This is a genomic window from uncultured Eudoraea sp., assembly GCF_947258525.1.
In the GTDB taxonomy this organism is placed as follows: Bacteria; Bacteroidota; Bacteroidia; order Flavobacteriales; family Flavobacteriaceae; genus Eudoraea.
This window is the reverse complement of sequence record NZ_CAMYIP010000162.1, coordinates 1-41,957: the sequence shown is the minus strand read 5'-3', so window position 1 is coordinate 41,957 and position 41,957 is coordinate 1. Positions and strand designations below refer to the sequence as shown.

Sequence of the window (41,957 nt, the reverse complement as noted above, 5' to 3'; positions counted from 1 at the left end):
GCCTTTCCAACAGGTTTTCCTATGGATGTTCTGGAGGTTATGAAAGAAGAGCCCAAAATCTGTAATTACATTGACATACCACTCCAGCATATTTCCGACCCTGTCCTTAAGAGCATGCGCAGGGGAACAACCAAAGCCAAAACTACCCGCCTGCTTAAGGATTTTAGGCAGATGGTACCTGAAATGGCCATCAGAACGACCCTAATTGTTGGTTACCCCGGTGAAACAGAGGAAGATTTCAAAATATTAAAGGAATGGGTAAAAGAAATGCGTTTTGAGCGACTGGGTTGTTTTACCTACAGTCATGAAGAGAATACCCATGCCTATAATTTAGAAGACAATGTGCCGGAAGAAGTAAAACAGAACAGGGCAAATGAAATAATGGAATTACAATCAGCCATTTCCTGGGAACTAAACCAGGAAAAAATTAGTAAAAATTTTCGTTGCATCATCGACAGGAAAGAAGGGAATTATTTTATAGGAAGAACCGAATATGATTCGCCTGATGTGGATAATGAAGTTTTAGTGGATGCACGTAATTTCTATGTTAAAATCGGTGATTTCGTGGAACTTGAAATAACAGAAGCTTCGGACTTTGACCTTTATGGACAACCTGTTGTTAGATAGTTCGGGAAGCTCAAGGCGAATTTCCAGATAACCCGAAATACTCAACTCATTTTAAAGAAGAACATTCGAGATCAGGTTTTCAACCGTAGGATGATCGTTACCACCGGCGGGTTCAATCGTAATATTGAAAGATTCTGCCTTGTCTATATATTTCACAGGTATCAAATCGCTGTCTGCAGGTAAAAGGCCCATATTAATCATAACCCCATCAACATCTGCCCACATCTGATAAGTCTTATCTTCTTCTAAAGGCGGAAGTCCCTGAGAGTTCACCAGAACACTCTTAGTTTCATGATTGACGTATGCCACGGCTCTCGATTCAGGCAATGTCTGATTTCCTTTTAGTAATAATGGAATTACATTACGATTGTTAATAGTCTTGTAACGTTGTGTAGAGACCTCAATATTTTGTTCAAGAATCATCAATCGTTCCTGCAAGGCAATAGTTTGCTCCTGCAGGCCATTTAAATTTTGTTCAGAAGCCTGCCAGCGATTGTACAACCAGAATGAACTCAAGGCGAAGATTGCAGCCATACTTGCCGCTACGGCGAGACGCCCGGAATAGAGAGTGTTCCTTTTTTGAGGTACATTAATGTTCCTGATTTTGATATTTTCCTTGGATGATTCCAATTCTCTTATCAAAGCCTTTTTTGCTTTTTCCGGGGGGTTAATCGCATTCTCGAAGGCAATTCTTTCAAATTCCTCTTCGATCTCATTAAATATGTTTTTTAAATCATCATCTTTTGCAAGTACATTTTGAATGAGGATTTCCTGATCATTTGGAAGTTCTCCTAAAAGATACTGCTCTAAGAGCCCGTCTTCTAATATCTGCTTCTTATCCATGCCCACAAACGTTGATTAATAATACAATCATTAAAAGCTCAGAACGCCTTTCACGCAAGATTAGCAGGGCTTGCCTGATATACGATTTAAATGATCCTAATGGTACGTTCATTTCTTTATGGGCCTCCTGATGCGTAAGCCCTTTAAAGTAAACCAAATTAATGGCCGTTTGATGTTGCGGCTCTAATTCTGCAAGTATTCCATTCAAATCTGAATAATCTTTAATTTCCGCTTCGGGGTTCTTATTTTCATATACACTTAAATCATCTGTTTGGATGAGAGGACTTGATTTTCTTAAAGAATTTAAGGTGGTATTCTTTGCGATTCTATAAGCCCATGTATAAAACTTTCCTTTTTGGGAATCGTAGCTACCAATATTTTGCCAAATTTTTATAAAACTTTCCTGAAGAAGGTCCTGAGCTATACCTTCGTCTCCACACATTCTTAAGATTACCCCATAAAGGGCTGAAGAATACTTGTCATACAGCAGGTATAAAGCATTCTTATCTCCATTGAGAAGTTGATTGATAAATTGTGTGTCTTTTAGGTCTACTGCCATAAACTAATGTTAAAGATATGATAAAAAATAACTTTCCTCATCCATGACCATCAACTGTGTGTACTTACTAATGCAAAGTGCACTTAAATAAATACTAATATTAAATCTTTAAACAAATCATGAAAAAAGTTTTCTTAATTCTTTCAACAGTAGCTTTGATGTTTGCTACCCAAACTACAACAGCTCAAGACAAATCTATGGATATCGTGGACATCGCAGTATCTGTAGATGATTTCTCTACCCTGGTTAGTGCTTTAAAAGCAGCAGACCTGGTAACTGCTCTTCAGGGTGATGGGCCTTTTACAGTTTTTGCCCCGGTTAATGCGGGATTTGCTAAAATAGATACCAATACGCTTAATTCACTTCTAGCTCCTGAAAACAAAGAAAAGTTATCTGCAATTTTAACTTACCACGTTGTAGCGGGAAAAGTTGATGCCGCTGCTGTTGGGGCCGCTTTGGAGGCAGGAAACGGTAAAGCAGAATTGACAACGCTAAATGGCGCAACGCTTACAGCTGTTGCTAAAGACGGTGGGATTTACCTAATGGATCAGAGTGGTAATTACAGTAAGATCGCTAAGACAGATGTAATGGCTTCTAACGGGGTCATCCACATCATTGAAGACGTGGTTATGCCATAATTCGAGACACACTTCCAAAACTAAAAGCACCGTTATTACGGTGCTTTTTTTATTTCCAGTTCATACTTGTAAAATTCCCTCCCAAGTGCAGCTAAAAAAGGAATGCCTATTTCATCATATTCATATTTATCATCGTTGAAAACCCCATCTTTATTCACTAATATGGTTGCAGTAAGCATAAATTCTATCTGGTTCTTCTCATCAACAATATATGCGCAATCCGTTAAGGTGCCATAAGCAAACCCCACCTTATTGTATATTTTTATATGATCAGGAATATTTTCTTTAGAGTCTCCATAAATAAAAAATTTGCAATAACCATCATAATACTCTTCGGCGTCATAACCTGCATTTTTGGGTAATGTATGCATCGCGCTTAGCAGAAATTCTCTTTGATCCTCACTAAGATTAAACCTTTGGGTTTTATCAAATAAATCCGGAAATATAATTCGTTTCAGCACCTGGTGTTGTGAATTAATAGGATAGTAATTTTTAAGGCTGAAATCAAACGGTTCGCTGTGTAATGAATCATTTTTATAGTACCCGATGCCCTTTTTTATTCCGTTTAGATTTAGTGGTAAAGGTTCAGAATTAATGATCGATTCGGATATTCCGGTAGTACTATCATTCATGTATAGTATGAGGGGTTTTGTAGTTAAATCGTCTGAATGAATCCCCAGTCTGTGCGAAATCCTTACCGGAGTAACGCCCTTTGCTTCTAGTCTTGCGTTAATATCATCTTGTCCCTGATATTCGAGCAATCTATTATTCGCATGGTTGTCACTTACGGAGAAAACCTTGGAAATATCTTCAGCAAAGGTATTTTCAATAGAATCTCCTTCAATATAGTACCTCGTATCTCTGTCTAATGTATCTGTAAAATTTAATTTTTCCAGGGCAAGAACAGCAATGGGCAGTTTAACCGTGCTTGCCGGATAGAAGTAATTCCTCTCATCCAACTGAAATTCATAATCAGTTAAGATTAAACTGTCACCGTTGCGATCTATTTGTGTATAAAGTAATTGGACTTCATATTGATCAATACTGTCCAATACCTTCCGGATGGATAAATTTTGAGAATTTAAAACCCGGTTCATAGGGTTGGTTTCCGCACTCTTAGTTGTACATGATAGTGATACTAAGAATAATATGAAAAAAGTAAGTTTTAATGCTTTCAATGCATGAAAATATAGTTAGTCCTGTTGTTCTGAATAAACTTCACCCCGATGTGGTTTCAGGGCGTCGCGTACACCCGGCATATTAACTTCTTCGACTACCATAAACGCTATGCTATGCATAGAACTTAAATCCGTATTACCGGTAATGTTCAGGTTCAATTTTTCTGCCTCAATAAAGTCTTTTAAATGCTTTTGGTGGTGCATGGCAATTTCTTTGGCTGTAGGTCCTCTGAAATCCCAGATTAATTTTATTCTTCTATTCATAATAATTCTCGTTATTTGATTGCTGATATACCTATTAAACGCAGGTATTACCATTGAAATTCTTAATTCAAAACACTCTTAATATATGTAATTAAATAAAGGGGTAACTTCTACTAATGTACTAAATAAAAAAAATGAGGTACTAAAAATCTGTTAATCCACAGTACTATTGCTTGCCCAGCAGGATTGAATTCTTATTTTTGTCGAATGCGTTTTTTAAACCTGGAAACAAGAAAAATCAGATTATCTATAGGGAGTGCCGCATTGGTGACCCTTTTGTTTTCATGTAATTCCTTCCTGAAAAGTGATGCCAACGAGGATCCCCTTGCAAGGGTGGGTGATACCTATTTGTACTGGGATGAGGTGGCTGTTGATCTTGGCAATACTATCACAAAAACGGATAGTGCATCTAAAGTTTCCAATTACATAAATAATTGGGCTACAAAACAAATACTCCTCGAAAAAGCAAAGATTAACTTGCCCGATGAGAAGATTTCAGAATTTGAACAATTGGTTTCTAACTACCGCAAAGATTTATATACAAGGGCTTATAAAGAAGCTTTGGTTAATCAGGTGCAGGATACAGTAATTACTGAGGAAGATTTGCGCAGGTTTTATGAAGAAGAGAAAGAGAATTTTAAGCTCAAGGAAAAAATCATTAAACTTAGGTTTATTCAATTGCCTCTTCAATTTCTAAATACCAAAGAAGTGACCGAAAGTTTAAGGCGGTTTAATCAGGAAGATATTAGGTATTTAGATTCCATTGGGGTGCAATTTAAAAAGTTGAATTTTAATGATTCGCTTTGGGTACCTGTTTCACGGGTTATAGAAGAAATACCCCCCTTGAATAGTGATAATGAGGACAGATACTTAAAAAAATCACAATTTTTTGAATTGGAGGACGCAATGGGGGTATATTTGACAAAGATAAACGATGTGCTTGAGGTCAATGAAATTGCACCACTCTCATATGTTGAACCGCGAATAAGACAGGTACTTCTCAATAGAAGAAAACTGGACTATATACGAAAACTGGAAACAGATATTATAGATGAAGCAACTAAGGAAAAAGTATTTGAAGTTTATGAAAAATAGGAGCAGCGTACTAAGTATTTTATGCTTTTTTATGGTTTTTATCAGTATAAAGGCACAGGAATATGATTCTATCCCGGATACGCAAATAGAACCACCGGAAACACCTATGGTGGCTGATGCTGATATAAAAAAAGATACGACGAACACATTTAAGAAAATAAAGCTCGACGGGATTTCAGCCGTAGTTGGAGATTACCTTATCCTGGATTCTGATATTGAAAAAACACTGATAGACCTTCGCAGTCAGGGTGCCGCCATGGACGATATTACGCACTGTGGGTTATTAGGAAAATTAATGGAAGACCGACTTTATGCACATCAGGCTGTGCAGGATAGTATTTTAGTTTCTGATGATGAGGTAAATGCCACAAGTGACCGCCAAATGCAACAATTGGTACAGCAGGTAGGTTCTATGCAGAAAGTGCTAGATTTTTACAATAAAGAAAGTGTTGAAGATTTCCGGGAAGAATTGTACAATATTAACAAGTTGAGAATGTTGTCGGAGAAAATGCAACAAAAAATTATCAGTGAAATAGAAGTTACACCCGAGGAAGTAAGACAATTTTTCAATAAAATTCCCAAAGATGAAAAACCTGTTTTTGGAGCAGAACTTGAAATTTCGCAGATAGTTAAGATTCCTGAAATTCCTGAGGAGGAAAAGCAAAAAACAATAAATAAACTAAATGAGATAAAAGCGGATTGTGAAGACAATGATGCGAGTTTTAGTGTAAAAGCTATTTTGTATTCACAAGATCCTGGTTCTAAATCCAAAGGCGGTTTTTACAGCATGACGAGAGAAACACCTTTTGTAAAAGAATTTAAGGATGTAGCTTTTAGCTTGCGCCAAGGAGAAATTTCCGATCCATTTGAAACTTCTTTCGGATACCATATTATTTATATTGAAAAAATAAGAGGTCAGGAACTAGACTTGCGCCATATTCTTTTACAGCCTGAGATTCCACAAGCATCCATTGACAAAGCGAGAGTTGAGTTAGATACTATAAGAAAACATCTTATGGAAGGTAAATATACATTCGCGGAGGCAGCCCTGAATTTTTCAGACGAAAAAGAAACCAAGTTTGATGGCGGCTTATTGAGAAACCCTATTAATTTTGATTCGCGTTTTGAACTAACTAAAATGGATCCATCACTATATAACCAGGTAAGGAACTTAAAGGATAATGAAATTTCTCAGCCTACGCTTGAACAGGATCCAACCGGAGGACCTCCAAGGTATAAGATTTTGATGGTGACAAATAGATATGACGAACATGAGGCGAATTTTGCCCAGGATTATATTAAAATTCAGGAACTGGCACTAAGGGATAAACAGTTTAATACTATCAGGAAATGGCTTAACGATCATATCGCAGAAACTTATGTAAGTGTTGGCGGGGAAAATAGAGATTGTGAATTTGCCAATAAATGGGTCAAGGAATAACGGGATGTCTGACGTTACAGCAATCAATAATTTAGTAGCCAAACACAAGGCTTTAAGGGAAGAAATAGCTAAAATAATTATAGGTCAGGACTCCGTGATAGACCAAATTCTTTTATCTATCTATACGGGAGGTCATTCGCTGTTAATTGGTGTTCCTGGCTTAGCCAAAACCTTAATGGTAAATACAATTGCCCGTACCCTGGGGCTCGACTTTAAAAGAATACAGTTTACGCCAGATCTTATGCCCAGTGATATTTTAGGTAGTGAGGTATTGGACCAGAACAGGAATTTTAAATTTATTAAAGGCCCCATTTTTGCCAATATTATTCTGGCCGATGAAATTAATAGAACACCCCCTAAAACACAGGCAGCTCTTTTAGAGGCTATGCAGGAAAGGGCAGTGACAATAACGGGAGTACAGCACAAACTTTCCGCACCATATTTTGTTCTTGCCACACAAAATCCTATTGAACAGGAAGGCACGTATCCCCTGCCGGAGGCCCAGCTAGATAGATTTATGTTTGCAATTGAGTTAAAATATCCCTCTGTTGAGGAAGAAACTCAAGTAGTAAAGACTACTACCAATGATGAATTCCCCGAAGTTGATGCCTTGTTCAATGCCGAGGAAATATTGGAGGTACAGCATCTGGTCCGAAGAATACCTGTTCCGGATAATGTAGTTGATTATGCAGTAAAATTAGTTAGCAGCACGCGACCAGGATTGGAAACTTCTTCAGATTATGTAAAGCAATACCTGGATTGGGGAGCAGGACCCAGGGCTTCGCAAAACCTCATTTTGGGGGCCAAGGCCCATGCGGCAATTAATGGCAAATTCTCCCCGGATATAGAAGACGTGCAGGCTGTGGCCATGGGAATTCTAAGACATAGAATAATTAAGAACTACAAGGCAGAAGCCGAAGGAATCTCTGAGGAGGATATAATAAAAAAACTTCTTTAAAATATCTTCATCAACATTCTATGAACATTGTCCGGGGTTAAAAACTATATGAAAAATCATGATGGTAAAAACCCGGTTTCAGAATTGATTGCGAATAAGAAAAGTATATGGGGGAGCATGAAAAAAAGGAAATCTGATTTCCCATTTTTCTCAAAGCCGGAAGGATTGAAAAATAAAACAATTTTTATCCACATTTAATAGGTAATCCTATTCTAAAAATTTCCTATACCCCACCGATTTTAGTAATTTTGCGGAATTCGTTTAACAGAAAAACTCAAAGTAATGGCATTTGATATTGATATGATTAAAGGGGTCTACGCTAATATAGCGGAACGTATTGACAAGGCACGCGATATAGTTGGAAGACCATTAACACTATCCGAGAAAATATTATATGCCCATCTTTGGGAGGGAATGCCTACCAAAGCTTTTAAACGAGGTAAGGATTATGTAGATTTTGCACCGGATAGGGTGGCTTGCCAGGATGCAACGGCTCAGATGGCCCTTTTACAATTTATGCAGGCTGGTAAACCTAAGGTTGCCGTTCCTACTACGGTTCATTGTGATCACTTAATCCAGGCCAAAAGTGGGGCTGCAATAGATTTAAGAACGGCTAATAGTACAAGTGCTGAGGTATTCAATTTTCTGGAATCGGTTTCTAATAAATACGGAATAGGGTTTTGGAAACCGGGTGCCGGAATAATTCATCAGGTAGTACTGGAAAATTATGCATTTCCCGGTGGCATGATGATTGGAACAGACTCACATACCGTAAACGCAGGAGGTTTAGGAATGCTGGCAATTGGAGTTGGAGGTGCCGATGCCGTTGATGTTATGGCAGGTATGGCCTGGGAACTTAAGTTTCCTAAATTAATTGGGGTTAAACTAACAGGTAAGATTTCCGGTTGGACCTCCGCAAAAGATGTAATTTTAAAAGTTGCCGGTATCCTAACTGTAAAAGGAGGAACCGGTGCAATTGTGGAATATTTTGGAGAAGGCGCTAAGAATCTTTCATGCACAGGTAAAGGAACAATCTGCAATATGGGTGCAGAAATAGGGGCTACAACATCAACATTTGGTTATGATGATTCAATGGAACGATATCTTCGTGCAACAGACAGAAGTGATATCGCGGACGCAGCCAATGGAGTTAAGGATTATCTCACGGCAGATTCAGAGGTTTATGCAGAACCGGAAAAGTACTTTGATGAACTCATAGAAATAAATTTGGATGAACTGAGACCTCACCTGAACGGTCCTTTTACACCAGATTTGGCAACACCTGTTGGTGAACTAGGTGACAAAGCCAGGACAAATGATTGGCCTATTCAGGTTGATTGGGGGCTTATTGGGTCGTGTACCAATTCTTCCTATGAAGATTTAACCAGGGCGGCATCAATTGCAAAACAAGCCGTGGATAATAACATAAAACCCAAATCAGACTTTGGAATTAATCCGGGATCAGAACAAATAAGATATACCGCTGAACGCGATGGATTATTGCAGATATTTGAAAATCTGGGGGCAACCATATTTACCAATGCCTGTGGACCTTGTATAGGGCAATGGGATAGAAGTGATCTCAAAGGAGAAGAGAAAAATACTATTGTACATTCTTTTAATCGAAATTTTTCTAAAAGAGCAGACGGTAATCCAAACACACATGCCTTTGTGGGTTCTCCTGAAATGGTCGCGGCCATTGCACTTTCCGGAAGGTTAGATTTTGACCCTATGAATGATACACTGCTAAATGAAGATGGAAAGGAAGTTAAATTAGAAGAACCGGTAGGAATTGAATTACCCCCTAAAGGTTTTGAGGTGGAGGATGCCGGTTACCTGGCACCTGATGAAGATGGCAGTGGGGTAGAAGTTATAGTAGCTAAAGACTCCGAAAGGCTGCAGGTTTTGGAACCTTTTGAACCTATTTCAGCAGATAGTCTTCAAAATATGAAGCTTCTTATTAAAGCATTTGGTAAATGTACTACAGATCATATTTCAATGGCCGGTCCGTGGCTCAGATACAGAGGACACCTTGATAATATTGCCAATAATACCTTGATAGGCGCTGTAAATGCCTTTAATAAAAAAACCAATTTTGTAAAAAACCAATTAAGTGGGGAATATGGTGGTGTGCCCGATACACAGCGGGCGTATAAAGCCGAGGGTATCAAAACCATTGTAGTTGGTGATCACAATTATGGTGAAGGTTCTTCCCGCGAACATGCTGCTATGCAACCCAGACATTTGGGAGTAGCGGCAGTTCTTGTGAAGTCATTTGCCCGTATTCATGAAACCAATCTTAAAAAACAAGGGATGTTGGCTTTAACCTTTGCTAAGGAAAGTGACTATGACCTTATCCAGGAGGATGACACCTTTAACTTTATTGATATCAATGAATTTGCTCCGGACAAACCTTTGACTATCGAAGTAGTACATGCCGATGGAACAAAGGATCTGATCGAAGCGAAACATACCTATAATCTTCCACAGATTGAATGGTTTCACGAAGGTTCTGCTCTAAATGTAATAAAGAAAGAAAATGCAGCATAAATTGCCGCTTAAAGTAAGTACTGTAACTCCCGATATTCTTCGGGAGTTATTTAGTTTTATAAATCTGTAATATTATGAAAATAAGCAGGAAAACCATATTAAATGTGCTTCTGATGGCTTTCGTGCTTTCTTTTTTTGTAACTCCGCTTGGGTATCATGGTAAAATTTTATTGAACCGAATATTTTCTTTTAGTCCGGACGTAATTGAAGTTAATGAGGAAAAACGAATAACGGATTATAACTGGAAATTGAAAGATGCGAACTGGGAGTTCTTCAATTTTGAAAACTCCAGGGATAATGTCGTTTTTATAAACTTCTGGGCCTCATGGCGATTGCCGTGCGCGGCAGAACTCAAAAGCATACAGAATCTTTACGATAGCTATAAGAATAAGGTTGATTTTTATATAATAACAGATGAGGAAAGGCTCCCGGTAGAAGCGTTTATGAAGGAAAATAAATTTACTTTCCCGGTAACCTATCTAATTATTGGAGAGAGGACTCCCCTGACACTTCTTGAGCCGCCTTCGTCATATATAATTGATAAAAAGGGCTATATTAGGGTGGAACAAGAAGGAATAGCCGATTGGGATAACAAGACTATCTATAACCTCTTAAATGAACTAACAGAACAGAAGTGAAACTAAAAAGGACACAACTAATTAATATTGCCATTATTCTATTGTTGGCGCTTTATTTTTTTACGCCGATAGGTTTTCATGCCAAAGTATATCTTAACAGGTTAATATCTCACAATCCTGTACCTGTTGCAGAGAGAACCCAGGAAGTTCTGGAGGATTATGATTTTAAATTGGTGGATGCAAAAGGTAATAGGGTTAATCTCATGGATTACAAAGGGGAGGTTGTATTTATAAATTTCTGGGCGACCTGGTGTCCGCCATGTGTTGCGGAAATGCCGGATTTACAATTATTATATAACTCGTACGGGGAGAAGGTTACATTTTTGTTTATTGCAAGGGATAAAGAAGAAAGGGTGACAAACTTCTTAGTGAAGAAAAATTATGATTTACCGGTTTATTTTGAATCCGGATTTACACCTAAATCCCTTTATTCGGGAGCTTTGCCCACGACATTCATAATTGGTAAAGAGGGAAATATTGTTGTAGCAGAGACAGGTTCTGCGGATTGGAATGCTGAAAGCGTACGTGATTTATTGGATGGCCTAATAAAATAATAGAATGACTTCTGATATTCTTTTGTAGATCATCTTAAATTAAGTATACGAAACTAATTATTTCTTAAAATACTTAAAAGGAACAATCAGCATACCAAAACACTCGCCTTCTTCTTTACCTATGTGCTTGTGGTGCATTTTATGCGCCCTTCTTACACCCCTTGCATACCAATTATTGGCATTTCTGAACATTTTAAATCTTTGGTGAATAAAAATGTCGTGAACCATGAAGTAAGTTGCTCCATAAGCCATAATGCCAAAGCCTAATGGCCAACCGTACCAAAAGGATGTGTATGTAGCCAGGTAAAAAAATGTCATACTAACAACTGCATAAAAAATAAAGAATGCATCATTGCGTTCAAACCACGAACCATGATCTTTTTTATGATGATCTTTATGTAAGCTCCATAAAAAACCATGCATTATGTACTTGTGAGTAAACCAAGCCATAAACTCCATAAAACTAAATGTACCCAGGAAAATTAAGATCCAAATTACAATTTTCATGCTAATATAAGTTCAGTTTATAATTTACATAGGACTTTGCAAGAAGTCCGAATTTTTGATAATTAGGTACCCGTATCCGCGCATTTTTAATTTCCATCGACGGAGTTTTTTGTAATTTACGAAGCAATTTATAGTAGTATTTATAGGCCGTATAAACACCAAATTTTGCTTCATTGGGAAGTTGGACTATTCCTTCATATCCCCTTTTAAAATCCGCTTTTATTTCTTCAACAATTCTCAGTTTGGATGCTTCATCCAACTCCAGGAGGTTTGTATTTGGAAAATAGGAACGGTTTAAATGCTCATAATCTGCCTTTAGGTCCCTGAGAAAATTCACTTTTTGAAACGCAGAACCTAACGCCATGGCAGAATCTTTTAGGGCTTCATATCGTTCATCATTCCCATTGACAAAAACACGAAGGCACATTAAACCCACTACATCTGCGGATCCGTAAATGTATTCTTTAAATTCCGCTTCTGTACTGTAGACACTCTTGTTCAGATCCATTCTCATACTTTTCATAAATGAATCAACCAAATGATGCGGAATTTTGTATTTATGGTAGGTATGTTGAAAGGCATTTAATATAGGATTAAGGCTAATCTTATCTACAAGGCTCCTCTCAAGATCCTTTTCAAAATTATTAAATAAGGTTTCTTTATCATAATCGTGGAAGGCGTCGACTATTTCGTCTGCACATCGAACAAAACCATATATGTTGTATATATCGCCCCTTATGGAGGAAGATAACATTTTTGTAGCGAGCGAAAATGATGTACTGTAAGATTGGGTCACATTTTTGCTGCATTCATAGGAAATTTGATCGAAAATTGCTTTCATTTACTATAAATTAATATTTTACTCCATTAACTCAGAAACTAATTTTCCTGAAATTAAAGAAGGAGGAACTCCTGGCCCGGGTACAGTTAATTGTCCGGTGAAAAATAAATTATTAATTTTTTTACTCTTCAATCCAGGTCTCATAAAAGCTGTTTGCGATAATGTATTTGCCATACCATAAGCATTTCCCTTATATGAGTTGTACTGTTCTTTAAAGTCGTTGACACAAAAAGATTTTTTAAATATAATATTATTTTCTACACGCTGCCCAGTACGTTCCTGGAATCTTTTTAAGATAATTTCAAAGTATTGGTCCCTAAGTTCTGGGGTATCTTCCAATCCCGGGGCTATTGGAATTAGGAAAAAACCTGTTTCATTATTAGTTGGTGCCATGCTTTTGTCTGTTACAGACGGGAAGTTTGCATAAAACAAAGGCCTGGATGGCCATTTTGGATTATCATAAATCTCAGTGGCGTGCTCGCCGAAATCTGTGTCAAAAAACAGATTATGATGTTGAATATTATCTAATTTTTTATCAAAGCCAACAAAGAAGAGCAAGGAGGATGGTGCAAAAGTTTTTCTCTGCCAATATTTTTCAGAATATTGCCTGTATTGTTTATCCAGAAGGGTTTCCGTATGATGATAATCAGCTCCACTTAATACCATATCGGCATCTATTGTCTCAGAATTTACGATAATCCCTGTGGCCTTACCGTCTTTAACAAGGATTTTATCTACAGCACTGTCCGTATGAATGGTAACACCTAATTCCTGAGCTAAACTTTTCATTGCAATGATTATCTGGTACATTCCACCCTTGGGATGCCAGGTACCGAGTCCAAAATCTGCAAAGTTCATAAAACTGTAAAATGCCGGAGTTTTATTAGGTTTCGCCCCAAGGAATAACACCGGAAATTCCAATGTGGAAATGAGTTTCGGGTTTTTAAATTTTTTTCGAACTTCCTGACTTATAGTTTTAAAGAATTGGTCTACCCTAATCACTGTATCCTTGGTTACCAACTCTAAAGGAGAAAGCCCCGGGCGATAGACTATTTCATTAATGGCAATATCATAGTTACTTTGGGCCTTGGCTATAAATTTTTTAAGATGTTTGGAACTGCCTTTTTCAATTCGTTCAAATTCCTCGCAAATTTTATCCATACAATCCCCAATAGTTATAATATCATCATCAAAGAAAATTTTATATGCCGGACTTAATTTATCCAATTGGTAATAGTCTGAGGTTTTTTTTCCAAAATCGGCAAAGAAGCGATCAAAAATATCGGGCATCCAGTACCAACTTGGACCAATATCAAAGGTAAACCCATCTTTAGAAAGTTGCCGCGCCCTTCCACCTACAGTATCGTTCTTTTCGAAAAGACTAACATCAAAGCCTTTTTTGGCCAGATAGCAGGAAGCCGAGAGTGAAGAAAACCCAGATCCAATGATTACAACTTTTTTTTTGTTGCTATTCATGGTTTGACGGCTATTTAAAATTTATAATGCTTTAGACAGTTGTTCAACAGATGCAAAGGTACGAATGTATGGCGGAAGTTTTTCTTTATTTATATGACGAATTTGCCTACCCAAAACCCATAATTTAGAGTTACTCTTATCTCTCATTACTGTGAAATCATCAATATATTTACCCAATCTGTCCTTAGTTGGTACCACGGTGAAGTAAGACACATAATGTATATTTGTGTAATAATTCTGGAGGTCTACAAGGTTTTCCAGAGGCATTGTCTGCCCCAAATAAATTGTTTTATAACCGCGTAAAAGTATTTCATAATTAATAAATAATAGCCCAATTTCATGAATTTCATTTTCAGGTAGAAAAAGAACAAATACCTTTTCATTGTTAATTGGCTCCATCAACTGTAATTTTTCGGTACTCGTGTAAATCTTCTGTTTAATCAAATTGGTAATAAAATGCTCATGTGAAGGGCTTATTGTATCTGTCTGCCAGAGCAACCCAAGCTCATTTAACAAAGGAATGAAGTACTCCCAAAAAATTTCCCGAAATGATTTTTCCCCAAGAAGGCTGTTATAAGTATTTTGGAACAAGGAGAGGTCAAAGTTAATCATGGACAATTTAAAAGCATTAATTGCATGATTTTTAGTGCTGCTTTTGGCCACAATCTCTCTCACAACAAGAGGAATATCTGTCTCCTTTAGTTTTGCAATCTTAGATATTTTGTATCCGTTATTGTAGAGAAGAGTGATATTCAGCAATTTCTGAAGACTGGACAAACTGTATGTCCTGATGTTCGTGCTGGTTCGCTCAGGTGATAATAGCTGGTATCTCTTTTCCCAGATTCGAATTGTATGTGCTTTTATACCGGACAGGTTTTCCAAATCCCGGATACTAAAAGATTTTTTTACATTGTTCATGATTTATAAATAATCGTTAAACAAATTTACAATTTTATAAGCGGAAGTATTTAATAGTTTCGTTAATTTTTTCCGAAGGAATCAGTAAAAAATTGATTTTTTTTAGTTTATGTCACTAAATTTTGAAAAATTCTATTAGAATTGGATATATTTAGCCTTGTTAATCTAGGAAAATTATGTCAAAAAAAACCACCCAAACCAGAAAGCAGTTTTTAAAGAATATAGGAGCCGGTACATTGGCTTTGGCAAGCACTCCTGCACTAATAGGCGCGGGAACAGCCCCTAGAATTTCTTACTTAAGCAGAAAAAAATACAGCGCCAACAGCAATATACAAATTGCGCTGATTGGTGCCGGGGGAATGGGCTCGGAAGATACTAATACGGCCTTAAAACATGATGGGGTAAAGCTTGTAGCCGTGTGCGATCTTTATGATGGTCATCTTGAAAGGGCTAAGGAAAGATGGGGCAAAGATCTGTTCACTACCAAACAATATAAGGAAATACTGGCCCGGAAAGATGTGGACGCGGTTATTATTGGAACCCCTGATCATTGGCACAAGCAAATTTCAATAGATGCCATGCGTGCGGGTAAGCATGTATATTGTGAAAAACCAATGGTCCATTCTTTAGACGAAGGACCTGACGTTATTAAGGCCCAGAAAGAGACCGGTATGGTATTCCAGGTCGGTAGTCAGGGGATGTCTTCCTTAGGTAATGAGAAGGCAAAAGAGTTATTAGCCCAGGGAGCAATAGGGGATATAAATTATGCGGAAGGTTTTTGGGCAAGAAGAAGTCCTACGGGCGCCTGGCAATATAATATTCCAAAGGATGCTTCTCCTAAAACGGTAGATTGGGACACTTTTTTAATGAATACAAATAAGCGACCTTTTGATGCTACCCGATTTTTTAGATGGAGAAACTACAAAGACTATGGAACCGGGATGTCTGGCGATTTGTTTGTGCATCTTTTTTCCAGCCTTCATTTTATCACCCAATCAAAAGGCCCTAATCAAATTTATTCATCCGGAGGGTTGCGTTACTGGAAAGACGGCAGGGAAGTACCTGACGTACTACTCGGGGTATTTGATTATCCCGATTCTGATGAACACCCTGCTTTTAACCTTTCACTGCGCTGTAATTTTGTAGATGGTACTTCGGGAACAACGTATTTGAGGATTGTAGGAAGTGAGGGTTCTATGGATGTTCAATGGACCAAGGTAATTTTAAGAAGAAATAATGAGCAATTTGATAATGACCCGTTTTTTCAGGCCAAAGCCTCGCAAACCGGGACAACCAGTTCCAGAAGAAAGATGCTTCCTCCTGAAGAAATTGTTTTTGAGGTAGAGGACGGATATCAGGGAGCCCACTATGATCATTTTAGTAATTGGTTCAATGCTATCAGAGGAGGCAAAGCTGTATCGGAAGATGCTGTATTTGGCTATCGGGCGGCGGCTCCGGCTTTAGCGTGCAACGATAGTTATTATTTAGATAAAGCAATTAAATGGGATCCTGTTGGGATGAAACTCCTTTAAATTTTAAGATTATGAAACTACGAATTGTAATAATAGGATTGCTGCTTTTGGTGGGAGCATGCAAGAATACTGAGAAGAAAAAAGTGGAAAAACCTACTGCAGAAGAAGATGAAGTGGTAGCAAGTGAATGGGTAGATCTTATGGACCCATCAGACTGGAGGGGCTACAACCAGGACTCCCTGCCTTCAAATTGGTCAATTAAAGATAATATTATAGAGTGTTTTGGTGAGGCTGGTGATGTGGGAGGTGATATCATTAGCATGGAAACCTACGACAATTTTGAATTCGCTTTTGAATGGAAAATAACCAAGGGTGGTAATAGCGGTGCTTTTTATCATGTGGTGGAGGATACTATATATCACTCGCCATATGAAACCGGCCCGGAATACCAGTTATTGGATGATGTTGGTTTTGAAGAACCGATTGAAGATTGGCAAAAGACCGGAGCAAATTATGCCATGCATGTAGCCAATGAAAATAAAACCCTGAAACCGGTAGGTGAGTGGAATACAAGTAAGATTGTTTTTAACCGAGGTAAGGCCGAACACTGGCTCAATGGTCAGAAAATTGTTGAATTTGATAAGAATTCCCAGGACTGGTTAGAAAAACGCAATAGCGGTAAATGGAATGACTTTCCTGATTATGGCAAATCCAATGATGGCTATTTAGCGCTGCAAGACCACGGTGCGGGTGTGTGGTTCAGAAATGTAAGGGTAAGACGCTTATAAACAAATTTTAAAAAGAAAAACTGCTTCTGTCTTAAACTGAAGCAGTTTTTTTGTGCCCACGACTGGAGTCGAACCAGCACGTCCTTTCGAACACTACCCCCTCAAGGTAGCGTGTATACCAATTTCACCACGTGGGCTTTACTAAAATTGAGGTGCAAATATAACGAAGAATTTCTTTTTAGAAGCGTATCACTGTTACTTCATGCTTTAAAATATACTATTCGATAAATCAACTAACAAGGATGTAAATGGTGTTTTACAAAGGATCAGGACTTTAGAATATTAGGCAACTCTTCACTGTCTATAATGTATTCCGTGATATTAAAAACTTCTTTTCTGTTGGACCTGAACAATTTTACGAAGTTTGCCATTTTATCTTCAAGGATTCCATGATCTTCCAGAAATTGAGGGTTTGAACTCTGAACCGGATTTTCTACCATCAGTCCCAAATTTCCCTGGTGTATATTTACTTCTTTCATTAAGTCCGCACTTTTATTTTGAATTTCAAATAGATTTTTCTTTATGTCCTGTACCATATTCAGGTTTTCGTCTTTTGTTATCCAAATAATATATTTATCTATCAAATGATGTAAAAACCTAAGGTCATCTTTATAGAAGTCCAGATCTGACTTCCAGTGATCGGTAAGGATATATAGTTCTTGCCATTTAACCTCTCCAATATTATTTTCCTGAGTTGATTTCGTGTCGTCATTCATGATTAAATTATCTTTTGGTTATTAAGCTAAAAGTAGTTCAGCTTAGGTCTAATTTTTATGATATAAGTCATGTTGATCTTTTGTGACCAATATCATATTATTCAGGTGTAAAATGAGGTAAATTGACTTCATATTTAAATGATTTGTTATGGACACTATACTCTATGCTACTGATTGTAACAGGAATTCTATTTCAACACTAATTTATGCCAAGAAACTAAGTGAAACATTAAAAGCCAGGCTGGTGGTATTTCATGTATATGATATTCCCCCTGTGGGCACATCCAATATCAGGTCTTCTGAGCAATTAAAAGTATTGGCAATGAAAGAGCAAAAGGAACTTCTGAAAAACTATTGCCTAACAAATCTAAATCAGGACTTAAAAAAAAATCAACTAAGCTGTGAGGTTGCAGAAAATTCATCAATAAGCAAGGGAATTAGAGACAGAATACAAAAAGATCCTGTTGATTTGCTTATCATTGGCATGAAAGATGAACATTCTGCCCGGGGTTTTTTCAGTGGGAATATTGCGAATAAATTAATAGATAAAAACCTGTGCCCGATACTAATTATTCCTCCTGAATATAGTTATAAAAGCATTGAAAAGATTGCTTACGCCAGCGATTTCGAAGCTGCAGATATTATTGCCATAGAAAAACTGGCGGAAATAGCTGAACAGTACGACGCTGAAATAGAAGTTGTACATATACCCACTTTAGAGGAATATGCTGCTATGCAGCAGATGGAATGGTTTAAAGAATTATTGGAAGCTCAGGTGCCATATAAAAAAATAAGTTTTCACATGGTACTGGCCAATAGTATAGAACAAGGTTTAAGGATGCATATAGGGGATGAGAATGCAGATGTATTAGTTATGTTGGAAAGGGAGAATAAGGGTCTCTTTGCCACTGTTTTTAATAGAGATATTGTTAAAAGAATGGAAACTTTGGTTACTGTTCCGATACTGTGTTATAATTCCTGAATTTGGGATTTGGCTACTAGATTTCAGGAAACAATGGTGCCATCTTCCATTTCTATTATTCGATCTGTGCGTTTTGCAAAATCTAAATCATGCGTTACGACCAATAAAGAAAGCCCTTCCTCTTCTTTTAGCTTCTTAAATATTTGGAAAACGTTTTCGGCATTATAACTATCAAGATTTCCTGTAGGCTCGTCACCCATTAGGATATCGGGATTATTGATAAGCGCTCTTGCAATAGCCACGCGTTGTTTTTCACCACCGGAAACCCGGAAAGCTCTTTTTTTTGCTAAATGTCCAATGTTCAGCATATTAAGTTTCTCCATTGCATCGTGTTCAATTTCCTGAAAGGATTTAGAGGCTAATTTTTTAGCCGGGAGCATTACATTCTCCAGCACAGTGAATTCCGACAGCAGGTAATGAAATTGAAATACAAAACCAATATGCCTGTTCCTGATTTGCGACAATTCTTTATGCGGTTTACCGGTAACGAGTTCTTCATTTAAAAACAGCTCACCTTCATAGTCGGTATCCATAGTGGAAAGAATATAAAGTAAAGTTGATTTTCCGGAACCCGATTTGCCCATAATAGAGGCAAATTCTCCTTCTTTAACGCTAAAGCTAATATCTTTTAAGACATGAAAATCTACAGGTTTTCTAAAATGCTTGTTAATAGTGTTTGTTTCCAGTACCGTTCCCATAATTGTGAATTAGGTTCCGCGAATAATTCGCACAGGATCTATTTTTTTGGCTTTATTAGAGGGTAAATAGCCGGCAATAAATGTAGAAATAAGTGCAAATGTAATTCCGATAACATAATAGCCCGGATTGTAATTTACAGGAAATGTACTAATAGTTGGCAATGCCTCGGTTTCGAACGGAATATTATCGATAACCCTTGATAAAATAAATCCGATTATCAATCCAATAAATCCCCCTGCAACACCAATTATCATGGCCTGACTCATAAATATAAGCTGAACATCTGTTCCCGAAAACCCCGTTGCCTTAAGGATGGCTATGTCTTTCATTTTTTCATAAATAAGCATATTCAGAATATTGTAGATTCCGAAGCCGGCTACTATGAGCAGCGTAATTGAAACTGCATAGGTAATGATATTTCTGATATTGCTACCTGTTTCGAACTGGGCATTTGCTTCATTAATATCAGTGGCTTTAATTTTAAACTGCTTTTCCAGTTGCCTGGCCATGGTTGGAGCTTCTGATAGGTCGAATAGTTTAATATTGATATCGGTAATATAATTCTCTGCCTCTCCAAGTATTCTCTGAACGGTTTTAAGATTCGCAAAACTTTGAACATTATCTATTTCAGCAATTCCGCTCTGATAGATTCCAACGATCTTTAAGGGAAAAACGGTTCCTTTAACGGTGCTTACCTGTATACGGTTTCCAACACTTAATGACATTTTTTTGGCCAGCCCTGATCCCAGTAAAATTCCATTGTCCGTATTTCTAAGTGCCTCCGGGCTACCCGATACAATGTTATCCTGAATATTTGAAAGTCGCACTTCCTCCATAATGTCTACACCTACAAGATTGCCACCTAATTCTATGGAACCGGACAGGTAAAATATCTGTGACCGGAGCTGAGGTGTTGCACCTTTCACATTTTCCTGATCTTTTAAATAATGTAATATGGGAAGTGCATTATGTATATTGAGTTGGCTCTGCTTAGGCTTAATAGAATGTACCACGTTGAAGCCTTCGTCAAATTTGTCGTATAAAGAAATTGGTTGTTCTGCCGAAGGTTCAATTTCATTAAACATGTGTATATGAGGAGTCTGATTTAGAATGAGGTCATCTAACATTCCATTTAAACCGGTCATAAAACTTACTAATGTAATATAGGCTCCAATACCAAACGTAACACCAAGAGAGGCGGTTACCGTAGACTTCATCTTGGTTAACAGATGCGTTTTGGCAATACTTATTATTAACTTCCAGTTAGTCATTCTTTGGGCTTTAATAGGTAGGTATTCACATCCAAACCTGATCGAACTTCAACGCGTTCCATGTCTTGTATCCCCGTTACAATTTCGACAACGCCTTCTTCCGTTCTCACTTTGTTTTCACCAATAAGGTATTCCTTGGGAATAGTCAAGGCACTTTCTTTTTGGGAAACAATAATATTGCCTTCTCCGGCCAATCCCGGATACAGTATTTCAGGCGGGTCTGTAAAAAGTGCTTCGATTTTGAAAGTCTGGGATCGCTCATCTTTTCTCGGATAAATTTTGCTGATAACTGCGGTGTATACTTTTGTCCCATAGGCATCAAGAGTTATCAATGCTGTTTGACCAGTTTTCAACTTCACAATATCAACTTCGTCGACTAACATTTCAATTACAAAATCAGTTGCACTCCCCACAGCGGCAATGGGTTCCATCGTATTAATTATTTCGCCCTGGTTTTTGTATAACGCGTAGAGTTTGCCGTTAATTTTACTTTTTACAGTAAAATCTTTTGTTGCGATTAAAGAAGTCTGATAGTTGTTTTCTGCCTGCCTTAATTTTGTTTTTAATTCTGACTTTGTTCTTTCGAAATTTCCTTTTAGCAAAGCCAGGTTATTACTTGATAATTCATAAGCCAGTTTGCGATTTTCATATTCTATTTTTGATCCAATATTTTGCTCCCAGAGATTTTTTTGTCGTGCAAAATTCACAGAATCATTTTTGTATTTAAGTTCTGCAGCGTTTATTTCATCTATCAGGGCTTTAATTATAGCATTACTACCGCTATAATTCTCTCTTGCCAATTCCAGGTTTAATTTTGCATTTTCGGTGTTGAGCTTAGGGGTGTTGTTAATGATTTGAGCTATGGGTGTGCCTTTGGCCAGGGTATCACCTTCGTCGACGAAATTTTTATCCAGAATACCTCCTACAGCCGCGTATACCTGGTAAAGACTATCTGGTTGAATAGTTACTGATGAATAAACAGATTCTGTGATGGTTACTTCTGAGGGTAGTATCTTTTCCTGGCCATCATTACAGCCTGTAAAGACAGAAATTAAGAGAAAGCTAGAAAGTATTCTATACGAAAAAGGAATGCATCTCATCAAGTTTGTTTTGAGTTATCGGGTATAATTTAACTTGCTAAATATCAACCTTCTCCAAAAGCAATTCAAGTTTTTGTTTTTGCTTTCTGCTCATGGGTAGTTGATGTTGATCTATCTCCACACTTGTACATCCGAATTTTTCTACCTTGTTTAAATTTACAATATATGATCTATGAATCCTAAGAAATCTATCATGAGGTAATTTATCGGAAATTGATTTCATAGAACTTAGCACTATGAGGTTCTCATTTTCGGTGATAATTTTTATGTAATCGCCAAGCGCTTCCACCCATTTAATTTCTTTTATATTGATCTTCCTACTTTTCATGTTGCTCCTCACCTTTAAAAATTCAACTTCTTCCGAAGGCTCACAGACTTTGCCATAATTAATAGATGCTTTCTTAACGGCTTTGTAAAATCGATCGATTTTTACAGGTTTTAATAAATAATCGGTTACTCCATAGTCAAACGCTTTTAATGCGTGATTTGGATTAGCTGTAATAATTATGATCTCAATATTTTTATCTAAAGACTCCAGAAGATCAAAACCATTTATATGGGGCATTTCAATATCGAGCAGAATTAAATCAATTTTGTGATTTTTAATAATTCTGTTAGCATCTATGGCGTTGTTGCATATGCCGGACAAATGCAGGTCATCATGATTATGTACCAGCTTACATATAATAATCTGCTGTACCTTTGAATTCTCTACAACCAATGTATTTAAGCATTTATTTTTCATACAAAAACAAAGTTAAGCGCATTAAGTAAATAAAAGAATGACTTTGATCATTGCCATTTTAGTATTCTGGGACTAAGAATAGTTTTATGGATCGTAAACGAATTGAGAATACTTAAGCATTACTATTCTTAATTTTATTTTACAGCACAGAAATTATCTAAGTCTTTATCCACTTGAAAAGACTTGTTATAAGGTTAAATTGGTAAGAGAAAAATGACATTTGTCACTTTTTATAGTATTTAGATACCTTAGTTTAGCTTTTTTTGAAATAAGATGAAGGAATTAGTAGCTCGCCTAATTTATAGAAGAACAAAAATCAACTTCATTTCGGTAAGCATAGGTATTGTATATCTGTGGTTCGGGATGCTCAAATTCTTTGTAGGGGTAAGTCCCGCTGAGGATCTTGCCAAGGCAACCATTGAGCAGTTGACATTTGGAATTCTTACTCCGGAAATATCCATTATTTTACTTGCAATTTGGGAAACCTTGATTGGATTGTTATTAATAGGCCACCTTTTTGTGAAATTTGCCCTAAAGCTGGCTTTGATCCATATTATCCTGACCTTCTTACCATTTCTTTTTTTCCCGGATCTTGTATTCTCACAAGCACCCTTTGGTCTTACTCTTCTGGGGCAGTATATTATTAAAAATGTAATCATTATGGGTGTTCTTGTTGTTTTGCTGAAAGAAAGTAATCACGGCAGGACTTGAGCCTATTTCTCATTGTTTTTTGGTCAGGTTAATTAGTATCTCTAAATTAGAGGAAGGTGTATCTGTATAATTATGATCAACACCTGTCAACAATGACAAATGTCATAGTTTAACATTATACTCCGTGCGATCTTTAATCTAAACTTTAAATATTCTATTATGACGATAAATATTCAATATGTTCAAATGCCAACCAGTGAATCTATGAGCGCAATTGTAACTTCTAAATTGGAAAAACTGGCAAATAAATATGATTGGATCATTAAGGCAGATGTCTTTTTTAAATTAGAAAATGACCCATCGGGTAAGGGTAAAGTATGTGAAATACAATTGAGTGCCCCGGGCCCAAGAATTTTTGCTAAATCTAGTCAGGATAACTTTGAAAAGGCCGCAGCCACAACAATAAAGGAATTGGAAAACCAACTAAGAAAGAGAAAGGAAATTTTTAAAAAGTATTGAATTAGATACCATAAATAAATTACCATGAACAAAATATTAGTCCCTGTAGATTTTTCGGAACACGCCGCATATGCACTGGAAGTAGCAGCTAAACTGGCAAAAGATTTTAATTCAGAAATTCTTGTACTCCACATGATGGGTCTGTCTGAAGCTTACTTAACCAAAAGTGAATCTGAGGAAGCGGCAGAAGCTCACTTTTATATGAAATTAGCCAAAAAACGTTATGAAACTTTTTTGGATAAACCATATTTAAAAGGAGTTAAGGTTACAGAAATGGTTCAAAACTACAAGATATTCAGTGAGATCAATGAGTTGGCCAAAGAGAGAAATATTGACTTAATAATTATGGGATCTCATGGTGCAAGTGGTGTCAGTGAGATATTCGTTGGTTCCAATACTGAAAAGGTGGTGCGAACTTCAGACATTCCGGTTTTAGTTATTAAAAAACCTACTCCTTCATTTAATCCTGAATTGGTTGTTTTTGCCTGTGATCTTCGCGTTGAGAGTATTAAGGCCTATCATAGTGCCAGGGCGCTTTTTGCTGAATGGAACCTTAAGCTTCATCTGGTATTTGTGAATTTACCCAATGAAGAATTTATGAGTACGGAAGAGATTAGAAAGAAAGCAGATTTATTCATTAAAGTAGCTCACAATGGAGAATTGCCTTCAAATACTGAAATCATATACGTTTCTGATTATTCAATTGAAGGAGGCATTTTTAATCATGCAAATGAGGTAAATGCCGATTTGATAGCCATTCCTACACATGGAAGAAGCGGAATAGCACATTTTTTCAAAGGTAGTATTGGAGAAGATGTAGTTAATCATGCCAAATTGCCTGTAATTACTTTTAGGGTCTAGCGTGACTTACAATATACTTTCGGAGTATTAATTCCTTATTTTAAAGGATGCGTGTTTTTGATAAAAATATTGATATATGTCATTTACTTTCCGAAGCCGTATCGGAAGGAATAATCGTTGTAAATAAAGATCAGTTAATTGTCTCCATTAATAAAAAGGCGTCCCACTTGTTTGAATATACGCATAAAGAGCTTTTAGGGAAACCACTCGCCGAATTAATTCCTGACAAATATAAAAAAGCCCATAAAGAACACGTAACAAAATATTACAGAGATGTAAAGAAGGAAAAAATGGCCGGAGGCCGATGCGTTCATGGGCAGCGAAAATCCGGAGAGGAATTTCCTCTGAATGTCAGATTTAATCCATTTTCCATATACGGGAATACCTATGTCCTGGTCTTAGTTAATGATTTGTCTGAAAGAGTGCAAATTGAAAAAAATCTTGATATAAAAAGTGAGGCCCTGGAAGCTACAGAGAATGGTGTTATTATTTCAGATGCCTTAAAAGAGGATCACCCCATTATTTATGTGAACAAGGCATTTAGGAAGCTTACAGGATATTCAGAATCTGAAGTACTTAACAGAAACTGCCGGTTCCTTCAGAATGATGATAACGATCAAAGAGGGGTTAAAATAATGCGCAATGCCATTAAGACAGGCAAAAAATGTCAGGTTCAGGTGAGGAATTATAAAAAAGACGGCACTCTATTCTGGAACGAGGTATCCATTAACCCAATCCGTAATGAAGAGGGTAAGATCACTCATTTTGTAGGAATACAAAATGATATTACCAAACGAGTAAAAGCTGAAGAAGAAATAAGACATTTCTTAAAGATTTTTGATGATTCACTAAACGAAATTTATGTTTTTGATCCAGAAACACTAAGATTTTCACATGTGAATTATGGCGCTAAGAAAAATACCGGTTATAGTTCAAGAGAATTAAGAAAAATGACCATTAAGGATTTAATTACCGGTATTTCGGAAGATAGGCTAAGGGAAATTCTTGATCCCTTGAATTTAAACAACCATAAGAAAGTTACTTTCGAAACCCTTTTCAAGCGCAAGGATGGAACTACTTACCCTGTTGAAGTTCATTTACAATCTTCCAACCTGGAGGATAAAGTATTAACAGTAGTTATTGCTCTTGATATCTCCGAAAGAAAAAATTATACTCAAAATCTCGAGAAAACCGTTGCGCGCAGAACCCAGGAGCTCAATGATGCTTTACTAAAAGAAAAGGAACTAAGTGATCTCAAGACTAAATTCCTTTCCATGGTTTCTCATGAGTTTAAAACTCCTTTAAGTACTATTCTAACCTCGGCTACATTGGTTGGCAAATATACCGCAGCTGATCAGCAGGAATTAAGAACTAAACACTTGAAATCGATTACCAGCGGCGTGCATTATCTTACTGGTATATTGAATGATTTTTTGTATATGCTGCTTAAGACCGGCCAAAAAATCAACTATCCTATGAATATTGAGGATGTAATTGTACATCAGGATGAGAAGATTGTTTCATTGGTATTAACTAATTTATTGCACAACGCCATTAAGTATTCTCCGGAAGAAACTGAAATAGACCTACAAATTAATTTGGATGAAAATACGATTTATTTCCATATTATAGACAGGGGAATTGGTATTCCAAAGAAAGATCAGAAACACATATTTGAGCGATATTTCAGAGCCGATAATGTTCTTCTCACCCAGGGAACCGGAATAGGTCTTAATATTGTCAAATCTCATGTTGAAAATCTCGGGGGGGATATTAGCTTTAAAAGTGTGGAAAACAAAGGGAGTACATTCACAGTAACACTCCCATCCGGTGGCAATGGTGAAGAATTCTAGAAAATAGTTCTTGTGCCTTGAGGTTCTTTTTAAACCTTAATAGCTGTAATTATGATGAAAAAGATCTTATTAATTGAAGATGATAATGCTTTAAGGGAGAGCACGGCAGAATTATTGGAATTGGCAAATTACAAAGTCCTTACCGCCCCCGACGGTGAAAAGGGAGTTTTGATGGCCAAAGCCAGCCACCCGGACGTTATTATTTGTGATATAATGATGCCAAAACTAGATGGCTATGGGGTTTTAAAGGCTTTGTCTGGTGACAATAAAACCAATACAATCCCTTTTATATTTCTATCCGCTAAAACGGAGCATAAAGATGTTAGGCTGGGAATGGAAATGGGAGCAGATGACTACCTCACTAAACCATTTGAAGAATCGGAACTTATTGGTGCAATTGAAAGCAGGATTGCCAAGGCCAACATTCTCAAAGAGGCGCAACAAAATATAATAGACCTTGATGCAGGAATTGATCAGCGGGTCAGGAACATTCATCAGCTTAAGAATTTTATTGATGATAATGGAGAGGAATTCCGGTTTCAATTGGGTGATACAATATACCGCGAGGGCGACAACTCCAATTTGGTTTATCTGGTGATAGAAGGGAATGCAAAAACCCATAAGCTGGATGAACAGGGGAAGGAGTTAATCACTGGAATTTACAGGTCGGATGATTTTTTTGGTTTTACAAGTTTTACAAAGAATATACCCTACCAGGAATATGCTACTGCCATGGAAGATTCTGTACTTATTGGCCTACACAAGGATCAGTTAAAAATGGTTTTAGAGCAAAATAGCGAATTGGTTCTGGAGTTATTACAGCTTTTATCTGAAGACCTTACACAGATTAAAGATCAGTTACTCCAAATGGCCTATGGTTCTGTACGTAAAAAAACGGCGTCCACCTTACTTAAGTTTGCAGAGAAGTTGCAGGAAGATGAAGCTGGCAATATTCACGTTTTAAGGAGTGATCTGGCCAGTGTTGCCGGAATGGCTACGGAAACCCTGATAAGAACCTTATCTAACTTTAAGAAAGAGGGAATAATTGAGATTAAAGACCGGGACATCAAAATTTTAGATATGGATCGGTTACAAAGGATTCCATATTAATTTTTGATAATGAAAAGTTGATGTACATGATGGTAGTCATTTTACGGTTATTATAGTGATTGTAATTTTGTTTTTCAACAAATCAGACTAAGATGAAACGAATTTTAATCCCGACAGATTTTTCAAAGAATTCAAGTAATGCCATAAATTATGGGCTTGAATTATTTAAAAAAACAAAATGTATTTTCCACATAATCCATATCAATCCAATTCCTCCCTATTCAGGTGCCGGGACATCAGTTAAAGGTAGCTCCGTAATGTTAAAGGAAACGGTTTTGACTCAAAGTAAAAAGGACCTTAAAAAGCTATTAGAATATATTGAAGAACAGCACCATAATGAACTGCATTCCTTTGTTTCAACAGCAAAATATGACTTTTTCACAGACGGCATAAAGAGGGAATTAGAAGATAAAAAGATTGACCTTATTATCATGGGTACTAAAGGTGCTTCCGGACTTAAAAAAGTAGCCATGGGAAGCAATACCGGTGATGTGATAACTAAGGTAAAATGTCCTTTATTGGCAGTACCCGAAAATTCTACATACAAAACACCTAAAGAAATAGCCTTCCCAACAGATTTTCATATTGCATATGATGTCAAAGTTCTGGACACTCTGGTTGAAATGGCGGCTATGAATAATTCTATTTTGAGAGTTGTTCATATTTCTAAAAAAGGTGAAGTTTTAACTGAAGATCAATTGAGAAACAAAGATTTTTTACATGATTATCTTCGGGGTATAGATCATAGTTTTCACACCTTAACAGGATCCAAATTGGAAACGTCTATTCAGTGTTTTGTAGAAAGCAGAGATATAGACCTTGTAGCTATGGTGGCCAAAAATCTAAACTTTTTTCAACGAATTCTCTTCACGCCGGCAGTTGAAGAAATTAGTTACCATACAGATATTCCTTTCCTGGTATTGCATGAATGATAACTGGCAGAAGTTTATAAGCTTTTAATTCCTTATAGGTTTCAGTTAACTATCTATAGGATTCAACGATATTAATTATTTCATTTTTTGGTAAAACCCCTGATTGTCTCCATAGCTGCTTACCATCTTTAAACAGAAGCATTGTGGGAACACCCCTTACCTGATATTTGGAAGCAATGGACTGATTTTTATCCACATCTATCTTAACAATTTTGATAGTATCACCCAATTCCTCTTTGACCTGTTTTAAAATGGGCCCCAGCGTTTTACATGGACCGCACCAATCTGCATAAAAATCTACAAGCACGGGAATATCACCAGATGTTAATTTGCGAAAATTTTGTTTCATTTTTTTTAATTACATGTAGCTAATTTAAAAAATTTAAAGAGTTGATTAACTGATTAATGTCATGGTTTCCTGTACTGCTAAGTAGTACTTTTAATGCAGTACATAAGATGAATTAGTTATGCGAAAAGTAGTAGTGCCAACAGATTTTTCTAAAAATGCATTTAATGCACTCAAATATGCCTGTCAATTATTTAAATATACCAGGACTGACTTTTTTATTTTGCATGCTTATGCTGATGAGGTTTATCAACAAGACCGGATTGTTAAACGAACTTCCTTGGACGAACTCAAGGAGGTAACCTACAAAAATTCTGAAAAACAACTTGCAAAAATAATCAAAGATATATTTGAGTATTCACCCAATCCAAAGCATAAATTTAAATCAATTTCAGCCTTTGGGACACTTACAGATGAGATTAATGACCTCATTAATCTGGAGAACGCGGATATTGTGGTAATGGGTACAAGAGGTGAGTCTAATGACAGAACCATAACCTTTGGCAGCAATACTGTTCAGGTTTTAAAGTATGTGCAATGCCCTGTTCTGGCTATTCCCGAGAATTACAAATACCATCCTCCAAAAGAACTTTTATTTCCTTCAGATTATTTGGTGCCTTATAAAAGGCGAGAATTAAAACTAGTATGCGAATTAACCGGTTCCTTCAAGTCATCTATTCATATGCTTTATATTAATTCTAATAAGAAACTATCGCTTCGACAAGAAGATAACATGAGTTTTATAAAAGAATGCTTGTATAAAGCTAACCTGTATTTTGAAACAACTGAAGGAAAGGATAAGACAATTGCAATCACAAAATACATTGTCCATAAAGAAATAGACATTCTCATAATGGTTAATTCAAGACGTTCGCATCTAGAGCAAATGTTGCATCAATCCACCATTGAAAAAATAGGGTTACATATAAAAATACCATTTTTGGTTTTACAAAATCTGTCTCGTTAACATTTAAAATTCGTACCAATGAAAAAAGTAATTCTTCCTACCGATTTTTCTTATAATGCATATAATGCTATCTCTTATACGATGAACCTGTTAAAGGATGAGGAGGCAACTTTTTATCTTTTAAATACGTACACGCCTGCTATTTACCAAACAGAATATTTGCTGCACAGTCCGGGTCAGATTGGTCTGGGAGATATTTATCAATCAGAATCTATAAATCAGCTTGAAGAGCTTCAAAAACAACTACAAAAGGAGTTTGAGAATCCAAAGCATACCATATTAACGCATTCTGCTTTCAATATCCTTGTTGATGAGGTGTCTTCAATGGTTGCAAATGAAGAGGCCGATATGGTGATAATGGGCACGCAGGGAGCAACCGGGGCAAAGGAAATTTTCCTTGGCACACATACTGTTCATGTCATTAAGAAAGCAACTTGTCCTGTTATCGCAATACCTTCAGATTTTGATTATGAAAAGCCCCTAGAAATACTATTTCCTACAGACTACGAAGTTGCCTACACTGAAGAACAGTTAAAGGCTCTTCTTGATTTAGCTGAATTACACAAATCCAGAATTCAGGTAATACATATTTCCAGTGGTTACGACCTTACCGAAGTTCAATCGGAAAATAAGGCCAAACTGGAAAAATTATTAGGAAAGATCCCTCATTTGTTCCATGACCTGCCTAGTCAGGAAATTATAACAGGAATAAATAATTTCCAATTAAAAAACAAGATGAATATGTTGGTAATGATCCAGAACAAACACACTTTCCTTGAAAGTCTTTTTATAGAACCTGTTATCAAGAAAATAGGGTTTCATGTTAGCATACCTTTTATGGTAATTACCTAATGTAAATCAGAAAATTTAATGAAAAATATTCTTGTTGCAACAGACTTTTCGCATAGTTCCTATAATGCGCTCTTTTATATCAAGCAATTATTTCAAGATTACAATTGTTCATTCCATATTCTTAATGCATACACTGAGCATACACCCCTTAAAAGCAATAGCCTGGCCGCAGGTCGTAAACTAAGTTTATTACAACAATTGGGCGAGGAATCTATGGAGGGGCTTAATGGATTTTTACATAAAATAAATCTTGATTCAGGAAATCCCAGGCATCATATTAGTATTCATTCAAAAAATGAAACTTTGACTGATGCATTAAAACAAGCCATTAAAGAAACCAGTGCCGATCTCATTGTAATGGGCAATAAAGGGAAGACGGGAGCCAAATCTATATTTCTGGGAAGCAGCGTAATTAATGCTATAAATGCCGTTAAGGATTGTCCCATATTAACTATACCGGGGGAAATAGAGTTCATGTTACCTACAGAGATTGCTTTTGCAACAGATTACAAACAGAGTTACAATGCCAGAGTTTTGCAGCCACTTCAAACATTGGCATCAAATTGTAGTTCTAACATTTGCATAGTACATATAAATGAAGAAGAAAGACTTAGCCCGGTTCAGAAATCAAATTTATATACACTAAGGGAGTATTTAGGTCAAATAAGACATACGATTCATTGGATGCCCGATTTTACTAACAAAACCAAGGCAATAACTGATTTCATTGATGAATTGGGTATTGATATGCTGGCAATGATTCGTTACCAACATGGTTTTTTAGAGAAATTAACCCGCGAACCCGTAATAGAAAAGGTTAGTTTTAATATCAATATACCATTTCTTATACTCCCATACACAGACTGATAACCATCATTTTACAAATGATGATTCGGATTAAGATTATAGGGGCATTATAATTTGGACATAGGAATTCAATAGTAACTCACAACAATATAGCCATGAAGAAAATTGGAATTTGGTTAGATAAGGAAAAGGCACATCTGGTAACACTACAAAATGAAGATATTAGATTCAATACTGTTTATTCAGAAATTGATTTCTTCAACCCAAAGGGCGGAGCACGCTCTAAGACCAGATGGGGTCCACAGGATGTTGTTCAGGACAGCAAATATCTGGAAAGAGAGAAACATCAATTGAGACAATATTTTAAGGAATTGGCTAAGACAATAAAAGATGCGCAAGCCATAGCAATTTTTGGTCCGGCAGATACTAATGCCAAATTTTACAAAGAATTAAATGAAAATTATAAAACTCTGGCATCAAAAGTCAAAACTGTGGAGAAGGCAGATAGTATGACTGAAAATCAGGTCAAAGCATTGGTAAGGGAATATTTTAATAAATAAAGTATCGCTTAGGATATTATAATTACGTTTTGGACCACCTTAATTAGAGTATATAATGGCAAATGAAGATTTTTTCATTATTAAAGCTTCGGGGGACAAAGTGCTATTCTCGGAAGAGAAGTTACGCTCTTCTTTAAAGCGAAGTGGGGCAGACAGTAAATTAATTTCCCAAATTTTAACTCTAGTCAAGGAAGAATTATATGATGGAATTACAACCAAAGAATTATATAATAGGGCCTATAGCTTTCTAAGACGCAAGAAACCGGTTTACGCATCAAAATATAAACTAAAAAAGGCCATATATGAGTTGGGCCCTACTGGTTTTCCATTTGAAAAGTTTTTAAGTTCGGTATTAAAGTATTCGGGATACAAAACTGAGGTTGGCAAGACTGTTGTTGGTAAATGCGTAAGTCATGAAATAGATGTGGTTGCTGAAAAAAACGGATCTATTATAATTATTGAGTGTAAATTTCACGGAGAACAGGGTCGCAATTGTAATGTTAAGATTCCTTTATACATTTATTCCAGATATCAGGATATTAAAAATACTGAGGATAACAGTATTTCAAATATCAGGGAGCCCGATGAATGCTGGGTAGCCACAAATACACGATTTACCAAAGACGCTATAATTTATGGTAATTGTACAGGGCTTTATCTTCTTAGTTGGGACTATCCAAAAGGAAATAGCATAAAAGATCGTATAGACAGGCTTGGGCTATATCCCATTACAGTTTCAACACTTTTGACGAAAAGAGAAAAACAATTTTTGTTAAGCAGAGATGTAGTATTGTGTCGTCAATTGTTAAAAGATAGTTTCTACCTGGACCACTTAGGGGTGTCCGATACAAGGAAAACTAAAATTCTCAAAGAAGTAGGATCGCTTTGCAAGTTTTGATACCATTAAATTGAAATAATGGTTAAAGTACATTTTTTAGGGGCTTCGGGTACTGTAACCGGATCTAAATTCTATCTCGAAAGTTCTGAGAAGAATATTCTCATAGACTGCGGTTTGTTTCAGGGGAGGAAAGATCTTAGAATTTCCAATTGGAAACCACTGCCCGTTCCGGTTAGTTCAATAGATATTGTTTTATTAACACATGGTCACCTGGATCATACAGGCTACTTGCCCAGATTAGTAAAAGCGGGCTTTAAAGGTATTATTGTTGGAACTGCTCCTACACTGGCAATTGCCAGAATAATATTGCTCGATAGCGCAAAGATAAATGAGGAAGAAGCAGAAATTGCAAATAGGGAGGGCTATAGTAAGCATAAGCCGGCAATGCCATTGTACAATTTACAAGATGCAGAAAATGCAATAGATTTATTCAGGGTGGAAGAATTGAACCAGTGGGCGCAACTTTCTGAGAATATCCGTTTTAGATTCAGATATAATGGGCACATAATTGGTAGTACCTTTATTGAATTGGAAATTTCCGGGAAGCGTTTTGTTTTTTCAGGTGATGTTGGAAGGCCAGACGATTTATTGTTGGACTCACCGGTTAAGCCTGAGTGGGCCGATTTCCTTTTTGTTGAAAGTACCTATGGAAACAAATTACATCCCCCGGATAAGGTTGAAGACAGATTGATTTCACTCGTAAATAAAACACTATACGAAAGAGGTAATCTCCTTATTCCTTCTTTTGCAGTAGAACGTTTGCAATCGTTGATGTATTTATTCTGGAAACTTTATAAGAAGAATAAAATACCTAATATTCCCATTTTTGTTGATAGCCCTATGGGCAATAATGTACTTACCATTTTCGAACGATTCCCCGACTGGCATAAATTGTCGGCAAAGGAATATAGTGCAATGTGCGGGCATGTAAATATTATTGATTCATATAGACAAACCTGGGAAACAATAGACGATCCCAGACCAAAAATTATTATTGCCGGAAGTGGCATGGTTACAGGGGGAAGAATTCTCACCTATTTACAACAAATGGTAGATATTCCGAATACCAATATTTTACTGGTTGGTTACATGGCCGAAGGAACACGCGGAAGGGCCCTTTTAGAAGAGGCTAGTGAGATTAAGATCTTTGGAAAATATTATGACGTAAAAGCCAGTGTTTATCACGAAGAAAGTCTGTCGGCCCACTCAGATCAAAAAGAGTTGCTGGACTGGATGGCTTCCATAAAAAATATTCCGGAACGCGTTTTTTTGATACATGGAGAGCAGGAAGCTTTAGATGAATTCAAGGATAAAATAGAAGAGATCTATAAATGGAATGTCCAAATTCCGGAATTATTTGAAACCGCAGAGCTTATTTTTTAACTGGCACATGATTTAGATCATTGTCCTTACTTTAAATCGGAAGTAGTTTTAAAATATAGGATTCATTTTGATGAAGAATAAAACGGAAGATAGCAAACTAAATGCACTGGAAAAATTCCATATAGATTCACAACAATGGAAATCCTCCTTTCATTTAATGAAAGATGAATTGCTGTTTATTGAAGAATTGCTTCACTCCTATGTTTTTGAACCCGATACACCTAACTTGTTTGAGCGTTTACAGGATTATCTCGAGCGACTTAAGACGATTAATGAGTATAAAACCAGATTAGAAGGACAAATAGTACAACATGAAAATAAACTGGGTGGTGCTTTGGAATGTAAGTATGGTCAGGGAGATGAAGATGTACATGCTGAACATGAGCAACTAAAAGCTAATGTGGTGAATTGTTTACAACAATTTCAAGTCCTGAAATCAGAGGTATTCAATTATGCCGGGGGCATTTTAAAGAAGCGAAGACCGGACTAATTCTAATTGAAATAACTCCGCAATACTCCTGATAATTATCATTTCTTATTGTTATCCTATTGGCTAAATTGTAATCAAATAAGTAATAATCCTAAACAATATCAAAAAAGAATATTATACCAGACATCAACACATTAAGAGTTTAAACAAGTGCTATTTTAAAATTTAACAAAATGAATATCAAAGATAACACCCATCGGTATATAGAATGGATAGATCCTGAAGAGATGCACAGGGCAACCGTCCTTTGGCTTTCAGAAGTAAAATTTATGAGAGATGAGCAAATGTTTTTAAACAATTTGGTAAAACATTATACTGTACAATTAGTGGATTCAAAAGTCTTTGGAAAAAGTAAAGAAATTGTTTCCAAGCTTACTGATCTTGAAAAGGAATCCATTTCTCTAATGAAAAAGATACAGGCACACGAAAATAAATTGGAAATAATGATTGACGACGTTGATCAGTTAGAATTAGAAAAGGCCTATAGGGATACACATAGAGAATTAACCAGCACTATGGATCGTTACAAGGAAGAATACATGCAGATTAAAACAGGGCTTTTTGATTTAGTTTCAAGTGTACTAAAGAAAGAAAAACAAAAGCGATTATTAAATTAATTTAAGCAAATGAAAAAGGCACTGATTGTAGTTGCATTATTAGTTATGGGATGTTCGTCTACGGAGTTGGTAGATAGTTGGAAAAACCCCGACATCGTAATTTTCGATGCCAGCAAAGTGCTTGTCGTTGGCATGACATCTAATCTCAAAGGGCAGGAAGATTTCGAAACTAAAATGAAGCGCCAATTTACTAAAAGGGGCGTGGAAGCTATGCGCAGCATAGATTTGTTTGATGTAGGATTTACGGATTCAGAAAGGTCTGAGGAAGAACTTGATGATGTTGAACAATCACTATTAGACAAGGATTTTGATGCTATTTTATTTACTAAAATTCTGGGAGCTGAAGATAAACAGACTTTTAGAAAAAACATGGCCGATTTGGATAGTTATTACGGAACATTCAAAGAAGACTATATCTCTCATCAGGATATATATTATGATGAAAATTATTATGATGAGTATAAAGTATATCGAGCAGAGACTTCCCTTTATTGTATTTGTGTTGGCAAGGAACGCCAACTAATATGGCGCGGTATAATTGATATTACAGATCCTTCGAATATTAAAAATACGGTGGATGATTATGTAAAACTTGTTGTTTTTGCCCTGGAAGAACAAGATTTGATTTTCCACAAAGAAGAAGACAACGAAGCTACATCAAGCCTTTAATTGTCCAATTCTATTGATTAAGTCTGGTCATCTTTCATAAAATTTACTTTTGGTAACCCCTATGGGTTGTAAGTGTGATTTTGCGTTTTACGTATTAATTTAATTTGTAATTTAAACGTCAAAAGAAACCCTCATCATGCGACGTGTAATCGTAGATTTCAAAAAATTAAACAAGGATATTCTTGATCTCCTTGTAACCAAATATCCGGATGGGTACGATGATGACGATATTATCACTTTTAAAAACACTCTGAACGAAATAGTAGAATGTGTAGAAGTCAGGACGGATGATACAGTTTACTTGGTAAAAGTTAGCAAACGTCTTGTAGCGGCAATGGAAGATCATGACCTGGATGAAGATGAAATAATAGAAGAAGATGTTGAGAATGAATTACCAATAGAAGACATAGATGATGAGGAAGAATAAAGGAACAACTCTTATTTAGTCGATTAAAAGTTACTCACTAACCAAAACTAAACAATGAATTCAAAATTTCATCTTGCCCTCCCTTGTATCAATATTAAAGAAACTAGGAAATTTTATCTGGAAATCCTTAAGGCAGAATCAGGAAGATCGGGAGAGAATTGGCTTGACATAAATCTTTATGGAAACCAATTGACTTTTACCCAGGCAGGAAATTTTAATTTTGACTTTAAAAGTTACCGATTTGGTGATCATGTACTTCCCTCATTCCACTTTGGAGTAATAGTTAATGCAGGGGTATGGAAGAATTTGTATGGCAGATTGTCAGAAATGGATCTTGAAATAACAACAGAAGCTACTTTTTTGAAAGATAGGACAGGGGAACATTTGTCTTTTTTTGTACGCGACCCAAATGATTATATGGTGGAGTTCAAAAGTTTTATGAGGGAAGGTGAGATTTTTGCAACTGATTATTAGTAACTAGTAACTTACAAATTAGTTGACAGTGGCTAGTTATTGCATCTTTCTAAATAACCGATGGAGTAATAATTTAACCTTAAGTTCATCTTGGTTCCTGGCCGTACAATACTTACTTAAATTTAAAAATAGATATCCTTAAAGATGAATTTCTCCTTTTCCCAATTAAAAATGTTTTTTGTTTTTGCTTTACTTTCTATAGCATTTAGCAATTCACAAACTTCAGCCGGATACGACTTGTGGTTGGGGAACTCCGAAATAAGAGAGCCAACAATATTATTGGAGTATCAAAACTTCACAAATTCTATATTTTTCTCAGGAGGCAATAGCATTCTTCTAAATGCGCAAAAAGAACTTGTCAAGGGTCTTAAGGCGATACTGGGACGAGAATCCGATGTTCAGGATTTTCCAAATTTATTGAATACTATGTGGGTGGCTAAGAAAGATGGTCTTAACCAGGAGTTACAGAGTGCACTAAAAGGCAATTTTGAACAGATTGGCAAAGAAGGTTTTATTATTAAATCTGTCTCAGTAGATGGAAAGAATATTTTATTGATTTCAGCGAACGAAGATATAGGGATACTTTACGGAGTATTTAAATTTTTGCAATTGATGAAAATGCAAAAATCACTCGATGAGATTAATCTCATAGAAGCACCAAAAATTGATTTGCGAATGCTTAATCATTGGGACAACCTTGACCGCACCATAGAACGCGGATATGCCGGGTTTTCGCTTTGGAACTGGCAGAAACTTCCCGAATATAAAGATCCGCGTTATGAAGATTATGCCCGAGCCAATGCATCAATCGGAATCAACGCAACGGCCTTAACCAATGTAAATGCAAATGCGCTGGTATTAACTTCCGCTTATTTAGAAAAGGTGGCTGCTTTAGCTGATGTTTTTAGGCCGTATGGGATAAAAGTATATTTAACGGCCAGGTTTTCTGCTCCCATGGAAATAGGAGGTTTAAATACTGCAGACCCTTTGGATAAGGACGTAATTGAATGGTGGAATAATAAAGTGACAGAGGTTTATAAATATATCCCGGACTTTGGTGGGTTTTTGGTTAAGGCCAATTCCGAAGGACAACCCGGCCCGCAGAATTATGGAAGAACCCATGTAGATGGGGCAAATATGCTGGCAACTGCATTAAAACCATTTGATGGATTGGTAATTTGGAGAGCCTTTGTGTATTCTGAAACGGATGCAACAGACAGGGCAAAACAAGCCTTTACAGAATTTGTACCCTATGATGGTAATTTTCTGGATAATGTTTTGGTTCAGGTAAAGAACGGGCCAATTGATTTTCAACCCAGGGAACCTTTTCATCCGATGTTTGGAGCTATGCCAAATACACCACTGGTAATGGAGTTCCAAATTACCCAGGAATATCTTGGTTTTAGTTCCCATCTGGTATTTCTTCCTAAACTGTACGAAGAAGTGTTATACGCTGAGACCTATAAAAAAGGCAAAAATGCGACAGTTGCAAAAGTCATCGATGGCTCTCTGTATAATAACAAAATATCCGGAATGGCCGGAGTGGCAAATATCGGAACCGACCTAAACTGGACCGGCCATCCCTTCGCTCAGGCTAACTGGTACGGTTACGGACGCCTCGCATGGAACCCATACCTAAGTTCTGAAACTATAGCAGAAGAGTGGTTGCGTTTAACTTATACCAATGATTCGGCATTTGTAGAACCAATTAAAGCCATGATGACCGTTTCCAGGGAAGCTGTTGTGAATTACATGACACCTTTGGGGCTGCACCATTTAATGGATACAGGACATCATTATGGTCCGGGTCCATGGGTGAGTGATTTAAGCAGGCCTGAGTGGAACCCTACTTATTATCACAAGGCTGATAAGGATGGTATTGGATTTGATCGTACGCCTTCAGGAAGCAATGCTACCTCCCAGTACGCTCCGGAAATTGCCAAAATATTTAATGCCCCTGAAACTTGTCCCGAAGAATACCTCTTGTGGTTTCATCATTTGCCCTGGGATTATAAATTAAAAAATGGAGTGATATTGTGGGATGCAATTGCTTTAAAATATCAGGAAGGTGTAGAACAAGTAGAAGAAATGATTAGTATCTGGGATCAAGCAAAAAAGTACATTACTTATGATCAATACAATGAAGTAAGGATGCTTATGGAGATTCAGCTAAAGGAAGCAAAATGGTGGAGAAATGCTTGCCTGCTTTATTTTCAAACCTTTTCGGGAAGAGAATTTCCGCCCGGAATGGAACTTCCTGCTGAAAACCTGGAGTATTACAAATCCTTGAAATTCCCTTATGCACCGGGAAATTAAGATTCAATGACAATAAAAAACAAAATCGAATGAAAGTATCAATGATTTATAACTACATAGTATGTTTTATTCTATTTGGGATAAATGTAGTTAGTAGCCAAAATAAAATTGGGATTTTTGACAGAAATGCTGATATAGGGGAATGCAGGTTAAAAGGATTTTCAGAATATTCAGAAAAAAATCAGACTTATAAAATTTCTGGTTCAGGGACCAATATGTGGTTTGGCAAGGATGATTTTCAATATTTATGGACAACGATCCAGGGCGACTTTATCCTAAGGGCAGAAGTGAAATTTCTTGGCGAAGGTGTTGATCCGCACAGAAAGGCCGGATGGATCGTAAAAAACAGTTTGGACGCCAATTCTAAACATGTAAATGCCACTACTCATGGCGATGGCCTTACTACATTACAATTTCGCAAAGAAATAGGTGGAGATACCGATGAGGTTATTTCAGAGGATACTTATCCGGATGTTATTCAGTTAGAAAGAAACGGCAATAAATTTATTATGTCTACCGCCAAATTCGGGGAAGAGTTTACAAGTGTGGAATTGCCCAATATGGAATTAGACAATTCTGTTTATATAGGATTATATGTTTGTTCTCATAATCCGGATGTAATGGAATCTGCCGAATTTAGAAACGTAAGGATCATAAGGCCGGTTGATCCAAATTTCACGCCATATCGAGACTATCTTGCAAGCAATCTCGAGATTTTGGATATTGGGAGTGGTCATCGGGAAATTATCTACAGATCTGCTCACTCTATTCAAGCGCCAAACTGGACACCTGACGGGAAACGATTAATTTACAATTCCAAAGGGCATTTGTATAACTATGAGTTATCGACCAATTCCATTTCTCCCTTGAATACGGGATTTGCAGTAAATAATAATAATGATCATGTACTCACCTTTGATGGTAAACTATTGGGAATAAGCAATCACAATCCGGATGACGGCGGAACTTCAGCTTTGTATTACTTACCAGCTCAGGGAGATTCGCTTCCTACCATGGTTACTAAACCCGGGGTAGGGGCATCTTATTTACATGGCTGGTCGCCGGATAACAAGAAAATGGTGTTTACCGGCAACCGAAATGGAGCTTATGATATTTACTCCGTTGATATAGGTTCTGGTAAGGAAAATCAGCTTACCAATCAAACTACTCTAGATGATGGTCCAGAGTATAGCCCCGATGGTGAATATATCTTTTTTAATTCTACACGCACAGGAAAGATGAAACTTTGGAGGATGAAAGCCAATGGAGAAGATAAGACTCAGCTGACTTTTGATGCGTATAATGACTGGTTTCCTCATGTCAGTCCGGATAAAAAGTGGATTGCATTTATATCTTTCCCCAAAGACATAGACCCCTCAGATCATCCTTTTTATAAACACTGTTTGTTGCGTATTATGCCTTATGAAGGAGGTAAACCTAAGGTGATAGCCTATATCTACGGAGGGCAGGGTTCCATAAATGTACCAAGCTGGTCCCCTGACAGCAAGAAAATTGCCTTTGTGACCAATACCAAATAATAACTTTTATTAATACCCTTAAGGTTAATAAATACTTTAGTTTATTCCACATTAGACCTTATTGCCGTCTCTTGGGCATGACAAGGCTATCTGCCGGATAGGTTTCTTTTAGATAAGTCATTTGATCTTTTGCCCAGACTATAATCTTTTGCCTTTGTTCTTCGGAAAGATTAGCCTCTTTATGTAAGCCGAAGTTGGTATAAGACGGCAGAGGCATTTCGTTCTCTTCAACCATTTCAATGGTTTCTTCAAATTTATGATTCTGGATGGCTATGGGCATTTTGGTAAAGGTTGAAAAATTTAAATGTCTTTTACCATCTACTACATGATCATTAAGCCACCAGGCAACCGGTTGTATATTAGCATACCAGGGATACTCCGTTTTATTGGAGTGGCAATCATTACAGGAAACCTGCAAGAGGTGGCTGACATCATCAGGAACCTCATATTTGGTGGAAACATCATAGGTTAGGTCATTGGATTCGTTTTTATCGGGACGTATAAACTGTATGATGATCAGAATAACCAACAGCCCGGTTAAGATTTTTTTCAACATGATCTATGTATTAAAATGGTTTAGAATTTTATTCGTTGCAAAGATTGAATTAAAAAGTGATTATTTATACTTTTTCACACGGTCATCAGAAATTACCCCTTTCCAGTTCATTCCAAATGCAAAGTCATATACATTACCATTAGCATCTTCATACGGCGTCATATCTCTTGGTACATCTTCAAATTGGGCTTCAACGGTCAACATGTCCGCAGGCATTTGAAAAGGTAGTAAAGCAGAAGGTTCTGCAGCTCCGGTTATGATTTCCATCAAG

At 36.7% G+C, this 41,957-nt stretch carries 46 protein-coding genes and 1 tRNA gene; 30 read left to right on the top strand and 17 right to left on the bottom strand.

Annotated features, from left to right (window positions below; translation table 11 throughout):
- Nucleotides 1-627 (top strand): radical SAM protein (locus Q0X89_RS12265; protein WP_297694575.1); only part of this gene is annotated, 627 nt, incomplete at its 5' end.
- 51 nt (nt 628-678) lie between these two features.
- Here Q0X89_RS12265 and Q0X89_RS12260 read toward each other — a convergent pair.
- Nucleotides 679-1,470, bottom strand: a complete 792-nt coding sequence (locus Q0X89_RS12260) for an anti-sigma factor (RefSeq protein WP_297694573.1) — start codon at nt 1,468-1,470, stop codon at nt 679-681.
- Nucleotides 1,463-2,029, bottom strand: coding sequence for a sigma-70 family RNA polymerase sigma factor (locus Q0X89_RS12255; protein WP_297694570.1), 567 nt, complete (start codon nt 2,027-2,029; stop codon nt 1,463-1,465). The genes Q0X89_RS12260 and Q0X89_RS12255 overlap by 8 nt, the downstream gene beginning before the upstream one ends.
- Nucleotides 2,030-2,148: 119 nt before the next feature.
- Between Q0X89_RS12255 and Q0X89_RS12250 the strand changes: the two genes are divergently transcribed.
- On the top strand, nt 2,149-2,667 hold the full coding sequence (locus Q0X89_RS12250) for a fasciclin domain-containing protein (protein ID WP_297694568.1): 519 nt from the start codon (nt 2,149-2,151) through the stop codon (nt 2,665-2,667).
- 35 nt (nt 2,668-2,702) lie between these two features.
- Here Q0X89_RS12250 and Q0X89_RS12245 read toward each other — a convergent pair whose 3' ends face one another.
- Together Q0X89_RS12245 and Q0X89_RS12240 are read right to left on the bottom strand one after the other, a co-directional pair.
- A complete protein-coding gene (locus Q0X89_RS12245; RefSeq protein ID WP_297694566.1) occupies nt 2,703-3,764 on the bottom strand; it encodes a serine hydrolase in 1,062 nt (353 codons plus the stop codon).
- A gap of 96 nt (nt 3,765-3,860) precedes the next feature.
- Nucleotides 3,861-4,109 carry a hypothetical protein gene (locus tag Q0X89_RS12240; RefSeq protein WP_297694564.1) on the bottom strand — a complete coding sequence of 83 codons (249 nt, stop codon included), beginning with the start codon at nt 4,107-4,109 and terminating at the stop codon, nt 3,861-3,863.
- A 207-nt stretch (nt 4,110-4,316) separates the two neighbouring features.
- Between Q0X89_RS12240 and Q0X89_RS12235 the strand changes: the two genes are divergently transcribed.
- From Q0X89_RS12235 to Q0X89_RS12210, 6 genes are all read left to right on the top strand, one after another.
- A complete protein-coding gene (locus Q0X89_RS12235; RefSeq protein WP_297694562.1) occupies nt 4,317-5,204 on the top strand; it encodes a peptidyl-prolyl cis-trans isomerase in 888 nt (295 codons plus the stop codon).
- Nucleotides 5,194-6,645 (top strand): peptidylprolyl isomerase, encoded by a 1,452-nt coding sequence (locus Q0X89_RS12230; RefSeq protein ID WP_297694560.1) that lies wholly within the window; start codon nt 5,194-5,196, stop codon nt 6,643-6,645. Before Q0X89_RS12235 ends, Q0X89_RS12230 begins: the two co-directional genes overlap by 11 nt.
- 4 nt (nt 6,646-6,649) lie before the next feature.
- Complete coding sequence (locus Q0X89_RS12225; RefSeq protein ID WP_297694558.1) at nt 6,650-7,603, top strand: MoxR family ATPase; 954 nt, start codon at nt 6,650-6,652, stop codon at nt 7,601-7,603.
- A gap of 282 nt (nt 7,604-7,885) precedes the next feature.
- Nucleotides 7,886-10,153: an aconitate hydratase gene (locus Q0X89_RS12220; protein WP_297694556.1), complete on the top strand. Its 2,268-nt coding sequence runs from the start codon at nt 7,886-7,888 to the stop codon at nt 10,151-10,153.
- A 74-nt stretch (nt 10,154-10,227) separates the two neighbouring features.
- Complete coding sequence (locus Q0X89_RS12215) at nt 10,228-10,791, top strand: TlpA disulfide reductase family protein (protein ID WP_297694553.1); 564 nt, start codon at nt 10,228-10,230, stop codon at nt 10,789-10,791.
- Nucleotides 10,788-11,345, top strand: coding sequence for a TlpA disulfide reductase family protein (locus Q0X89_RS12210; protein ID WP_297694551.1), 558 nt, complete (start codon nt 10,788-10,790; stop codon nt 11,343-11,345). The genes Q0X89_RS12215 and Q0X89_RS12210 overlap by 4 nt, the downstream gene beginning before the upstream one ends.
- A 57-nt stretch (nt 11,346-11,402) precedes the next feature.
- Here the strand turns inward: Q0X89_RS12210 and Q0X89_RS12205 are convergent, their stop codons facing one another.
- The 4 genes from Q0X89_RS12205 to Q0X89_RS12190 are packed head-to-tail and all read right to left on the bottom strand — an operon-like array spanning nt 11,403 to nt 15,087.
- Nucleotides 11,403-11,852, bottom strand: a complete 450-nt coding sequence (locus tag Q0X89_RS12205) for a sterol desaturase family protein (RefSeq protein WP_297694550.1) — start codon at nt 11,850-11,852, stop codon at nt 11,403-11,405.
- Nucleotide 11,853: 1 nt separating this feature from the next.
- Nucleotides 11,854-12,693 (bottom strand): phytoene/squalene synthase family protein, encoded by an 840-nt coding sequence (locus tag Q0X89_RS12200; RefSeq protein ID WP_297694548.1) that lies wholly within the window; start codon nt 12,691-12,693, stop codon nt 11,854-11,856.
- A gap of 18 nt (nt 12,694-12,711) precedes the next feature.
- Nucleotides 12,712-14,169 carry an NAD(P)/FAD-dependent oxidoreductase gene (locus Q0X89_RS12195; protein ID WP_297694546.1) on the bottom strand — a complete coding sequence of 486 codons (1,458 nt, stop codon included), beginning with the start codon at nt 14,167-14,169 and terminating at the stop codon, nt 12,712-12,714.
- A gap of 21 nt (nt 14,170-14,190) precedes the next feature.
- Entirely contained in the window at nt 14,191-15,087 is an 897-nt protein-coding gene (locus Q0X89_RS12190; RefSeq protein ID WP_297694544.1) for a MerR family transcriptional regulator, read from the bottom strand.
- A gap of 176 nt (nt 15,088-15,263) precedes the next feature.
- On the opposite strand from Q0X89_RS12190, the gene Q0X89_RS12185 reads away from it, so the two are divergent.
- Nucleotides 15,264-16,619, top strand: coding sequence for a Gfo/Idh/MocA family oxidoreductase (locus tag Q0X89_RS12185; protein WP_297694542.1), 1,356 nt, complete (start codon nt 15,264-15,266; stop codon nt 16,617-16,619).
- Nucleotides 16,620-16,630: 11 nt separating this feature from the next.
- Nucleotides 16,631-17,347: a DUF1080 domain-containing protein gene (locus tag Q0X89_RS12180; protein ID WP_297694540.1), complete on the top strand. Its 717-nt coding sequence runs from the start codon at nt 16,631-16,633 to the stop codon at nt 17,345-17,347.
- Nucleotides 17,348-17,400: 53 nt separating this feature from the next.
- Here Q0X89_RS12180 and Q0X89_RS12175 read toward each other — a convergent pair.
- Together Q0X89_RS12175 and Q0X89_RS12170 are read right to left on the bottom strand one after the other, a co-directional pair.
- A tRNA-Leu gene (locus tag Q0X89_RS12175) sits at nt 17,401-17,484 on the bottom strand.
- A 129-nt stretch (nt 17,485-17,613) separates the two neighbouring features.
- The gene (locus tag Q0X89_RS12170; RefSeq protein ID WP_297694538.1) at nt 17,614-18,063 is read right to left on the bottom strand and encodes a hypothetical protein; all 450 of its coding nucleotides are present in this window, start codon (nt 18,061-18,063) and stop codon (nt 17,614-17,616) included.
- A gap of 148 nt (nt 18,064-18,211) precedes the next feature.
- On the opposite strand from Q0X89_RS12170, the gene Q0X89_RS12165 reads away from it, so the two are divergent.
- A complete protein-coding gene (locus tag Q0X89_RS12165) occupies nt 18,212-19,045 on the top strand; it encodes a universal stress protein (RefSeq protein ID WP_297694536.1) in 834 nt (277 codons plus the stop codon).
- Between the two features lie 23 nt (nt 19,046-19,068).
- On the opposite strand, the gene Q0X89_RS12160 is transcribed toward Q0X89_RS12165, so the two are convergent.
- Genes Q0X89_RS12160 through Q0X89_RS12145 form a run of 4 tightly spaced genes read right to left on the bottom strand, consistent with a single transcriptional unit; the run spans nt 19,069 to nt 22,860 of the window.
- Nucleotides 19,069-19,743, bottom strand: coding sequence for an ABC transporter ATP-binding protein (locus Q0X89_RS12160; RefSeq protein WP_297694534.1), 675 nt, complete (start codon nt 19,741-19,743; stop codon nt 19,069-19,071).
- A 9-nt stretch (nt 19,744-19,752) separates the two neighbouring features.
- Nucleotides 19,753-21,015: an FtsX-like permease family protein gene (locus tag Q0X89_RS12155; protein ID WP_297694532.1), complete on the bottom strand. Its 1,263-nt coding sequence runs from the start codon at nt 21,013-21,015 to the stop codon at nt 19,753-19,755.
- Nucleotides 21,012-22,115 carry an HlyD family efflux transporter periplasmic adaptor subunit gene (locus Q0X89_RS12150; RefSeq protein ID WP_297694530.1) on the bottom strand — a complete coding sequence of 368 codons (1,104 nt, stop codon included), beginning with the start codon at nt 22,113-22,115 and terminating at the stop codon, nt 21,012-21,014. The genes Q0X89_RS12155 and Q0X89_RS12150 overlap by 4 nt, the downstream gene beginning before the upstream one ends.
- Before the next feature lie 37 nt (nt 22,116-22,152).
- On the bottom strand, nt 22,153-22,860 hold the full coding sequence (locus Q0X89_RS12145; RefSeq protein WP_297694528.1) for a LytTR family DNA-binding domain-containing protein: 708 nt from the start codon (nt 22,858-22,860) through the stop codon (nt 22,153-22,155).
- Between the two features lie 273 nt (nt 22,861-23,133).
- Between Q0X89_RS12145 and Q0X89_RS12140 the strand changes: the two genes are divergently transcribed.
- The 6 genes from Q0X89_RS12140 (at nt 23,134) to Q0X89_RS12115 (ending at nt 28,786) form a co-directional block, all read left to right on the top strand.
- On the top strand, nt 23,134-23,571 hold the full coding sequence (locus tag Q0X89_RS12140) for a doxx family protein (RefSeq protein ID WP_297694526.1): 438 nt from the start codon (nt 23,134-23,136) through the stop codon (nt 23,569-23,571).
- A gap of 159 nt (nt 23,572-23,730) precedes the next feature.
- Nucleotides 23,731-24,030: a ribosome-associated translation inhibitor RaiA gene (gene raiA / locus Q0X89_RS12135; protein ID WP_297694524.1), complete on the top strand. Its 300-nt coding sequence runs from the start codon at nt 23,731-23,733 to the stop codon at nt 24,028-24,030.
- Between the two features lie 24 nt (nt 24,031-24,054).
- Nucleotides 24,055-24,891, top strand: coding sequence for a universal stress protein (locus Q0X89_RS12130; RefSeq protein WP_297694522.1), 837 nt, complete (start codon nt 24,055-24,057; stop codon nt 24,889-24,891).
- 47 nt (nt 24,892-24,938) lie between these two features.
- On the top strand, nt 24,939-26,744 hold the full coding sequence (locus Q0X89_RS12125; RefSeq protein ID WP_297694520.1) for a PAS domain S-box protein: 1,806 nt from the start codon (nt 24,939-24,941) through the stop codon (nt 26,742-26,744).
- 54 nt (nt 26,745-26,798) lie between these two features.
- Nucleotides 26,799-27,854, top strand: coding sequence for a response regulator (locus tag Q0X89_RS12120; protein WP_297694579.1), 1,056 nt, complete (start codon nt 26,799-26,801; stop codon nt 27,852-27,854).
- A 92-nt stretch (nt 27,855-27,946) separates the two neighbouring features.
- The gene (locus Q0X89_RS12115) at nt 27,947-28,786 is read left to right on the top strand and encodes a universal stress protein (RefSeq protein WP_297694517.1); all 840 of its coding nucleotides are present in this window, start codon (nt 27,947-27,949) and stop codon (nt 28,784-28,786) included.
- Nucleotides 28,787-28,835: 49 nt separating this feature from the next.
- On the opposite strand, the gene trxA is transcribed toward Q0X89_RS12115, so the two are convergent.
- Entirely contained in the window at nt 28,836-29,135 is a 300-nt protein-coding gene (trxA, locus tag Q0X89_RS12110; RefSeq protein WP_297694515.1) for a thioredoxin, read from the bottom strand.
- 118 nt (nt 29,136-29,253) lie between these two features.
- Between trxA and Q0X89_RS12105 the strand changes: the two genes are divergently transcribed.
- The 13 genes from Q0X89_RS12105 to Q0X89_RS12045 all read left to right on the top strand — a co-directional run bounded on the left by Q0X89_RS12105 (nt 29,254) and on the right by Q0X89_RS12045 (nt 41,130).
- Complete coding sequence (locus Q0X89_RS12105) at nt 29,254-30,099, top strand: universal stress protein (protein WP_297694513.1); 846 nt, start codon at nt 29,254-29,256, stop codon at nt 30,097-30,099.
- A gap of 18 nt (nt 30,100-30,117) precedes the next feature.
- Nucleotides 30,118-30,951 carry a universal stress protein gene (locus Q0X89_RS12100; protein ID WP_297694511.1) on the top strand — a complete coding sequence of 278 codons (834 nt, stop codon included), beginning with the start codon at nt 30,118-30,120 and terminating at the stop codon, nt 30,949-30,951.
- 18 nt (nt 30,952-30,969) lie between these two features.
- The gene (locus Q0X89_RS12095; protein WP_297694509.1) at nt 30,970-31,818 is read left to right on the top strand and encodes a universal stress protein; all 849 of its coding nucleotides are present in this window, start codon (nt 30,970-30,972) and stop codon (nt 31,816-31,818) included.
- A gap of 95 nt (nt 31,819-31,913) precedes the next feature.
- The gene (locus tag Q0X89_RS12090; protein ID WP_297694507.1) at nt 31,914-32,318 is read left to right on the top strand and encodes a hypothetical protein; all 405 of its coding nucleotides are present in this window, start codon (nt 31,914-31,916) and stop codon (nt 32,316-32,318) included.
- A 55-nt stretch (nt 32,319-32,373) separates the two neighbouring features.
- Nucleotides 32,374-33,216, top strand: coding sequence for an ATP cone domain-containing protein (locus Q0X89_RS12085; protein ID WP_297694505.1), 843 nt, complete (start codon nt 32,374-32,376; stop codon nt 33,214-33,216).
- 18 nt (nt 33,217-33,234) lie between these two features.
- Nucleotides 33,235-34,599 (top strand): MBL fold metallo-hydrolase, encoded by a 1,365-nt coding sequence (locus Q0X89_RS12080; protein WP_297694503.1) that lies wholly within the window; start codon nt 33,235-33,237, stop codon nt 34,597-34,599.
- 70 nt (nt 34,600-34,669) lie between these two features.
- Nucleotides 34,670-35,089, top strand: coding sequence for a hypothetical protein (locus Q0X89_RS12075; protein WP_297694501.1), 420 nt, complete (start codon nt 34,670-34,672; stop codon nt 35,087-35,089).
- 173 nt (nt 35,090-35,262) lie between these two features.
- Nucleotides 35,263-35,706 (top strand): hypothetical protein, encoded by a 444-nt coding sequence (locus Q0X89_RS12070; RefSeq protein WP_297694499.1) that lies wholly within the window; start codon nt 35,263-35,265, stop codon nt 35,704-35,706.
- 9 nt (nt 35,707-35,715) lie between these two features.
- A complete protein-coding gene (locus tag Q0X89_RS12065) occupies nt 35,716-36,375 on the top strand; it encodes a hypothetical protein (RefSeq protein WP_297694497.1) in 660 nt (219 codons plus the stop codon).
- A 136-nt stretch (nt 36,376-36,511) separates the two neighbouring features.
- Nucleotides 36,512-36,802, top strand: coding sequence for a hypothetical protein (locus Q0X89_RS12060; RefSeq protein ID WP_297694495.1), 291 nt, complete (start codon nt 36,512-36,514; stop codon nt 36,800-36,802).
- Nucleotides 36,803-36,856: 54 nt separating this feature from the next.
- Nucleotides 36,857-37,276, top strand: coding sequence for a bleomycin resistance protein (locus tag Q0X89_RS12055; protein WP_297694493.1), 420 nt, complete (start codon nt 36,857-36,859; stop codon nt 37,274-37,276).
- A 144-nt stretch (nt 37,277-37,420) separates the two neighbouring features.
- Nucleotides 37,421-39,592 carry an alpha-glucuronidase family glycosyl hydrolase gene (locus Q0X89_RS12050; RefSeq protein WP_297694491.1) on the top strand — a complete coding sequence of 724 codons (2,172 nt, stop codon included), beginning with the start codon at nt 37,421-37,423 and terminating at the stop codon, nt 39,590-39,592.
- A 29-nt stretch (nt 39,593-39,621) separates the two neighbouring features.
- Nucleotides 39,622-41,130 carry a biopolymer transporter TolR gene (locus Q0X89_RS12045; protein WP_297694489.1) on the top strand — a complete coding sequence of 503 codons (1,509 nt, stop codon included), beginning with the start codon at nt 39,622-39,624 and terminating at the stop codon, nt 41,128-41,130.
- A 58-nt stretch (nt 41,131-41,188) separates the two neighbouring features.
- On the opposite strand, the gene Q0X89_RS12040 is transcribed toward Q0X89_RS12045, so the two are convergent.
- Nucleotides 41,189-41,686: a heme-binding domain-containing protein gene (locus tag Q0X89_RS12040; RefSeq protein WP_297694487.1), complete on the bottom strand. Its 498-nt coding sequence runs from the start codon at nt 41,684-41,686 to the stop codon at nt 41,189-41,191.
- A gap of 60 nt (nt 41,687-41,746) precedes the next feature.
- The coding region (locus Q0X89_RS12035; RefSeq protein ID WP_297694485.1) for a hypothetical protein at nt 41,747-41,957 on the bottom strand (211 nt) is incomplete at its 5' end.

What these genes read in the sequence shown, in the direction of transcription:
- Q0X89_RS12260 (WP_297694573.1), bottom strand. Translation starts at nt 1,470, where the DNA reads ATGGATAAGAAGCAGATATTAGAAGACGGGCTCTTAGAGCAGTATCTT.
- Q0X89_RS12255 (WP_297694570.1), bottom strand. Translation starts at nt 2,029, where the DNA reads ATGGCAGTAGACCTAAAAGACACACAATTTATCAATCAACTTCTCAAT.
- Q0X89_RS12250 (WP_297694568.1), top strand. Translation starts at nt 2,149, where the DNA reads ATGAAAAAAGTTTTCTTAATTCTTTCAACAGTAGCTTTGATGTTTGCT.
- Q0X89_RS12245 (WP_297694566.1), bottom strand. Translation starts at nt 3,764, where the DNA reads ATGAACCGGGTTTTAAATTCTCAAAATTTATCCATCCGGAAGGTATTG.
- Q0X89_RS12240 (WP_297694564.1), bottom strand. Translation starts at nt 4,109, where the DNA reads ATGAATAGAAGAATAAAATTAATCTGGGATTTCAGAGGACCTACAGCC.
- Q0X89_RS12235 (WP_297694562.1), top strand. Translation starts at nt 4,317, where the DNA reads ATGCGTTTTTTAAACCTGGAAACAAGAAAAATCAGATTATCTATAGGG.
- Q0X89_RS12230 (WP_297694560.1), top strand. Translation starts at nt 5,194, where the DNA reads ATGAAAAATAGGAGCAGCGTACTAAGTATTTTATGCTTTTTTATGGTT.
- Q0X89_RS12225 (WP_297694558.1), top strand. Translation starts at nt 6,650, where the DNA reads ATGTCTGACGTTACAGCAATCAATAATTTAGTAGCCAAACACAAGGCT.
- Q0X89_RS12220 (WP_297694556.1), top strand. Translation starts at nt 7,886, where the DNA reads ATGGCATTTGATATTGATATGATTAAAGGGGTCTACGCTAATATAGCG.
- Q0X89_RS12215 (WP_297694553.1), top strand. Translation starts at nt 10,228, where the DNA reads ATGAAAATAAGCAGGAAAACCATATTAAATGTGCTTCTGATGGCTTTC.
- Q0X89_RS12205 (WP_297694550.1), bottom strand. Translation starts at nt 11,852, where the DNA reads ATGAAAATTGTAATTTGGATCTTAATTTTCCTGGGTACATTTAGTTTT.
- Q0X89_RS12200 (WP_297694548.1), bottom strand. Translation starts at nt 12,693, where the DNA reads ATGAAAGCAATTTTCGATCAAATTTCCTATGAATGCAGCAAAAATGTG.
- Q0X89_RS12195 (WP_297694546.1), bottom strand. Translation starts at nt 14,169, where the DNA reads ATGAATAGCAACAAAAAAAAAGTTGTAATCATTGGATCTGGGTTTTCT.
- Q0X89_RS12190 (WP_297694544.1), bottom strand. Translation starts at nt 15,087, where the DNA reads ATGAACAATGTAAAAAAATCTTTTAGTATCCGGGATTTGGAAAACCTG.
- Q0X89_RS12185 (WP_297694542.1), top strand. Translation starts at nt 15,264, where the DNA reads ATGTCAAAAAAAACCACCCAAACCAGAAAGCAGTTTTTAAAGAATATA.
- Q0X89_RS12180 (WP_297694540.1), top strand. Translation starts at nt 16,631, where the DNA reads ATGAAACTACGAATTGTAATAATAGGATTGCTGCTTTTGGTGGGAGCA.
- Q0X89_RS12170 (WP_297694538.1), bottom strand. Translation starts at nt 18,063, where the DNA reads ATGAATGACGACACGAAATCAACTCAGGAAAATAATATTGGAGAGGTT.
- Q0X89_RS12165 (WP_297694536.1), top strand. Translation starts at nt 18,212, where the DNA reads ATGGACACTATACTCTATGCTACTGATTGTAACAGGAATTCTATTTCA.
- Q0X89_RS12160 (WP_297694534.1), bottom strand. Translation starts at nt 19,743, where the DNA reads ATGGGAACGGTACTGGAAACAAACACTATTAACAAGCATTTTAGAAAA.
- Q0X89_RS12155 (WP_297694532.1), bottom strand. Translation starts at nt 21,015, where the DNA reads ATGACTAACTGGAAGTTAATAATAAGTATTGCCAAAACGCATCTGTTA.
- Q0X89_RS12150 (WP_297694530.1), bottom strand. Translation starts at nt 22,115, where the DNA reads ATGAGATGCATTCCTTTTTCGTATAGAATACTTTCTAGCTTTCTCTTA.
- Q0X89_RS12145 (WP_297694528.1), bottom strand. Translation starts at nt 22,860, where the DNA reads ATGAAAAATAAATGCTTAAATACATTGGTTGTAGAGAATTCAAAGGTA.
- Q0X89_RS12140 (WP_297694526.1), top strand. Translation starts at nt 23,134, where the DNA reads ATGAAGGAATTAGTAGCTCGCCTAATTTATAGAAGAACAAAAATCAAC.
- raiA (WP_297694524.1), top strand. Translation starts at nt 23,731, where the DNA reads ATGACGATAAATATTCAATATGTTCAAATGCCAACCAGTGAATCTATG.
- Q0X89_RS12130 (WP_297694522.1), top strand. Translation starts at nt 24,055, where the DNA reads ATGAACAAAATATTAGTCCCTGTAGATTTTTCGGAACACGCCGCATAT.
- Q0X89_RS12125 (WP_297694520.1), top strand. Translation starts at nt 24,939, where the DNA reads ATGCGTGTTTTTGATAAAAATATTGATATATGTCATTTACTTTCCGAA.
- Q0X89_RS12120 (WP_297694579.1), top strand. Translation starts at nt 26,799, where the DNA reads ATGAAAAAGATCTTATTAATTGAAGATGATAATGCTTTAAGGGAGAGC.
- Q0X89_RS12115 (WP_297694517.1), top strand. Translation starts at nt 27,947, where the DNA reads ATGAAACGAATTTTAATCCCGACAGATTTTTCAAAGAATTCAAGTAAT.
- trxA (WP_297694515.1), bottom strand. Translation starts at nt 29,135, where the DNA reads ATGAAACAAAATTTTCGCAAATTAACATCTGGTGATATTCCCGTGCTT.
- Q0X89_RS12105 (WP_297694513.1), top strand. Translation starts at nt 29,254, where the DNA reads ATGCGAAAAGTAGTAGTGCCAACAGATTTTTCTAAAAATGCATTTAAT.
- Q0X89_RS12100 (WP_297694511.1), top strand. Translation starts at nt 30,118, where the DNA reads ATGAAAAAAGTAATTCTTCCTACCGATTTTTCTTATAATGCATATAAT.
- Q0X89_RS12095 (WP_297694509.1), top strand. Translation starts at nt 30,970, where the DNA reads ATGAAAAATATTCTTGTTGCAACAGACTTTTCGCATAGTTCCTATAAT.
- Q0X89_RS12090 (WP_297694507.1), top strand. Translation starts at nt 31,914, where the DNA reads ATGAAGAAAATTGGAATTTGGTTAGATAAGGAAAAGGCACATCTGGTA.
- Q0X89_RS12085 (WP_297694505.1), top strand. Translation starts at nt 32,374, where the DNA reads ATGGCAAATGAAGATTTTTTCATTATTAAAGCTTCGGGGGACAAAGTG.
- Q0X89_RS12080 (WP_297694503.1), top strand. Translation starts at nt 33,235, where the DNA reads ATGGTTAAAGTACATTTTTTAGGGGCTTCGGGTACTGTAACCGGATCT.
- Q0X89_RS12075 (WP_297694501.1), top strand. Translation starts at nt 34,670, where the DNA reads ATGAAGAATAAAACGGAAGATAGCAAACTAAATGCACTGGAAAAATTC.
- Q0X89_RS12070 (WP_297694499.1), top strand. Translation starts at nt 35,263, where the DNA reads ATGAATATCAAAGATAACACCCATCGGTATATAGAATGGATAGATCCT.
- Q0X89_RS12065 (WP_297694497.1), top strand. Translation starts at nt 35,716, where the DNA reads ATGAAAAAGGCACTGATTGTAGTTGCATTATTAGTTATGGGATGTTCG.
- Q0X89_RS12060 (WP_297694495.1), top strand. Translation starts at nt 36,512, where the DNA reads ATGCGACGTGTAATCGTAGATTTCAAAAAATTAAACAAGGATATTCTT.
- Q0X89_RS12055 (WP_297694493.1), top strand. Translation starts at nt 36,857, where the DNA reads ATGAATTCAAAATTTCATCTTGCCCTCCCTTGTATCAATATTAAAGAA.
- Q0X89_RS12050 (WP_297694491.1), top strand. Translation starts at nt 37,421, where the DNA reads ATGAATTTCTCCTTTTCCCAATTAAAAATGTTTTTTGTTTTTGCTTTA.
- Q0X89_RS12045 (WP_297694489.1), top strand. Translation starts at nt 39,622, where the DNA reads ATGAAAGTATCAATGATTTATAACTACATAGTATGTTTTATTCTATTT.
- Q0X89_RS12040 (WP_297694487.1), bottom strand. Translation starts at nt 41,686, where the DNA reads ATGTTGAAAAAAATCTTAACCGGGCTGTTGGTTATTCTGATCATCATA.